We start from the raw sequence: 57671 nt of genomic DNA, 5'->3' as shown, positions 1-57671 counted from the left end.
AACCGGCGACAAACAGGATGGCGGCCAGCACAGGACCGACACAGGGCGTCCAGCCGAAGGCGAAGGCAAGGCCCATGACGAAAGCGCCGATCAGCCCGGCCGGTTTGCGCTCCACCTGGATCCGCGCTTCACGGAACAGCAGCCCGATCCGGAAGACGCCGAGAAAATGCAGGCCCATGACGATGATGATGCCGCCCGCCACATAGGAAAGAACGTCGTAATAGCGGGCGATCGACTGGCCGACGACGCTTGCCGTGGCGCCAAGCGCGACGAAGACTGCCGAGAACCCGAGCACGAATGCGACGGCTGCCAGAATCACCCGACGCCCGGTTTCCGCCGTCGCGGCTTCGCCTTTCAACTCGTCGACGCTCACCCCGGCCAGATAGCACAGGTAGGGCGGCACGATCGGCAGCACGCACGGTGAAATGAACGAGAGCAGCCCTGCGAGAAAGGCGGCTCCCAGCGAGACATCGAGCATTCCTGTCCTCCCGGCGAAGCTCTGAAGCTGTTTTACTTTAAAGTATTCAAAAATTCATATATATTGCAATCAAAGAAATGCAGGAGAGTTCAGAATGTCGATTGCGCTGCGGTTTGGCGCGCTTGCCCGGGCCGTTTTCATCGTCCTTGTCTGGTCGTTGCCGGCCGGCGCGGCGGAACTGATCATGCTGGAACAGCCGGGTTGCGTCTGGTGCAAGCGCTGGAACGAGGAAATCGGCGTCGCCTATCCAAAGACGGAGGAAGGCCGGCGCGCGCCCCTGCGCCGGGTCGACATCACCGACACCTGGCCGGAGGACCTGTCCGGAATCGCGCGCGAACGGCTGACACCCACTTTCGTACTCATCGAGAACGGGGTCGAGATCGACCGGTTGCGCGGTTATCCCGGTGAGCACTTTTTCTGGCCGCTGCTGGCCGGCATGCTTGAAAAGCTGCCTGAAAAGATCAATTGACAATGTTGATCGGCCCGGTGACACCGGTTCGTAATCCGGGTACTAAGAGTTTTACGCAGCGCAAGGCGTAACTGGACGGAGATTTCAGACTTTCATGAACCTACCGGTCTTCAACAAGGACATGGCTGCGGAGGATCTCGAACTGCTGATGATGCAGGCGAGAAAGGCCAGCGACCTCCTGAAAGCGCTGTCCCACGAAGTGCGGCTGGTCATTCTGTGTCTGTTGTCCGAAGGCGAAAAGTCGGTTTCCGAGCTTGAGGAAATCCTGACCATGCCGCAGGCCGCGGTCTCCCAGCAATTGGCAAGGCTGCGGCTGGAAGGGCTCGTGCAGTCCCGCCGCGACGGCCGCATGATCTATTACAGTCTTGTGGATGACGAGGTGAGCTCGATCATCGGAAGTCTCTACGATCTGTTCTGCAGAGACGCCCGCGCTGGCGGGAAATGACGCGGGATCGCAGTGCAGCAAGCGCTTTGATTGCTGCGTCAGACACTGCCTGATACCCTTCGATAAATCGGCGAAGTCGGACCGTTTTCATTCCAAAGCGGCCGGAATGTGCTGGATCAAACTGTTTTCCTGCGTGCTCGTGTATGCAGGAGAGATCAAATTCAGGCGATCGTTCGCAAGAAACGGCGTCCGCAGGCAATAACCGTAGCCTGCTCTGGGAGGATGTCCGAAAGGGCAAGGAGGGGAACAGGAACATGTTTATTCCGGACCCGGTGTTGCTGACGCCGATCCTTGGTGTTCTTGCCGGGTGCGTCCTGGGTTTCGCCGCGCGGGCGACCCACTTCTGCACCCTGTCGTCGCTCGAACGCCACTGGTACGCCGGCGACAGCAGCGGCTTGCGCACCTGGGTGCTGGCTGCCGTTTGCGCCCTAATCGGCACGCAGTTGCTCGCGGCCTTCGGTCTGGCCGACCCGGCAGCATCCTTTTACCTGTCCTCCGAATTTGCCTGGAGCGGCGCCATTGCCGGCGGCGTCCTGTTCGGGATCGGCATGGCTCTTGTCGGAACCTGCGGTTTCGGTGCGGTTCTGCGCCTCGGTGGAGGCAGCCTGAGGGCGCTCGTGGTTCTGACCGTGATCGGTCTGTCGGCGCTCGCCGCGCAGCGCGGCATTCTGGCAGTCCTGCGCGTGCCGCTGGTGGATGACCTTGCGTATTCCTTCGACTGGGCCGGAAGCCAGTCCATCGGCGATATCCTGTCGGCGCTGACCGGGCTGCGCCTGCAGGAGGCTGTCGCTGCGCTCATGGCTTTTGCCGGTCTGGCATGGATCTTCAGGTCGGCGTCCTACCGGCGCGAGTTCGGAAAGGTCGCATCGGCGGTCGTCATCGGTGCGGTGATTGCATTCGGCTGGTGGGCGACGACCTTCACCGCCGCCCATTCCTTCGACCCGATCCAGATCGAGGCAGGGTCCTTCGTGGTGCCGGTAGGCGATACCATTTTGCAGTTCATCACCTACACCGGAACCTGGCCGGACTATGGGGTCGGTCTGATTGTCGGAACGTTTCTCGGTGCGGTCTTCGCGGCCGTGTGGAAGCGGGATATCCGCTGGGAGGCCTGTGACGATGCCAGGGAACTCGGGCGCCACCTGCTGGGCGGCACGCTGATGGGTATCGGCGGTGTCATGGCCATGGGCTGCACGGTCGGGCAGGGCATAACCGGCTTTTCATCCCTGGCCATCTCCGCCCCGGTTGTCATGCTGTCGATGGCCTTTGGCGCAAGGCTGGGCCTGGCCTGGCTGTTCGAAGGCTCGGTCCTTGCCGTTTTCCGGCGCTATGGCGATGACACGCGGCGCTCGCCGGCCGAATAGCCGGCTGTCCGCGTTACCCCTTGACGAACCTGAAGCCCTGCGCGGCTTTTTCCACCCGGCCTTCGCCCGGATGCGGAAAGTGGAAGCCGATAACCCGCGACTGATCGAGCGCGAGCCGGTCGAGAAGCATCTTGCGCGTGGCGATCCCCTTATCCCGGTCCTGGTCGGTGCCGGATGCCCACTCCGGTTTTTCAAAGGAAATCACGGCATTTGAAATGGCGTCACCGACGACGAAGACGCTCTGCGACCCGCCATGGATCATGTAGGACATGTGACCGGGCGTGTGTCCGTGGCTGCCGACCGCCTCGACGCCCGGCAGCACCTCCTCCCCCGGAGCGATCATGGTAACCTGGTCTTCGATGGCCTCGAGCCGGGACTGGGCGCCGACCACGAAGCTTTTCCGCTCATCGGGCATGTTCGCCAGCGTATCGTCCGCGCGCCAGAAATCCCATTCGCCCTGCGGCACGTGGATATTCGCCTGCGGATAAAGCGGGTCGTCGAAATCGTCCAGAATGCCCCACAGGTGATCCGGGTGCGCATGAGTCAGGATCACGTCGGTGATGTCCGACGGATCGATACCTGCGTTTTCCAGTTTGGACAGAAGCTCACCGGCGGTGGGCTGGAAATTCGGTCCGGCGCCGACGTCGAACAGGGCGAGACGGTCGCCGCTGCGCAGCAGCGTGATGTTGCAGTCAGGCGTCAGCAGGTCTGTCGCCATGCCGTGGGGCGCGAGCAGAGCCGAAATTTCCTCTTCACTCTGCTCCGGCAGAATGAACCCCATCGGCAGGGAAAGATGGCCGTCGGAAAAGACCGTGATCTCGTGATTGCCGACGCTCAGGTTTGCCTCGGCAAACGCCCGGCCCTGACCGGCGATCCCTGTCGCGGCCAGGGCGACACCGCCCAGCAAGATCTCCCGCCTCGACATTTCAACACGCTTCAGACCGGACATTGTTTCCTCCACATATTCAAACTTTTGAATTTATCTATATGTCCCGGGACCGGGGCAATAGTCAAACGGGAACCGCCGCTGCCGGGCTGCATCAAAGCACATGCGTCGCCGCACGGGCAGTTGAGTGGCGCCCGGAATAAAAGGCAGAAGAAACAGCAGTGACAAGTAAACGTGAGCGGTTGGTGAAGTGAAATTGCCTGAATGACGGGCCGATTAACTGGATGTTATTTGTAGTGATCGGCATGAAACCCAATCTCGATAGAAGCGGAGAAGGCGCATCCCGGCACACGTCGGAAAGCAGGCTCCGCCGTCCGGGATCCTGATCCCGGTCTCAAAACACTTTAAGGAGATTGGAAATGCGTACGAACCGGAAAACCCTGTTCTCTCTTCTGGCCACCGCCATGATTTCTTCCCTTGCGATCGGCAGTGCTCATGCCGACCCGAACGATCTGATCGGCGATCTCACCGGTGACAAGCCACTTTCCCCGCGCCAGCAGAGCGGGTTCAACCAAAAAGCCTTGCAGGATGCTGCTGGCAACAGACTGCTGATCCTGCCGGTCGAAGGCAGCTACAATGGCGAGGAGCGCCTGACGGCCCGTCAGCAGAACATCGCCAATGCCAGGATAAACGCGAGTTCGGACGCCCGCGCCCTTCCTGTGTTGCAGTTCCAGGGCGACTGGAACGGAACCGCCAAGGCAGGGTTTCCGCATCAGTAGACGCCGATGACGCAGACTGAAAAGAAAGGGCCGCGCAACTTGCGCGGCCTTTCTTGTTTGAACGCCGCTGATCGTGGATGCACCCTGAAACATTCATATTTATGAATTTTTCTATATGTCCTTGAGGCAGGTCAAGGCAGGTGGCGAACGAAAAGTCCAGATCGGGACAAATGAAAACCGGCTCGGACATGGACCCGGGAGGCCGAGATGGATTTGACGTATCTTCTGGACCGGATCCCGGAAGCGTGGCTTCTGGCGCTTGGCGGTCTGATTGTCGGCGTTGCCTTCGGCGCGTTCGCGCAGCAAAGCCGGTTTTGCCTCCGCGCTGCCGCTCTGGAGTTTTCCCGCGGCACGCCGTCCGACCGCCTGCCGGTCTGGCTGCTCGCTTTTTCCTCCGCTCTCATTGCGACACAGGTCCTGATGCACTTCGGTGAGGTGCAGGCGAGCGAAGCCCGTCAGCTGGCTTCGCCGCAAAGTCTGTCGGGCGCTTCGCTCGGTGGATTGATGTTCGGCACCGGGATGGTTCTGGCGCGCGGCTGCGCCAGCCGCCTGCTCGTCCTGTCGGCAACCGGAAACCTGCGCGCGCTATTGTCGGGACTGGTCTTCGCCGTCGTCGCCCAGGCCAGCCTGCGTGGCATCCTCAAACCCGTCAGGGAATGGTTCGCCGGGCTCTGGACGACGGTCGATATCGGCGGTAACGATCTGACCGCCCAGCTCGGCCTGACACAGGGCGTCACCCTTGCCTTCGCATCACTCTGGTTCTTCGCCGGTCTGGTTTTTGCCTGGAAAGCCCGCAAGTCCACCTGGCAGCTTGTCGCCGCCTGCGGTGCGGGTCTGGCGATACCGCTAGCCTGGTGGTTCACCTCGACCATGGCCCGCCAGGCCTTCGACCCGGTCCAGGTGGAAGGGGTGACCTTCACCGGCCCGTCCGCCGATACGCTGATGCTCGTCCTGTCTCCACCGGGAGACCTGCTCGATTTCGATATCGGCCTGGTTCCCGGGGTGTTCCTCGGCTCGTTCCTGGCAGCCCTCCTGACGCGTGAGCTGGTGCTGCAGGGCTTTGAAGGCGGAAAGTCGATGGCCCGTTATCTCACCGGAGCCTCACTGATGGGGTTCGGCGGCATGTTGGCGGGTGGCTGTGCGGTCGGGGCCGGCATCACCGGCGCTTCGATCTTCGCCCTGACGGCCTGGATCACCCTGTCGGGGATCTGGCTGTCCGCCGCCGTGACGGACAGGCTCATGGAAGGGCGGGGCATCTCCCGTTTCGCACTCGCAGGCGAGGTCGGCAATTCCAGCTGAATCACCCGATTTCGAGCCGCTCCTGATGTCCTTTTTCCCCAACCCGTCGTCATCGGAAAATTTCAGGCTACAGCCCTGGCCCGATAAGCGCTAAACCTTGGCGACAGATGCGGAAGGTGAAGGCGAGCGGATGAAGCTGGAGGAAAAGCCGGCCAAGCAAGGGTTCCTGGTGCACGGACCGGTCACGGACGGCGGGACGATAATGACGCCGGATCGCGTCGCCTTGTGGTGGATTTTTCTCGACCGGATCGCCGACAGCGACTGGGAAACCCTGGAAGCGGTCATCAGCGATGAGGAACATATCCGCTCGGAGCGGTTTCATTTCGACCGCGACAGGCAGGTCTATATCGCCGCCCATGCCACTTGCCGCGGACTTCTAAGCTACTGCTTGGGCGGAGATCCGCGAAGCTGGCGGTTCTCCGTCGAGGATCACGGCAAGCCGGAGCTGATCAGTCCTGCGGACGGTCCCCGGATGAGGGTGAACATCTCCCATACCCGTGGCCTGGCCGCCGTCGCGCTGACTGTGGATCACGACATCGGCGTCGACGTGGAATGGCTGCAGCGCAATGCGGAGACGGACAAACTGGCGAAACGCGTTTTCGCCGCCCGCGAATGCAGGACACTTGCCGCGGTGCCGCAAGCCCGCAAACTCGAGACGTTCCTGTCCTTCTGGACGCTCAAGGAAGCCTATGTGAAGGCGATCGGCAAGGGCTTGTCTCAGCCGCTGGATGCGTTTTCCTTCGATCTGGACACCTTGCGGATCGATTTCGAGGACCGGCTCGCCGACGACCCGGCGAAATGGCATTTCGAACGCTATGCTCCCGGTCCGGAACACCTGATGGCGCTCGCCATCAACCACCCGGAGCCTGCCCGGCTGACCATCGACGCGATGGCCGCGCCGCTGGACTATCTTCACGGCGTGGGCGTCTGAAGCGGCAGGCGTTATTCCGGCAGGATATCGCGAAGATAGGACGCCATGCCCTTGCTCTGGTCCCACTGGCGCGGATAGCCGAGAGACACTTCCTCGAAACGCGAGCCGTCGCGCCAGTCGGTGCGGCGCGTGTGCAAGTGCCCGGAAACAACGACTTTGGCGTTGAAACGCCGGTGCCAGTCCTCCGTCCGTCGGGTACCGCACCAGGGCGTGAAGCGTGGCGCGCGTGGAATATGGATCAGGTCGCTGCGCAAGGGATAGTGATTGACCAGGATCGTCGCGGCGCCATCGGGAATATCCCCCAGCCGCTGTTCGGCCTCGTCGCAGCGGTTTGAACACCAGTCGTCGCGGCTGTTCCAGGGGGTGGGGTTCAGGTAGAGCTCATCCGCACAGACCGCGCCCTGCTCGCGGGCCCAGTCGACCACTTCATGACGCTCGACGTGGTCAGGCCGGAAACTGTAATCATAAAGCAGGAACAGCGGCGCGATGACATGCGGCCCGCCGGGCCCGTCCCAGGTCTCGAACGGATCTTCCGGCGTGACGATGCCGTAGTCGCGGGCGCAATCGACAAGCGCGCGGTAGCGCGTCTCTCCGGTCAGGGCGGGCTCGCCGCCCGGTTCCGGAATGGACCACAGGTCGTGATTGCCCGGAACCCAGAAGACCTTCGCGAATTTGCCCGCAAGTGTCCCGAAAGCCAGCCGGATATGATCGAACCGCTCCGCGACATCGCCCGCAACGATCAGCCAGTCCTCCTTGAAGGCTGGCAACTCATGCAGCGCTTCGCGGTTGGCGGGACTGGCGAGGTGAAGGTCGCTGATGGCTTTCAGTTTTGTCATTTCTGGATGCGGTTTCCTTGACCGAAGCGGACAGGCGCCAAGAGACTTGTCCGGGAACGTGCCAATATAGGTATGTTTTTCCTGAGGCGAAGAGGCTGCGAACACACAGACCGTCCACTGGACCGGCAACCCGGGAAAAATCTGCATGGGTCACCGCTTCGCATGGACAGGTATTCCAATGAATCGATAAAATGGACTAACGTTCTCCGGTGCCGTAAGGCGTTAGAATTCCCGGTCCCGGAAATCGCCGCGGGGGCACGCATCGGGACCCGGATTTTCAAGGAGTAACCAATGTCCGCGACTGTCTTTACCGGCTGCATGCCTGCCCTGATGACGCCCTGCACGGCCGAGCGGATGCCGGACTTCGACGCGCTGGTGAGGAAGGGGCAGGAGCTGATCGGCCTCGGCATGTCCGCAGTGGTTTATTGCGGCTCCATGGGCGACTGGCCGCTGCTGAGCGACGCGCAGCGCATGGAGGGTGTGGAACGGCTGGTGAAGGCCGGAGTTCCGGTGGTTGTCGGCACAGGTGCTCAGAACACGAAAGCCGCCGCCGAACACGCGGCCCACGCGGCAAGGGTCGGCGCCAGAGGCCTCATGGTCATTCCACGGGTCTTGTCGCGCGGCAGCTCGGTCGGCGCCCAGAAACAGCATTTCCGCGCGGTCCTTGCCGCTGCGCCGGCGCTTCCGGCGGTGATCTACAACAGCCCCTATTACGGTTTCGCCACCCGTGCCGATCTCTTCTTCGAACTGCGCGAGAACCATCCCAACCTTGTCGGCTTCAAGGAATTCGGCGGTCCGGACGATCTGCGTTACGCGGCGGAGAACATCACCTCGAGGGACGATAACGTCACGCTGATGGTTGGTGTCGACACGGCGGTCTTTCACGGCTTTGTCAATTGCGGTGCCACCGGCGCGATCACCGGCATCGGCAATGCCCTGCCGCGCGAGGTCCTTCATCTGGTCGCGCTTTGCAGAAAGGCGGCCGAAGGCCATCCCGAAGCTCGCCGCAGGGCACTGGAACTGGAAGAGGCGCTCGCCGTGCTGTCGAGTTTCGACGAAGGCCCGGATCTGGTGCTCTATTACAAGTATCTGATGGTGCTCAACGGTGAGGACGAGTACCGGCTGCACTTCATTGAGAGCGACGCGCTGACGGATGCGCAACGGAACTACGCGAAAGCGCAGTACGATCTGTTCAGGACATGGTACGCGGACTGGATTCGCGACGGTGGAGTGATCGCCGAATGCATGTGATCGACAGTCACACCGAAGGCGAGCCCACCCGCGTCGTCGTTACTGGCGGCCCCGATCTGGGGCCGGGGTCGCTGGCCGAAAAGGCGGCGCGGTTCGGCAAGAACCACGCTGGCTTTCGAGCCTCCGTCGTGCAGGAACCGCGCGGCCACGAGGCCATGATCGGCGCCCTGCTCGTTCCGCCGTCCTGCGAGGATTGTGCCACCGGGGTGATCTATTTCAACACCCTGCAGAACCTCGGCATGTGCGGGCATGCCACCATAGGTCTGGCGGTAACACTGGCACATATGGGCAGGATCAAGCCGGGACGTCACAAGTTCGAAACGCCGGTCGGCGTCGTGGAAGCCGATCTTCTGGACGCCAACACGGTGTCGGTCGTGAATATAGAAAGCCTCCGCCTGCACAAGGACGTCACGGTGGAAGTCGAAGGCCATGGCCCGGTGACGGGCGACGTCGCCTGGGGCGGCAACTGGTTCTTTCTGGTCAAGGACAGCCCGATCGCCCTCAAGGCGGAGAACACCCGGCCCCTGACCGACCTGACCTTGCGCATCAGGGCCGCTCTGGAAGGGAACGGGATCACCGGCACCGATGGCGCCTGGATCGATCATGTCGAACTCTTCGGCCCGCCGCAGGATCCGGTCAACGACAGCCGCAACTTTGTTTTGTGTCCGGGCGGCTCCTATGACCGCTCGCCCTGCGGCACCGGCTCGTCTGCGAAACTGGCCGGTCTGGCCGCAGATGGCCTGCTGGCGCCGGGCGAGGACTGGGTCCAGGAAAGCGTTATCGGCAGCACTTATCGGCTGCGCTATCGGCCCGGCCCGAACGGCGGTGTCATTCCAACTGTCACCGGGCGGGCATTTGTGACCTCCGAGGCCGAGCTTCTGTTCGATCCTGCCGACCCCTACCGGACAGGTATTCAAGTGGCTTGAGGCAAGGGCATGCGCAGCAGCAAAACCATTCACGTGATTTCCTGCCATGCCGAGGGCGAGGTGGGTGACGTGATCGTCGGCGGTGTTGCACCGCCTCCGGGGGAGACCTTGTGGGAACAGCGCAGTTTCATTGCCCGTGACCGGACCTTGCGGGATTTTGTCCTGAACGAACCGCGCGGCGGTGTTTTCCGTCATGTCAATCTGCTGGTGCCGCCGAAACATCCCGAAGCCGATGCCGCTTTCATCATCATGGAACCGGAAGACACGCCGCCGATGTCCGGCTCGAATTCCATTTGCGTCTCCACCGTGCTGCTCGACAGCGGTATCGTGGCGATGCGCGAGCCGGTGACGGAGCTTGTTCTGGAAGCCCCCGGCGGCCTCGTGCGCGTGCGCGCCGAATGCCGTAACGGCAAGGCGGAACGCATCTTCGTGCAGAATGTCGCCAGTTTCGCCGGCAAGCTGGATGTGCCGCTCGAGGTGGAAGGTGTCGGCACCCTGAAGGTCGATACAGCCTATGGCGGCGACAGTTTCGCGGTCATCGACGCAAAGGCGCTCGGCTTCGCGATCACGGAGGACGAAGCCGCCGATATCGCCCGTCTCGGGGTCCGGATCACGCGTGCCGCAAACGAGCAGATCGGCTTTTCGCACCCGGAACTTCCGGACTGGAATCACATCTCTTTCTGTGCCTTTTGCGGCCCGCTTTCGGCGACCGCGCAGGGATTGACGGGACGCTCCGCCGTGGCGATCCGCCCCGGCAAGGTGGACCGGTCTCCCACCGGAACCGCGGTCTCCGCCCGCATGGCGCTTCTGGCAGCGAAAGGAAAAATGAAACCCGGTGACACTTTCGAAGCGGTTTCAATCATTGGCTCGCGTTTCACGGGCCGCATTCTCAGGCAGCAGAGTGTCGGCGGCCAAAAAGGGATTGTCCCGGAGATCAGCGGCCGTGCCTGGATCACCGGCGTCCATCAGCACATGCTCGACCCTGACGACCCGTGGCCGTCTGGCTACAGGCTGAGCGACACATGGGGTGCGCAATGACACGTGGAATTGGGTTCGGGCACGTCTTTTGAAACCAGATTTACTTGCCGAAATTGGAAACTATACCGGCCATTATCTCAATTTACATTGCAAAATTTGTCAGTGAAGATGAAGCTTGAGGCGTGTGCGGAAAAGGCTTTCACAGGCGTTTTCCGGGGAGGCCGATCAGGCCCGGGAGCTAACGGGTAAGCCTGATATCAGGTTGCCGTGCTCAATAGAGAATTCACTCGGAGGAGGATACATGAACAAGATCAGGAACGCGGTTCTCGCAGCCGCCATGCTTGCCGCAGGCGCGAGTGCCGCATCGGCGGCGGAATACGAATTCAAACTTCACCATTTCCTTGGCGAAAAAGCACCGGCCCATTCGCAGATGCTGGTGCCGTGGGCCAAGCAGGTCGAGGAAAATTCCGGCGGCAAGGTCGCCATCGAGATCTATCCCGCCATGACGCTCGGCGGACGTCCTCCGGAGCTGATCAGTCAGGTGCGCGACGGGGTGGTGGACCTGGTCTGGACCGTCAACGGCTACACGCCGGGTCTTTTCCCGCGTTCCGAAGTGTTCGAGCTTCCCGGCATCCATACAAATGATCCGGCCGCCACCAACAAGGCCCTGAAGGATCTCTACGAAAGTGACCTTAAGGACGACTACAAGGGCGTCGAGGTCATGTTCCTGCATGTTCATGCAGGGCAGGGGATCCACATGCGCGACACCGAAGTGCATTCACCGGCGGATCTCGACGGCAAGAAGATTCGAATTCCGACCCGGACCGGCGCCTGGGTGATCGAAGCCCTTGGCGCAATTCCCGTCGGTATGCCGGTTCCCGAACTGCCGCCGGCGCTTCAGAAAGGCGTTATCGACGGAGCCTTCATTCCGTGGGAAATCATTCCGCCGCTGAAGATCCAGGAGCAGACCGAGTTCCAGATCGAAGGCGCTGACAAGGAACGCTTCGGCACCACCGTATTCCAGGTTTCCATGAACCAGGAACGCTGGGATGGCCTGCCGGAAGACATTCAGAAAGCCTTCCGCGACGCATCGGGTGACGAATGGATCCAGAAGGTCGGTGAAATCTGGGCGGGTGCCGACGATTTCGGCATCGGTCTCGCCACCAAGGCCGGGAACACTCACATCACGCTGTCGGAAGAGGAAACCGAAGCCTTCCGTGAGGCCCTTGCACCGGTCACCGACCGCTGGGTCGAGGAAGTTTCCTCCAAGGGTATCGACGGCGCGGGTCTGGTTGAAAAGGCAAAGGCTGCAGCCGCGAGCCATGCTTCCAACTGATGACAGCCGATCCTGAACACAGCAGCTCCGGTTTCACCGGGGCTGCTTCCCGCATTATCACGGTCTGGGCGCTTCTTGGCGGAGGCCTTTTGCTTGTGGTCGTGCTGACCAACACCTTGTCGATTGTCGGCTCGGTTTTCGGCATTCCCGTGCCGGGAGATTTCGAATTGACGGAAATGGGCGTTGCGGTGGCGGTGTTTTCGTTTTTGCCCTATTGCCAGCTTGTCGGGGCCAATGTCTCGGCCGACATTTTCACCTCCGGGGCTTCCAGGCGGACCATCGCCTTCTTCACGATGCTCGCATCGCTTGTCGCGCTCGGTTTTGCCGTGCTGCTGATCTGGCGCATGTATTTCGGTATGCTCGACCAGAAGAATTACGACTACACGACGACCATTCTCCAGATCCCTCACTGGATGGCCTTCGTACCGATCCTGATCTCCCTTGCCCTGCTCGCGCTTGCGGCTTTCGTTACCCTGACCCGCGACCTGAAAGTGCTGTCGAAAGGACAATAATAATATGGCGGACGCGCTTCTCCTGGGGTTGGGCGGTCTTGCGGTCCTGATCGTGCTCATCGCGATCCGGATGCCGATTGCCTATGCGATGATACTGGTGGGCGGTGTCGGCACCATGATGCTGAACGGTCCGACCCTGGTGCTCAGCCAGTTGAAGACCCTCGCTTATGGTCAGTTCTCCATCTACGACCTGTCCGTGGTGCCGATGTTCGTGCTGATGGGCGCGATCGCGGCCAAGACCGGATTGAGCCAGGCACTGTTCCGGGGCGCGAATGCCTGGCTCGGCTGGCTGCGTGGCGGCACGGCCATGGCGGCGATTGCGGGCTGTGCCGGTTTCGGCGCGGTCTGCGGCTCCTCGCTGGCGACCGCTTCGACAATGGGCAAGGTGGCCCTGCCGGAGTTGCGGCGCTACAATTATTCAGGCGCGCTGGCGACGGGTACGCTGGCCGCCGGAGGCGTCCTGGGCATTCTGATCCCGCCGTCCGTGGTTCTCATCATCTATGCCATCATCGTGGAGGCGAACATCGTCACCATGTTCATGGCGGCGTTTCTGCCCGGTCTGCTGGCGGTCATCCTGTTTCTGCTGACCATTGCCATCTATGTCGCGATCAGGCCGGAGGCCGGCCCCAAGGGCGGTGTCGCCGACCGGCGCGAGTTCATCCAAGCCACAATGGGCATGATCCCGGTGCTGATCATCTTCGGACTGGTGATCGGCGGTATCTATCTGGGTTTCTTCAACCCGACGCCCGCCGCTGCCGTGGGTGTGTTCCTGGTGTTGCTGTTCGGACTTTTGCAGCGCAAGCTCGTCTGGCCGGACTTTGTTTCCGCGCTCAAGGAAACGGCGTCCACGTCGGGGATGATCTATCTGATCATTCTGGGCGCCGAACTCCTGAAAATCTTCATGTCCCGTGTCGGCCTGCCGCAGGAAACAGCCGCTTGGATCGGCAGTTCCGGACTGGAGCCGATGACCGTGCTCATTGTGCTTCTGGTCGCCCTGATCGTGCTTGGCTGCCTGATGGACAGCCTGTCCATGATCCTGCTGGTGATCCCGTTCTTCTGGCCGGTGCTGGTGGACATCAACGGCGGCATCTATCAGGGCGCGGAGGGTGCCGGCTTCGGCATGAGCACCGAGGACCTGAAGATCTGGTTCGGGGTGCTGGCGCTGATTGTGGTCGAACTCGGCCTGATCACGCCGCCCGTCGGCATGAACGTCTTCGTGATCTCGTCCCTCGCCCGCGACACGCCGATGATCGAGACCTTCAAGGGCGTCATGCCGTTTTTCGGAGCGGAAATCATCCGCGTGGTGCTTCTGGTAAGCTTTCCGGCCATCACGCTCTGGCTGCCGCGTGTGCTGAGCGGCTGACGCGGCGGACTACGGGAAACGGAATTTCAGGAGCCGTTTGACCTTTGCCGCCGGGCGAAGATCCGGCCGGACATCTCCCGGGCCGGTGCGATTGCCTCCCGGGGGTCGAGGGCCTTGCGCCAGTCGATCCCGGCCGGGCTGTTCTTGGCCAGGGTTTCTGCAAACGGAGCGCTGCCGCTGGCGGCGGCGGCCACCAGCTCTTTCGCCTGCGCCCGTGATACGCCGTTTCTGGCCAGCAGAAAACTCGCTGCCTCCGCCATGATCTCCGGGTTGGCTGCAAGGGAAGCATCAAGCGTGTCGTCATGCGGTTTCAGGCTCGCGGCCAGTTCCTGGGCGTGGCCCAGTGCCGTTCCGGTGGCCAGCAGCATTTGCGGCAGGAACATCCATTCAAGCGGCCACTTGGCCCCGTCGCGCTCCTCCACCGGATCGGCGGCGGCTGCAAGACCTGCCTTTGCGGCAATCGCGATCCGGTGAAGGGCCTGTATGGTCTCCGCCTGAACCGGGTTGGCCTTTTGCGGCATCGTGGACGATCCTCCGCCCGTACCGCTCGAAACTTCGGCTATGTCACTGCGCCCCAGGAGAACGAGATCGCCGGCCATCTTGGCGAGCCCTGCGCAGACCTGCAGCAACCATCCGGCCAGCATCAGGACCGGCGTCCGGTTGACGTGCCAGGAGGGACTGTCCTCAAGTCCGAGTTCTTCCGCCAATGCCGCGCTGACGGCCGATCCGTCCGGCGCAATCGCGCTGTTGATCCCCGATGCGCCGCCGAACTGCACCCGCAGGACGGAGGAGTTCAGGCTAGGCAGGACATTTTCGGCATCGATGAGCGGGTGTGCCCATTGGGCAATCCGGTAACCGAAGGTGATCGGCGTGGCGATCTGGCTGCGGGTGCGCCCGGCCAGCAACCGGTCCGCGTTCCGCTGACTTTGCGTCTCAAGCGTGTCGATCAGCCGGACGAGACGGGATTGCAGGATGTTCAGGCCCGCCCGGTTCTGCAGCGCCGCCGCGCTATCCATGACATCCTGGCTGGTGGCGCCCCAATGGAGCCACTGTCCGGCTTCCTCGCCGGCGGTCTTTCTGAGCGCGGCAACGAGGGCGGGAACGGGAACGCCTGCCGATTGCGTGCCGCTTTTCAGCGTCGCTGGATCGATGTCCGCGTCCTTCAGCCGGTCTTCGATCGCCTGTGCCGCGTCTTGCGGAATGATCCCGAGCCTGCCCTGAACCTTCGCGAGTGCGCGCTCGAAGCGCACCATATGAGCCACGTCACTTCGGTCGCCGAGAAGCTCCAGCAGGTCCTCGTCGGCGAACAAACCGGAATAGATCGTACTGGAAAACAGGGAAACAGGCATTTAGGGGTCCGTGACCTTAAATATCGCCCTGCATTGAGAGCCAGGAAAAGACGCGGGTCAAGCGGCCTTGAGAGGAAGCTCGAGAATCTCGCGCGCCTGCTGCCATGTAGCGACAGGCCTTTCGTACTTCGCGCAAAGATCGGCTGCCCGTTTCACCAGAGCGGCATTGGATGGCGCCAGTCTGTCCTTGTCGAGACGGACATTGTCTTCCAGGCCGGTGCGTGTGTGACCGCCCGAGGCTATGCTCCACTCATTGACCGTCAACTGATGCCGCCCGATTCCCGCGGCACACCACTGGGCATCCGGAGCCAGGCGTTCCACGGTCTTGATGTAGTAATCGAACACATCCCGGTCGACCGGCATGGCATTCTTCACGCCCATGACGAACTGCACATAGAGTTTGCCGGGAATACGTCCGTCCTTGTTCATGGCGGCCGCCTGGTGAATGTGGCTGAGGTCGAAGGCCTCGATCTCCGGCTTCACATGGTTTGTGCGCATTTCGCTCGCGAGCCAGTCGACCAGATCCGGCGGGTTTTCATAGACCCTTGTGGGAAAATTGTTCGACCCGACGGAAAGCGACGCCATGTCCGGTTGCAGCGGCAGCATGCCGCCCCGCGCCTGGCCCGCGCCAGACCGTCCGCCGGTGGAGAACTGGATGATCATGCCGGCACAGTGCTTTTCCAGGCCCTCTTTCAGCCGCGCGAACTTTTCCGGGTCCGAGGACGGGGTTTCGTCGTCGTTGCGCACATGGGCGTGGACGATGGACGCGCCGGCTTCAAAGGCTTCCTGCGAACTTTCCACCTGCTCGGAGACGGAAATCGGCACCGCCGGATTGTTTTCCTTTTTCGGCACGGAGCCGGTAATCGCAACGCAGATGATGCAGGGTTTGGTCATGTCATTCTCTTGTTTGTCAGATCGGCCTGGCGACCCGAAGCCGGCAACCGATTGTTCCTCGCCCACTTATTCCTTCATCCTGAGAAGGACCGCAAGGCTGGTCAAGGTCACGGGCTCATAAAGGAGGTAATGGTGGAGTTCAGTCCGCTTTCCTCAGATATCGAAGAAGACGGTTTCGTCCTGTCCCTGCAGCTTGATGTCGAAGCGGTAGACCGGTTTTCCGTCGCGTTCGCTCTTGCGGGCAATCAGCGTCTGGCGCCGATGTTCCCACTCAATCAGGTTGAGCACCGTGTCCGTGGCATTGGTCTCCGCTTCATCCTCGAAATAGACCCGGGTCTGCAGGCCGACATTGATGCCGCGAGCCACGATCCAAAGGCTGATATGGGGCGCTATCACCTTGCCGTCCGGCGCGGTCACCGGTCCGGGCTTGACGGTGTCGAAACCCCATTCGCCGGTGTCGAAATCGGTGATCACGCGGCCCCAGCCATGGAAGCCTTCCTCGACTTCGCCTTCATGTTCCGGATGGGCATAGATGCCGTCCGCATTCGCCTGCCAGGCTTCCAGAAGCACATCCTTGATCGGCGAGCCCATTCCGTCGATGACGCAGCCCTCGACGCGGATACGCTCTCCCTTGGCGTTTGGACCGGCGATATCCCAGCCGAGTTCCTGCCGGTAGATGTCGAAACCGGCGGCTCCAGGCGCCAGGCCGATATGCACATAGGGACCGGCTGTCTGGGACGGGGTCTCTTTCAGATAATTCAGTTCCTGGCGCATGGTCAGTTCCCCTCCGGACGGTTCTCGAACATGGTGGACCTGCGGCCCCGCACGACGATGTCGAACTTGTAGGCGATCGTATCCAGCGGGATCGTCGCATTCAGATCCAGCCGGGCAACGAGTTGCTCAATGGCCAGCGGGTCGGGGATCGACTTGAGGATCGGGCATTTGTCGATCAGCGGGTCGCCTTCGAAATAGCACTGGGTGATCAGTCTTTGCGCGAAGGCGGTGCCGAAGATCGACATGTGGATATGGGCGGGCCGCCAGTTGTTGATCCAGTTGCGCCAGGGATAGGCGCCGGGCTTCACGGTCCGGAAATGATAACAGCCGTTCTCGTCGCTCAGCGTCCGGCCGCAACCGCCGAAATTGGGGTCGATCGGCGCGATGTAAGTGTCCTTCTTGTGCCGGTAGCGGCCGCCCGCGTTCGCCTGCCAGATCTCCACCAGTGTGTTGGGGACCGGTCTGGCGTTCTCGTCCAGAACGCGGCCATGCAGGATGATGCGCTCGCCGATCGGGCTTTCACCGGACTTGGCGTAATTGCTCAGAAGGTCCTTGTCGACCGGGTCGATATCGTTGTGCCCGAAGACAGGCCCGGTGATCTCGCCGACGCCGGTTTCAAGGCTGATCATCGAATATTGCGGTGATCGCGACACGCTGGTCTTGTAATCCGGGGTCAGTGCCGGCGGATGCCAATCCCGGTCGCGCTGGTATAGAGGGCCTGGTTTCATGTTACGTCCTCCCGTTTGGCTTCTCCGCCAGATGGCCGTTTTCTTCCATCTCCGCATAGGTTTCCTTGGCAAGCTTGAGCGCCTGATTGGCGCGCGGAACGCCTGCGTAGATGGCGACATGCTGAAAGGCCTCGAGCACGTCCTGCTTGCTTGCGCCGGTGCGGGCTGTGGCGCGGATATGCATGGGAATTTCCTCGAAATTACCGAGCGCCGCGAGCAGCGCGAGGGTCAGCATCGAGCGTTCCCGGTGCCCGATGCCGTCCGAGGCCCACACAGTTCCCCACGCCCCTTCGGTGATCAGCGTCTGAAACGGTTCGTCAAACGCAGTCTTGGCGGCCTCCGCACGCGCGACGTGGTCGTCTCCTAACACCGAACGTCTGACGTCCATGCCGCTTTCATATCGTTGAGACATGGAGATCCTCCTTGAAGAATGTCATGAGATGGCCGGCGAATTGATGTGGCTGCTCGACGCAGGGCAAATGGCCGGCGGTCTCGATTTCAACATAGCGGCTTCCGGCAACCAGAGCTGCCGTGTTCCGCACCAGCTCCGGTGGACTGGCAAGATCGTCTGCGCCGCCGATGCCGATGACGGGCAAGCCGAGTTTCGCCGTGGAGGCTGTCAGATCCGTTCCGGCGATGGCTTCGCAGCAGCCGGTATATCCCTCGACCGGCGTACGCGTCAGCATGTGCCGCCAGGCCAGGCATTCGTCGCTCCGCCGGAAGTCTTCGCAAAACCAGCGCTCGAGAATGGCGTCGGCAAGCGCATCGATCCCACCGGCGCGGATGCGCGAGATCCGCTCCTGCCACATGGCCGCCTCGCCCATCTTCGCACCCGTATTCGACAGCACCAGACCCTGGATCAGGGACGGCCGCCTGCTGGTCAGAAGCTGTCCGATCATGCCGCCGATGGAGAGCCCGACGAATATGCACGAATGCACGCCGGCGTGCTCAAGGAGTTCGTGCGTATCCTCGACAAGGCCGTCCATGGAATAGGGTCCGGGCGGGCAGGACGACAGCCCGTGGCCGCGCTTGTCATAGCGGATCAGCCGCAGGCCCTGTTTCGGCAACAGCGCAATCACCTTGTCCCAGAGCCGAAGGTCTGTCCCGAGCGAATTCGAGAAGACGACGGGCACCCCTTCCGGGTCTCCGTCTTCGCGCCAGTGAATGTCCGCGGAGGAAAGCCTTGCGATCTTCATCAGTAGGGCAACCCGACATAGTTCTGCGCGAACCACTTCTGCGCCGTTTCGTGATAGTGGAGAGACTGGATCTCCGCGCGCTGCATCTTCAGGTCGAAGTCCGACTGATCCGGGAACCTGTGCAGCATATTGGTGGTCGCCCAGCTGAAGCGTTCGGCTTTCCAGACGCGGGCCAGCGCCTTTTCCGAATAGCTGTCAATGCCCTCGCTGTCCTTGTCCAGGTAGTATCGGACAAGTCCTTCGTTGAGATAATGCACGTCCGAAGCGGCGGTGTTCAGGCCCTTGGCGCCGGTCGGCGGCACGATGTGGGCCGCATCGCCGCACAGAAACAGGCGGCCCCAGCGCATCGGTTCGCTGACGAAGGAGCGCAAGGGCGCTATCGACTTCTCGATGGACGGGCCGGTGACCAGCCTGTCGGCAACAGCTTCCGGGATCCTTCGTTTCAACTCGTCCCAGAACGCCTCGTCGCTCCAGTCCTCGACCTTGTCGGTCAGCGCGCATTGAACATAGTAGCGCGAGAGATGGTCGTTGCGCATCGAGCAGAGCGCGAAGCCGCGGCTGGAATTCGCATAGATCAGTTCGTCATTGACAGGGGGCGTTTCGGACAGGATTCCCAGCCAGCCGAAGGGGAAGACCTTCTCGTATTCCTTGCGGACGGTTTCGGGGATCGTCTGACGGCTGACACCATGGAAGCCGTCGCAGCCGGCCACGAAATCGCAATCGATCCGCTGGTCCCGGCCGTCCGCCCTGAAGGTCACATAGGGCGCATCGCCATCCACATCGCGGATCTGAACGCCCTCGACCTCGAAAATCGTCTTGCCGTTGGCGGCTTCCCTGGCGTCATAGAGGTCGTGGGTGACTTCCGTTTGCCCGTAGACGACGACGTTCTGTCCGATCAGTTTCTTGAAGTTGATTTCGAACAGTTCGTTCTCGTAGGAAATACAGGTGCCGTGATGGACGAAGCATTCCTTGTCCATCCTGTCGGCGACGCCCGCTTCACGCATCATGTTGACAAGGCCTGTTTCCAGAATGCCTGCCCGGATGCGTCGCAGCACATAGTCGCGTGTCTTGCGCTCCAGAACGACGGTCTCGATGCCCTTGCGATGCAGCAGCTGTCCGAGCAACAGCCCGGACGGACCTCCACCCACGATGACGACCTGTGTCCGCATGTATGTCTCCCTGTGTTGGGATTATATTGAATGTCCGAAAAAGAGAAGTAAAATGAGAAATGAAGCCATTTTGTTTCTAAAAAGGGAAACTAATAGTCCCAGTGATCGATCGTCGTATCAAGTTCCGCCATATCCAGTGTTTCGTTGAAATTGCCCGTGAGCGCAGTCTGAAGCTGGCGGCGGACAAGCTCAACCTGACGCAGCCGGCCATTTCGAAAACCCTCAAGGAACTTGAGGAGATCATCGGGGCCACCTTGATGACGCGCAACAGGGCGGGCATCGCGCTGACGAAGCAGGGAAAGGTCTTCCTGCATTTCGCACAGATCTCCCTGGCCAGCCTGCAGCAGGGGCTGGATGGCGTCGAAAAGGAAGGTGAACACGCCCGTCCCACGCTCAAGGTGGGCGCCCTTCCGAGCGTCGCGGCCAGTTTCATGCCTTCGGTCGTACGCGAATTTTCGGAGATGGCGCCCAATGTCATGCTGCAGATCATGGATGGTCCGCATGGATATCTGATCGAGCGGTTGAAACTGGGAGAGCTGGATGTGGTCATCGGCCGTCTTGGACAGCCGGCGGCGATGGAGGGAATGTCCTTCACCCAGCTTTATTCCGAACGGGTCGATCTGGTGGTCCGCGCCGGCCATCCGTTGCTCAAGGCACCCGATATCAAGAGGATCGTCGACTGGCCCGTGATCTACCCGCCGGAGGGATCCGCGATCCGCCCGCTGGTCGAGCGCCTGATGATCGCCAGCGGCGTCGGCGAAATCCCCAACAAGATCGAGACCGTTTCCGGCGCATTCGGCCGTGTTTACACCCGCAGGACGGACGCGGTCTGGGTGATTTCCTCCGGTGTGGTTCTCAATGAGACGGCGGACGGCCATCTGGTCCGTCCGCCCTTCGATACCGGTATCACCAAGGGCCCGGTCGGCCTGATGGCCCGGCCGGACAGCCAGCCCGGAGCGGGCGAACAGGTCTTCCGCCTCGCGGTGCAGGCTGTGATCGACGAACTCGGACTCAAATCGTGACTTCTGGCAGCTTTTGAACCCTGTCCCGCCGAGGCATTCTGGACGCGCAGCCGGCAAGCGCGGCAAAATCGTCTTCCAGCAAACTGACCGGAACCCCGGAGACGAGTTGGCTCTGGCGACCTTTCGAACATAGGGCCGTCAGGAATTCGGGTTCGCTCAGGAAGTGCGACAGGCTGCGTGTGACGCCGCCCGTCAGCACGACGCCGCCGAGCGACATGAAAGATAGGATCAGGTCGCCGACGACCCGGCCGAGGAAGGTGGCCCATTGCCGGGCGGCGGCCAGGCAGACCGCGTCCGTTCCGGTAATGGCAAGATCGGCTATGCCCGCCGGGCTGTGGGCCGCGATCAGCTGGCCGCGCTCGAGACAGTGCCATTCATAGATCTCGCGCAGGCCGCTGCCGGACAACGCCCGCTCGATGGAGGCCCGCCCGCGGTTGACGGCCAGATACGACCACAGCCGCAGTTCCGCCTCGCTTTCGACCGCCAGCGTGCCGTGTCCGCATTCTCCCGTTCCCACGTGAATTCCGCTCGCGGTCGGGAACAGCGAGGTCGCGTTGAACCCGGTTCCGGCGCCCACCACCAGCCGGGTGGCATTGCTGCGCAATTGTCGTTTCGGCGTGTGAATGGGGGTCAGCCGGGCCGGGTCGATGCTGTCCAGAGAATAGGCAAGCGCCTCGAAGTCGTTGAGGAAAGTGACCTCCGCACCGTCCAGGACCTTGCCGATACGGCCGGCATCGCAGGTCCACGGGTGGTTGGTCATCCTGACCGTCGTTCCGTCAATGGGAGCGGCGATGGCGATGATGGCGGAACCGCAGGCCGGGTGTCCGGTGCCGGACAGATAGCTGCCGATCGCCTCCTCCGGAGTATCGAAATCCGCATTCCGGAAACGGACGATCGTCTCTTCGAGCACCCGGCCGTTGTCAACGAGGGCCAGCCGGGTATTGGTGCCACCGATATCGGCGGCGAGCCCTTGGAATGTGCTCATAGACGGGTTCCCGACGAAACATCGAAATAGGAGATTTTGGAAAGATCGAAGGCGATGGGGGTCACCTGGCCGGCAGCGACCGGCGTATCGGCCGACAGGCGCGCGATGGCCTCGGTGCCGCCCAGGTGGACGACCGCGTAGGTGTCCGCACCCGCCGGTTCGACAACGTCGAGCACGCAGTCCGCCACCTGGACGCTTCGGCCGTCCGCTCTGGCCTGGTCTGTCATGGCCTCCGGCCGCAGGCCGATCAGCACCTCCGCCGGCCCTGCCGGGAGGCGGTCCGGGGCGGTGTCGTAGTCCGTGAGTTCGATCGTGGAGCCTTGCGGCGCGGGTATCTCCAGCCGGATGCCGTCCGCTTGCCGGGTCACCGTTCCCTTCATGAGGTTCATGGAAGGCGCCCCCATGAAATCCGCGACAAAGGCATTCACCGGCCGGTTGTATATCTCGTTCGGTGTGCCGATCTGCTGAATGACACCATCTTTCATGACGACAATCCGCGTCGCCAGGGTCATTGCCTCGATCTGGTCATGGGTGACATAGACGAACGAGGCGCCGGTGGTCTGGTGAATGCGCTTGATTTCCGTGCGCATGCTTACGCGCAGCTTCGCATCGAGGTTGGAGAGCGGTTCGTCGAACAGAAACAGTTCGGGATCGCGGACCAGAGCCCTGCCCATGGCGACCCGCTGCCGCTGGCCGCCGGAAAGCTCGGCCGGCTTGCGCTGCAGCAGGTGTTCGATCTTCAACAGCTTCGCGACGTCGGCAACCTTGCTTTTCTTTTCGCGTTCAGGAACCTTCCGCACCTCCAGTCCGAAGCCGATGTTGCGCTCGACGCTCATGTTTGGGAAGAGCGCATAGGACTGGAAAACCATGGCGATGTCACGGTCTGCGGGCTCCGCGTGCGTCCGGTCGCGGCCCGCAATGGTGATGGAACCGGACGAAATGCCGGTCAGTCCGGAGATACAGTTCAGCAAGGTGGACTTGCCGCAGCCGGACGGCCCGACCAGCACCAGGAATTCTCCCGGATCCATGCTGATGGCTATATCCTTCAGGATCGGCACATCGCCGTAGGTCTTTTGCAGCTTGTCTATGCAAAGGATGGGGTTTTCCGGCATGACGGCTTGTCGTTCCTTGTTTTTCGAGCGCCAGATCAGCCCTTGACGGACCCGGCCACCAGTCCCGAGACGATGAATTTCTGAAAGGCGATTGCCAGGATGGCCGGCGGCAGGGTGGCCATCACCCCGACCGAGGCGATAACGCCGTAGTCGGTGACACGGCCGGCGGCGAAATCCGCGATCGCGACGGGCAGCGTCTTGGCGGAGAGGTCGTTGGTGAAGATCAGCGCATAGAAGAACTCGTCCCAGGCAACCAGAAAGGAGAGCATGGCGGTTGCCGCAATCGCGGGCAGCGCGAGCGGCAGCACGACCTTGCGGAGCGTGAAGGCGGTACTGGCGCCTTCCATAAGCGCCGCCTGCTCGACCTCGACCGGAAGCACGTCGATATTCGCCTTCATGAGCCAGATGGCGAAGGGAAGCAGCATGGCCGCGTAGACGATCACCAGCGTGACGGTCTTGTTGAGTAGCCCGAGGCTGCTGAAAGCCGAGTAGAGCGGCAGGATATAGGTGATCGGCGGCATCATGATTGTCGCAAGAAAGGCAAAGAGCAGCACCATGGAGGCCTTGCGCCTGGAAAAGGAATAGGCGGCGGGAATTGCGACCAGCAACGCGATGGCAGTGGCACCTCCCGCGGTCAGGATCGAGTTCCTGAGCGCGCTCAGAAAGTGTCTGCCGCTGCCATCCGCGACATCCAGCAGGGCACCGTAGCGGCTGAAATCCAGGTCGGACGGGATCCAGCGCAGGGGCACTTCAGTAAGATCCGTCGGCATGCTGACGCTCATCACGGCCAGCCACAGCAGCGGGCCTGCCGTGAAGACCGCCAGCATCAGGGCGCACAGATAGACAAGGACAGACTGGAGAAGGGACCGTCTCATGCGGTGCCTCCCGCGGCCTGGCGTTTTGCCGCACTGTAGTAGACGAGGATCAGCACGGCGCTGATGCCGGCCACCAGCACCGCGTAGGAGGCGCCGCTGCCGCTTCGGAGATAGTTGAAATATTCCTGATAGATGAAGAAGCTCGCCGTCTTGGTGCTGTCCGCCGGACCGCCACTGGTCATGACATAGATGATGTCGAACACCCGGAAGGCCTCGATGGTTCTGAGTACCATCACGACCAGCAGCGGTCCGGCAATCCAAGGCAGCGTGATCGAGCGGAAGCGTTTCCAGGGGCTGGCGCCTTCGATGGCGGCGGCCTTGAGAAGATCGTCGGGCACCGTCTGCAGGGCGGCCAGCGCCACATAGGCGACCAGCGGAAAGTTCTTCCACACATCGGCCAGGATGACCATGTTCATGGCCGTCGACGGATCGCCGATCCAGCTTCTGTAATCACTGATCAGGCCGAGTTGGTAAAGCAGGGAATTGAGGGCGCCATAGTCCGGCTGGTAGATCAGGCGCCAGGCGACCGCGTTGACGATTGTCGGCACGGCCCAGGGCAGGATGATGAGGGCACGCAGCACCAGACGTCCCCGGAAGGGCTGGTTCAGAAGCACGGCCACGGCAATTCCCAGAACGCCTTCAAGACCCACCGACACGATCGTGAAGTAAAGCGTGCGGTAGAGAGCGGCCTGAAAATCCGGGTCCGTGAGCGCATAGATGTAGTTTTCCAGCCCGATGAAATGGACCGGGGCGGCAATCGCGGTGATACGGGTGTCGGTGAAACTCAGCCAGAGCGTATTGGCCAGCGGGACCATTGTGATCAGCGCGAGCACGAACATGGCCGGCGCCAAAAGCATCCATTTTTCCTGTTTTTGGCGTCGACCAAGCATGGGCAGATCTCCTGTCGGTTTTACCGGATGCGTTTCACGCGCTCGGCAGCCGCTTCCAGGGCTTCATCCGCACTGGTCTGGTTGAGCAGAACCTTGTGGATGTTCTTCTGAAGGATGTCGGAAACCTCTGTATAGGAGGGAACGAGCGGACGCGGATACATGACGGCGATGGATTCCCTGGCCGCCGCGATCAGGTCTTCCTGACCTTCCATGACCTTGGGCTCGCTGTAGGACGCCTTCCAGATAGGCAGGCTGAGCTTGGCATAGTCGTCCTGGATGTCCTTCTGTGTCAGGAAGGAAATATAGGCCCATGCCTCGTCCGCATGCGGGCTGTTGGCCGGGATGCCGAGACCCATGGAGCCGTTGACGCTCGAGGCGGTGGACTTGCCCTCGACACCAGGTGCCGAGACAACCTTTACCTTGCCGGCGACCTTGCTTTCCTTCGGATCGTTGGCCAGCGCGTTCATGTAGGTCCAGTTCAGGGCAAAGGCGGCTTCCCCGTTCGAGAACACCCGACGGACATCTTCCTCGAAATATTCGCGCGAGGCCGGATTCGTCAGGCCCTCGTCCAGCGTCGCCTTCATGAAGGCGACCGCATCCCTGGCGCCGCCGGTGGTGAAGGCGGGTTCGCCCGCATCGAAGAACTTTCCGTCATTTGCGGCCGTCAGGGTGGTGAAGTCGCAGATCATCGCCTCGGACTGAGACCAGCTCCACACGAGCGGATATTCGACAAGCCCCTTTTCCTTGATCTGACGGGCCTGGGTCATGAGCTCGGTCCAGGTTTTCGGCGGCTGGGAGATGCCGGCCTCCGCCAGGATTTCCGTGTTGTAGAAAAGATATTTCGTATCGAGGATCCAGGGCATGCCGTAACGCTTGCCTTCATACTCGACTGTCGTCCAGGCCCCCTCGAAAACCTCGTCGGTGTATTCGGCGGGAATGCGGTCGCTCACATCGGTCAGGAAACCGCCCGTCGCGAATTCCGCCGGCCAGATAACGTCGAACAGGACCACGTCATAGCCGTCGTCACCAGCGCCGGCAGCGGCGATGATCTTGTCGTGCAGGGCCTCGTAGGGAACGAATTCCAGGGACACCTTGACGCCAGGATTGGCGGCTTCGAACTGGGCGGTCATCGACTTGATGTCGTCTTCACTGTAGGCCGCCTGGCTCATGAAAAGTGCATTCAATGTGGTATCGGCCATGGCAGTCGACGCCATGGCAAGGGTGGCAAGCGCCGACCCCAAAACAAGTTTCTTAATCGCTTTCATCATGCCCTCCGGTTTTTATATTGAGCAAAGTCATCTTATGGTGGATTTTTATTTTGTCAAATTGATATAAAAAATAATTTCTGATCTATTGGCTCCATGAACGACACCTCGCCGATTCCCAACTCCTTCCGTACGAGCGGTACGAATCTCACGCGCGCCAAGAGCCACAATCACCGTGTCGTCCTGGAGGTCATCAGAACGAGGGGCCCTATCGGACGCACGGAAATATCTGAAATCACGTCACTTTCCCGGCAGACGGTGCAGAACATCGTAGCAGAGCTGGAAAGCGGCGGCATCGTCGTCATGCATGCCAGAAAGGCCTCCGGACGCGGGCATCCGGGCATGAAGGTGCAGCTCAGGCCGGACCATGCCTACAGTCTCGGCTTTCATGTCGACCGGCTCTCGGTACGGGCGATTGTCTGCGATCTTCTCGGCAATATCGTGTGGCAGGCCGCCGGCCATCTGTCCGCCGCCACGGTTGCGGCCGCCAATGAGCAGATACTGTCCCTGGCCGGCGATTTTCGGCGGGACGATCCCGCAAGATCGCGGCGGCTGTTCGGCGTGGGACTTGCCGCACCGGGGCCGTTCGGGAGCGCCGGAGCCACCGGTCAGGGGACCGACGCAACCAATTTTTCCGAATTCGGGTCTCCGGAAAACCTGGCCCTGCTGCAGCAGGCCCTTCAACTGCCTTTCGTGCTGCAGAACGACGCCTCGGCCGCCGCTCTGGGAGAGCACGTCTATGGCATTGGCCGGAACTTCAACAGCTTTGCCTTCATCCAGTTCGGCATGGGCCTGGGGGCGGGCTTCGTGCTCAACGGCGCGCTCTATCCCGGTGGGACGAAGAACGCCGGTGAAATCGGTCATGTCATCGTCAATCCGGACGGGCCGGCATGTGCCTGCGGCAACAGGGGCTGTCTGGAAAAGTATCTGTCGCTCAATGCCCTGTGCGAGAGGCTTGCCCTGGAGCCGACGGATCCCGCCTCCGTTGCGCGGATCGAGGACCTGTTCGACAGGGGAGAACCGCAGGTCTTCGACTGGATGTCCGACGTTGCCCCGTTCGTGCGCCAGCTCGTTAACATGCTCGAGATGATGCTCGACCCGGAAGCGATCATCCTCGGCGGTATTGTCAAGCCGGAAGTTCTGCGCGCGCTCCTGGAGCGCGCCGCGCCACTGCCGTCGCGTATAGATGCCCGGAGTTCGGACGACGCGCGGATCAGGATCGGCACCTCGGGGGCGACGGCGGTCGCGCTCGGTGCAACCGCCGCTGCGGTGGATGCGCTTTACGCTCCCTCGGTTTCGCACCTCCTGCTCTGAGGGCCGGAGATCGCTCCGGTCGCGATCACAACCCGAGCATCGTGTGGATCTGTTTCTTGTCGATGCCGCCGCCCGCGAAATCGTCGAAGGCCTTGTCGGTGACTTCGATGATGTGGTTGGCGATGAACGGAGCGCCTTCCGCGGCCCCCTGTTGGGGCGATTTCAGGCAGCACTCCCATTCCAGCACGGCCCAGCTGTCATAGCCGTGTTGCGCCAGTTTGGAGAAGATGCCGGAGAAGTCCACGTGACCGTCGCCGAGGGAGCGGAACCGGCCGGCGCGGTTGATCCAGCTCTGATAGCCTGAATAGACCCCCTGGCGGCCGTCCGGATTGAACTCCGCATCCTTCACGTGATAGGCGCAGATGCGCTCGTGATAGATGTCGATGAAGGCGAGATAATCCATCTGCTGCAGCAGAAAATGCGAGGGATCGTAGTTGATCTGGCAGCGACTGTGTTCGCCGAGCGCCTCGAGGAACATCTCGAAGGTGGCCCCGTCGAACACGTCCTCGCCGGGGTGGATCTCGTAGCCGACGTCGACACCGTGTTCGTCATAGACATCGAGGATCGGCTTCCAGCGTTTCGCAAGCTCCGAGAAGGCTTCTTCGATGAGTCCGTCCGGCCGTTGCGGCCAGGGATAAAGATATGGGAATGCCAGCGATCCGGTGAAGCTGACGGAGGCGTCGAGGCCGAGGAAACGGCTGGCGACGGCCGCCTTCTTCATCTGGTCGACGGCCCATTCCTGGCGGGCTTTCGGGTTGCCGTGAACCTGCGCCGGGGCAAAGGCATCGAAGGAAAGATCGTAGGCCGGGTGAACCGCTACGAGCTGGCCCTGCAAATGGGTGGAAAGTTCGGTAATCTCGACGCCGGCATCTGCGCAAACGCCCTTGATCTCGTCGCAATAGGTCCGGCTTTCGGCTGCCTTGTCGAGATCGAAAAGGCGGCTGTCGAAGGTCGGGATCTGGATCCCCTTGTACCCGAGGTCCGCCGCCCATTTCGCAATCGCGGGCAGCGTGTTGAACGGAGCCTCGTCTCCGGCGAACTGGGCGAGGAAAATTGCAGGTCCCTTGATCATTCCAGCCATGAATGCCTCCCTTTCATTTCGTTGAAGCGACTTTGCGTCACATTCCCTCTGGTGCATATGAGAAACGGCTGAAGTCGGCGGTCTTGCCGAGGCCGGTCGTGTCGAAGGCGAGCATGCCGGTAAAGGCGCCCGTGAACGATCCGTGTTCGCCGCGCCCGCCTTCGTCGGATATCACACTTGCATCGAGCTCCGGTCCGAAGGGTTGCCAGTCGCCGCCCTGTTTCCAGAAAAACTGCTGGCGCGCCCTGTCGACCTCGACGGCAAGCTCGATCGGGCCATCTGCGATCGCCACCGGATCAGCCGGAAAGCTGAGCCGTCCGTCCGGCCAGTTGCCCGGACAGGAGAGCAGCGTCAGGCAGCGGCCGAGGCGTTCATTCCAGCTCACGGCAAGGAAATGAAACTTGTGCCGGTTGTAGTAGGTCGTCAGGCCCGCCGCCTGTTGGTAGGTGGTCGGGTCGAAGGCGGTCAGCGTTGTCTCCACGCGGTAGCAAAGATGCTCCTGGCGCCGGGCGACAAGGGATTGCTCGTACCAGCTTCCGACGCTTTCCCGCCCGGTCAGGCGCAGCGCCGATCCCGTCAGGGTGAACAGTCGCTCGGGATAGGGCGTCCGCAGCCACTGGAATTCCTTCGGCAATGTTTTGCCGCTGAACTCCCTGTCGATCCGGTGCGGTGGCCGCGGGACGGCATCTCCCGGACCGGGCACGTCTAGCTGCGGCAGGGGGCCGCCCTCGCAAAGATACAGCCAGCCGTCATCGCGCCATTCGCATTTCTGGATCGCCGTCTCGCGCCCGAGCGGCGAAAACCGGCCCGGCAAGGGGCGGGAACACAGATGGGTGTGATAGACCTGACCGTCCGGCGTTTCTACGATCTGGCCATGACCTGCCCGCTGCAGGGCGCAGTTCGGAGCGTCCTTCGCGGTGATCACGAAAGTGTCCGGATGAATGTCGTAAGGTCCGTCGATCGACCGTGACCGGGCCATGGTGACCGCATGGCCGTATCCGGTACCGCCTTCGGCGACGGTCAGATAGTACCAGCCGTCGCGTTTGTGAAGATGCGGGCCTTCTGTAAGCCCGTGGGCGCTGCCGGAAAAGATCTTTTTCGGCGTGCCGACGAGCCCGCCGGTTTCCGACCATTCCTGCAGCAGGATCCCATCGAAGGCCGGATGGCGCGGATGCCCGCCTATGGAGTTGGAAATATGGTTCCACTGGAGAACCAGAAACCATTTGCGCCCGTCGTCGTCGTGGAAGAGCGACGGATCGAACCCGTGTGACGAAACATGGATCGGGTCGCTCCACGGTCCTTCGATGGAGGGAGCGCTCACGATGTAGTTGTGCGCGTCCTTGAAATTTCCGTCCAGCCGCTTCACGTCCGTATAGACCAGCCAGAACCGTCCATCCGCATGGCTGAGGCACGGTGCCCAGATGCCTCCGCTGTCCGGATTGCCGCGCATGTCAAGCTGGCTTGCGCGGTTGAGCGGACGGCAGGTGAGATCCCAGTTCACCAGATCTTTCGAGCGGTGGATCTGGACTCCCGGATACCATTCGAAGGTCGAGGTGGCGATGAAATACTCATCGCCCGCCCGGCAGATGGAAGGGTCCGGGTTGAAGCCCGGCAGGATGGGGTTGCGGATCATTTACGCTGGGGTCCCTTGCGCTCTGAAGATGCGGCCCACAGGTTGACATCCGCCTCGCGGGTCTTTGCCTCGATCTCCTGGAGTTCGGCGTCGGTAAAGTCCAGATTTTCGATGCAGGCGACGCAATCCCTGACCTGCTCCGCCCTGCTGGCGCCGATCAGCGCCGTGGTGACCCGGCCGTGCCGCAGAACCCAGGCAAGCGCCATCTGGGCCAGGGTCTGGCCGCGGTTCGCCGCGATGTCGTTCAGCGCCCGGATGGTTGCCAGGTTGTCCTCGCTCAGGAAGCCGGTTTGCAGGGACTTGCCCTGGGCCGCCCGGCTGTCTTCGGGAATGCCTTTCAGATACTTGTTCGTCAGCATGCCCTGCGCGAGCGGCGTGAAGGCGATGGAGCCGATGCCCAGGTCGTCCAGCGTATCGAGCAGGCCGTCTTCCTCCACCCAGCGGTTGATCATGGAGTAGCTGGGCTGGTGGATCAGGCACGGGGTGCCCAGCTCCTTCAGGATGGCGACGGCTTCGCGGGTGCGCTTCGAGTTGTAGGACGAGATGCCGGCATAAAGCGCCCGTCCGGAGCGCACGATATGGTCGAGCGCCCCCATGGTTTCTTCCAGCGGCGTGTCGGGGTCGTAGCGGTGGGAATAGAAGATGTCGACATAGTCGAGCCCCATCCGCTTCAGCGACTGGTCGCAGGAGGCGATCAGATATTTGCGGCTGCCCCATTCCCCGTAGGGGCCGGGCCACATGCCGTAACCGGCCTTGGACGAGATGATCATCTCGTCGCGGTAAGGCGCGAAATCGGTTCTCAGCAACTCGCCGAACGCTTGCTCCGCGGCGCCCGGTCTCGGGCCGTAGTTGTTGGCCAGATCGAAATGCGTGATGCCGAGATCGAACGCGGTACGGGCGATCTCGCGCTTGCGCTCATGTGGCGTGTCGTCACCGAAATTGTGCCACAGGCCGAGCGAGATCGCGGGTAGTTTCAGGCCCGAGTTGCCGCACCGGCGGTATTCCATCTTGTCGTAACGCGATTGCGCGGCTGTCCAGGTCATGAAGTGCTCCAGTTCAGGCCAGAAGGCCTTGTGCAGCCTGCGGACCGAGAGCCTCCGGCCGGCTGCAGGTTGTGTTGATGTCGATGAACCGCCCGCTTTCGCCCGAGGCGAGGATCGACGTCATCACGTCGACGACATGCAGGGCAAATTCAAGCGAGCAGCGGTGCGGTCGGTCTTCCAGAATGGCGAGCGCCATATCCGCAAGTCCGGCCGTCCGGTAATTTGCATGGGTTCGGTCGTTGCTCTTCGAGAACGGGTGCCTCCAAGCCTCGGTAATATTAACGAAGCTTCCCTTCTCTGTCATGCGGACTTCGCCGCCGAAGAAATTCGGGTCCGGAACATGCAATGTGCCATCCCGTCCGTAAAGTTCCATGTTGGAGTGCCCATGCTGCCAGACATCCCAGGAGGCGCAATAGGTGATCTGTGCGCCTGAATGGAATTCCATCACCGCGTGGATGGTGGTCGGTGTCTCCACCTTGATCTTTTCGCCGGAGCGCGGCTGGGACGTGATGGTCCGCTCCTCCGATCCGGAGGAACTCATGGCGGTGACCCGTTTCACAGGTCCGAGAAGCTGCACCAGGTTGGACACATAATAAGGCCCGAGATCGAGGATCGGGCCGCCACCGGCCTGGAAGAAGAAGTCCGGGTTCGGATGCCACATTTCCATGCCCGGGCTCTGAACGAAACAGGTTCCTGACGTCACCTTGCCGATGGCGTCGCTGTCGATCAGATGCCGGGCGAGCTGATGCGATCCGCCCAGGAACGTGTCCGGCGCCGAACCGACTCTGAGCCCCTTGGTCTCCGCGATGGCCGCGAGAGCTTGGCCCTGTTCGACGCTCAGGACGAAGGGCTTTTCGGAATAGACGTGCTTGCCCGCTTCCAGAACCTGTTTCGAAACGTCGAAATGGGCAGCCGGAACGGTCAGGTTGACGATGATGTCGATGTCGTCAGCGGCCAGCAGGCCGTCAACCGTTTCCGCACGAAGCCCGAACTCTTCCGCGCGGGCCTTCGCCGCCGCGTCGTTGATGTCCGCGCAGGCGCGCACCTCGATCCCCCGGAAAAGGGGCGAAAGGCGCATGTAGGCAGCGGAAATATTGCCGCATCCGAGGATGCCGATCCCAAGTGTCTTGCTCATGGTCTGTCCTTAATAGGTGCGAAAGGCGTCGATGGAACGGCTTGCGAAACGGTCGAAGTCGGACGGCTTGTCGTGTTCCATGACAAACAGATTGGCGCCGGCGCTGCGCACCGCGGCCATGATGGCCTTCCAGTCAAGCGTGCCCTGTCCCACATCCGCCCAGCCGTCTTCGTCAAGACATTCGCCTTCCGGAGCGATATCCTTCACATGAACCGTGGTGATACGGTCCGCATGGCGGTCGATCCACTCAAGCGGATCCTGCCCGCCCCGGACAATCCAGGCGATGTCGGCTTCCCACTCGATGGTTGGGGCCGCGGTGAGCAGAATGTCCATCGGCAACCGGCCGTCCGCGCATGGGGCGAATTCAAAGGCATGATTGTGCCAGCCGAAACGCAATCCGGCATCGCGCACCTTCGCGCCGATGGCTTCAAGGCGTTCGCCGATCGATTGCCACATGACCGCGTCCGACACGCGCTGCTCCGGCGGCACGGCCGGCACGAACAGGCGGCGCATACCCAGCGTCCCGGCCGTGTCGATGACCTTGTTGAAGTCGGTTTCGAACTGTTCCATGGGAAAGAAATGTCCGGACGGCATGGTCAGACCATTGGCGTCGAGGAGCTTCTTGAACCCCGCCGCGTCCTCGTAGTTGCCGCCGAAACCCTCGACCTGGGTATAGCCGAGCTGCGCGAGCCGTTCGAGAACCGGGCCCCAGGGAGCGAATTCACGCGCGGAATAGAGCTGGAAGGAGATATCCATCATGCATGTCCTGAATGTGCTGGAACCCGCGGCTTAAAGCCGGTTTTCCGTGGTTTTGTCGAAAAGATTGGCACGTGCCGGATCGAACCCGATCGCTATGCTGTCGCCGGAGGCGATGGCGGCCTGACCGTCGAGGCGAATCCAAAGTGAATGGCCCTCCGCGGTCACACGGGCAAGGGTATCCGAGCCGAGCGGCTCCACGAGATTGACCTGTCCGTTCATACGGATGGGCGCATTCCCGGCATCGGCTCCGCTGAGCATATGTTCCGGCCGGATACCGAACCATGCCGTGCCGGGCGCCGGGCTACCGGCATCAAACTCGTATCCTTCAAGGGTGAAGGACAGGTCGCCCGTGGTGAAGCGCAACTGGTCGCCGCCTTCGATCGCACCGTCAAAGAAGTTCATGGTCGGCGAGCCGATGAAATCGGCCACGTATTTGCTGGCCGGTTTGTTGTAGATTTCGTGAGGTGTGTCGAGCTGCAGGATCTGCCCGCCACGCATGATCGCGATCCGGTCGGCAAGCGTCATGGCCTCGATCTGGTCGTGGGTGACGTAGATCATGGTGTTCTGGAGCTGCTGGTGAAGCTGCTTGATCTCGACCCTCAGGTCCGCGCGCAACTTGGCATCCAGATTCGACAGCGGTTCATCGAACAGGAACACGTTCACATCCCGGACAAGGGCCCGGCCGATCGCCGCGCGCTGCCTTTGGCCACCCGACAGGGCCGCCGGCTTGCGTTTCAGAAGCGGTTCGATCTGCAGGATCTTGGCCGCCCTGTTGACGCGTTCCTCGATTTCAGCCTTCGGCAGGCCCGCGTTTTTCAGCCCGAAACTGAGATTGCCGGCAACCGTCATCTGCGGATAAAGCGCATAACTTTGAAATACCATGCCGATGCCGCGCTGAGACGGCTCTTCCCAGGTGACGTTTCGACCGCCGATGAAGATCTGCCCGTCGGTGATGTCCAGCAGGCCGGCAATGCAATTGAGCAACGTGGATTTGCCGCAGCCGGAAGATCCCAGAAGCACGAGAAATTCACCTTGCCCGACTTCGAGGTTCAGGTCTTTCAGGACCTTCAGGTTGCCGAAACTCAGGGCAAGGTTCTTGATGGAGATACTTGGTTCCATGGGTTTTTCAGCCTTTCACAGCACCGGCGGCGATGCCGCGGACAAACAGCTTTCCGGAAAGGAAGTAGACGGTAAGCGGCACCAGGCCGGTTATGATGGTTGCTGCCATGTTGACGTTGTATTCCTTCACGCCCTGAACCGAGTTGACGATGTTGTTCAGCTGCACGGTCATCGGGTAGGTGTCGGGCTTGGTGTAGACGACGCCGAACAGGAAGTCGTTCCAGATGCCGGTGATCTGCAGGATGATCGCGACGACGAAGATCGGCAGCGACATCGGCAGCATGATCTGGAAGTAGATGCCCCAGAAGCCTGCGCCGTCGACCCGGGCGGCCTTGAACAGTTCCTCCGGAACAGAGACGAAATAGTTCCGGAACAGGAGTGTCAGGATCGGCATGCCGAAGATCGTATGGACGATCACAAGCCCGGTGAGCGAGCCGTAGACGCCGATCTCCCGCAGCACGATCACGATGGGATAGATCATCACCTGATACGGAATGAAACTGCCGAAGATCAGGATGGTGAAGAACACCTCGGAGCCGCGGAAACGCCAGTTGGCCAGTGCATAGCCGTTCACGGAGGCAATTGCGATGGAGATGATCACTGACGGCACGGTGATCCGGACGGAATTCCAGAAGCCGCGGCTCAGACCGTCGCAGTTGAGACCGGTGCAGGCTTCCGACCAGGCCTTGACCCAAGGCTCGAAGGTGATTTCAACCGGCGGTGCGAAGATATTGCCGAACCGGATTTCCGGCATGCCCTTGAGCGAAGTCACAACCATCACGTAGAGCGGCAGCAGATAGTAGACCGCGATGACGATCAACGTGCCGTAGAGCATGATGTTGCGTCGCGAAAAAATGGGCTTCGGACGTCGCCCGAACGGCCCGGTAACTGCAGCGGTATCTGTCAGAACCTGAGAGTCAGCCACGGCGTTTGCCTCCGAATTCCAGATAGGCCCAGGGGATGACGATGATCGCCACTGTGAGAAGCATGATGCTCGAGGCGGCGAAGCCCTGGCCGAGGTTCTGCGACTGGAACATGTAGTCGTAGACGTATTTCGCCGGCACCTCCGATGCGATGCCCGGCCCGCCGCCGGTCTGCGCGACGATCAGATCGTAGACCCGGACGATGCCGGAAGTGATGATGACGATGGTGGTGATGAACACGGGCCGCATCATCGGAATGACGATGAACAGATAGGTCTTCCACATGGGAATGCCGTCGACGCGGGCGGCTTTCCAGATGTCTTCGTCAATGCCGCGCAAACCCGCCAGCATGAGGCACATCACCAGTCCGGTTCCCTGCCACAGGCCGGCAATCAGGACGCCGTAGATAACGATGTTGGCATTGTAGAGAGGGTCGAAGTTGAAACTCTCCCAGCCAAGGCTGCGCACCGCATGCTGAACGCCGAAATCCGGATTGAGTATCCATTGCCAGACCAGACCGGTGACGATGAATGAAAGGGCGAACGGGTAAAGCAGGATTGTCCGGAAGGTGTCCTCGAAACGGATCTTCTGGTCGAGAAGCGCTGCCAGCAGAAAGCCGATGAGAAGGGAAAAGATCAGCGACAGGCTTCCATAGATCAAGAGGTTCTCGATCGAAACCAGCCAGCGGCGGGTTCCCCACAGGCGCTCGTACTGATCGAAGCCGACGAAATCCAGCTTGGGCAGAAGCTTCGATTTGGTGAATGAATAGAAGATCGTCCAGAGGGTGCAGCCGACGAAAATCACCAGCGCCGTCAGGATCATCGGGATCGATGCGATCTTCGCGTTCAGATTCCGGAAAGGCTGAAAAGGTTTGTCGTTGGCCACTGTCTGCTACGTCCTTGGCAATAGCGTGGACGGTGCCGTGGAGCCCTGACGGGCTCCACGGCGCTCATTGTCGGAAGAAAGACTGGGGATCAGTCCCCTTGCGCAACGATGTCGACGAACCGCGCCTGAGCGTCTTCGGCCGTGATGCTTTCGTCGTTGAAGAATTCGACGAACAGATCGTTGAGCTGCGTGTTGGTATCCTCGGTGTTGAGCTGGTTCACGTCCGGAAGCGTGTTGCCCGATGCGAGGATCTTCAGACCCTTCTTCATGCAGTCGTTTGCGGTTGCCAGATCGACGTCGCCGCGAACCGGCAGCGAGCCCTTCTTGAGATTGAAGGCGACCTGCACGGCCGGCGAAACCATCAGCGAAGCGAGTTGATCTTGCGCTTTCTGAACTTCCGGATCGTCAACGACCGGGAAGTAGAACGCGTCGCCGCCAGTCGAGATTACTTCGTTCACACCAAGGCCCGGCAGGCAGGTGTAATCCTCACCGGCGACCTGGCCCGCGACCTGGAATTCGCCCTGGGCCCAGTCGCCCATGATCTGTCCCCCGGCCTGCCCCGTGATGACCAGGTTTGTCGCCTGGTTCCAGTCTTGGACGTTGGATCCCTTGCGCATGCGCCGGGCATCCTCCGCGGCCTTGAAGACCCGTTCCATTTTCGGGCCGGCGGCTACTTCGACGTCTTTTTCGCCGTAGACCTGGACGAGTGTTTCAGGACCGGCAAGTGTCGCGATTAGAACGTTGAACAGACCTGAATTCTGCCAGGGCTGCTGACCGAGGGCGAGCGGAACGACACCGGCTTCCTCGAGCTTCGGCGCTGCAGCGACAAATTCGTCCCAGTTGTTGGGGACTGGAATACCGGCTTTTTCGAAAGCGGCGTTCGACAGCCATAGCCATTGCCAGGAGTGGATGTTCACGGGCACACAGTAGATACGGCCGTCCACGGTGCAGCTGTCCAGCAGCGACGGCGGGTTGATGAGGTCTTTCCAGCCTTCGGCTTCGGCAATTTCCGTCAGGTCTCGCATCAGACCGGCTTCGATCAGCTCTTCGGTCTGGCGGCCGTGGTTGAACTGCGTGGCGCCCATCGGATCGCCGCCGATGATGCGGCTGACCATCACGGGCCGTGCCGTTCCGCCACCGCCGGCGATGGCGCCGTCGACCCAGTTGTTGCCTGTTGCGTTAAAGGCCTTTGCAAATTCGGCGACCGCCGCGGCTTCGCCGCCGGATGTCCACCAATGCGTGACTTCAAGATCTGTTGCGTTCGCTGCGGTTGCTGCGCATAGAGCAGTGGTCGCGGCAAAAATTGCGCGTAATGCTTTCATATCATCCTCCCACCGAACAGGTCTGTTCGATTGCACTTAACAATACGGCCTCCACCGCATTTTAAATCGATTACATCTGGTTGTTTATCTCTATGTAATCGATTACATTCATAATTCTCAGGAAACGGGCTCATGTCAACCCGAAATTGTGAGCGAAGAAAAAGCAGAGCACACCGGAGACGGGTTTGGTTCAAAAAAGCGCCAGAATTCAGGATGTTGCCAGACAGGCAGGTGTTTCGACGGCAACAGTCAGCCGCGCTCTCAGCAATCCGGAACTCTTGACGGAGGCAACACGTGAAAGCGTGTTCGCGGCAATCCGGTCTACCGGATACCGGGTGAACAGGGCGGCGCGAAACCTGCGGACACGGCAGGCCGGTGCCGTGCTCGTGCTGGTCCCCAATCTGGGAAATCCGTTTTTCTCCCAGATCCTGGCGGGCATAAGCGAAGCGATCGGCGAACGGGATTATTCCGTCCTGGTCGTCGATACCAATGACCACACCAGCACCGGGAAGCTGCTGGTCGACTATTTCCTTGATTCACAGATCGACGGCATGATCTGTCTGGATGGCACGGTTTCAAGCCACGAGCTAAAGCAATTCGAGGTAAACGGTGTTTCCGAACAGATCGTGTTCGCCTGTGAATGGGTGCATGGGTACGACTTGCCGTCGGTTCGAAGCGACAACAATCGCGGTGCCCGCCTTGCCGTTCGCCATTTATATGAGCTCGGGCACCGGAAGATTGCCCATGTCACCGGTCCCCAGGACAATGTGCTGACCCACACCAGACGGGAGGGCATGCTGGCCGAGCGGGAACGTCTTGACCTGCCGTTTCGGGAGGAGTGGATCATCCGGGGAGACTTTTCCCTGGAGTCGGGCCGCAATGCGGTGGAAAAGATCCTGGCGATGGACGAAAGGCCGACCGCTGTGTTTTGCGCATCGGATCAGGTGGCCTTCGGCCTGATTTCCACTTTGGCAGCCAACGGGATCAAGGTGCCGGAAGATATGTCCGTCATCGGCTTCGACGATATCGAACTCTCCGAATATTATGTGCCGGGATTGACAACCATCCGCCAGGATCGGCGCGCTCTGGGTGTTCAGGCGGCCGCGCTGCTGCTGGAAGGCATGGATCCGGCAGGCGCTGTCGCAGACCGGCGGAAGTCGCCGGTCATGCTCGATGTGGAACTGGTTGTCCGGGCAAGTGCTGCGGCCCTTGGCAGGTAATACCAAGCCATCAAATAGGGTCTTGTTTGTTGAGCCTGGTATCGGGTTCCGCTGGCGATCGTCGGTCGCGGGTCCGTTTGCGGACAAATCGGCGTCTGATGAGACGCGCTTAAACTAATAAACAAAATCATATAGTTACGACAGAAGATATTTTCTGGGCCCTGGAGCATAACAGGGCTCTGCGCTCGGCCTGCGTTCCGCCGAATATCTTCTCGAACATGCCGCGCGCCAAATACAGGTGGCTTTAGGGGGGGGGCGGGCCTGAAGCAGGTTAAGGACTATTTTGTCAGGTAATAAAGGTCTCAAAGAGATCGATAAAGTTTAAAATATTACGTTGCGTCGTTATAAGTGAAATATTGTCGCCCGAGGGCAAATAATTTTTGCATAGATCAAATATACAACCAGAAGAAAAATTAAGTTGTATTTCTGATTACCACGAAAATTTCACTTTTACTACAAATTCTAGCCCGGTTTTAGCTTTTAGTTAACTTGAATATGCTAGATTAGCGAGTGTGAACAAGATTAGGTGGTATATATGAAAGCTTTGACATTCGCCCTGGTATTGTCGCTTGGCGCACTTCTGCAGCACACCCCGGCTGCGGTCGCCGATTCCGGCCTCAAGGTCGTCGGCACGGGTGACGGCCTTGAAATGCTTCGGGAGATCGGCAATGGCTTTTCAGCTTCTTATCCTGACATTGAGTTGTCGATCCCTCCGAGCATAGGCTCAGGAGGTGGAATTGCGGCGGTCAGCTCCGGTGCGGAACGGCTCGGCCGGGTTGCACGGCCCTTGAAGGACAGCGAAGTCCAATATGGTTTGATCTACCTTCCGATCGCCAGAATTCCGAGCGCTGTTTTCACGCATCCCTCTACCGGAATTAAAGGCCTGACAAGTGAAGAACTCGTAAAAATATATACCGGTGAAGTTACGAATTGGGCAGAAGTCGGTGGCGCGGATTTGCGGGTCAGACTCGTTCGGCGGGAGGATGCCGACAGCACGCTGCAGGTGCTGCGCGGCTCCATGCCCGGTTGGAATGATCTGGCCTTTTCACCGCGCTCCAAAACGGCACTCACCACACAGGATGCGATTTCAAGTGCCCGCGAGGTTGAAGGCGCTATCGCGTTCGGCCCTTATTCCCTTCCCCTCGAAGATGGACTTAACGTTCTCGAGATCGATGAAAGTCATCCGACAGACGACAGCTACCCAAGTGCCGTCACGCTGGCTCTGATCTACAAGGACGGCACCATGGATGACCAGATGAAGGCATTCATCGAATACGCCCAGTCCGATAAGGCGCGCAGCCAGATCCGTGACTTTGGCGGTGTGCCGGTTCTTAAATAGCGTCAAGTGTGAACATGATACGTCACTCGTCTATTCTTTGGCATTACACTTACGGCGCTGTTTTTACAGCGCTATGCGCGTTTGCCGGACTGATTGGACTGGTGGCTTATCAGCTTGAGGGCAGCATGGCCCGCCAGGAGACCGAACTGCTGCAACTGTCGCAGACGGGTCTGCAGGAAAAACTCTCAGCCGATGTGGAACTCGCCGGAACGCGTCTGGAATTTCTGTTTGAGGACAGGCTCCGGCGATTGAACTCGATCGCCGAGCGCGCCGACACCGCAACGGCCATCGCGTCCCGGAATGTCGTCGCCATGTCCGAGTTGCTCGGTCCGGCCGCCAATTTGGCGAATGTCGACGGGATTATCGTTCTGGACGATGAGGCAAGGGTCATTGGTGCCTCATCCTATGACGCGGATCTCGTGACGTTGGGATCGAAGGTCGAGGGCTTCAGCTTCTATTCCGACATGGTCCGGTCCTTGAAGGCAAGTTACCCCGGCGAGAAACTTACCATCTCGAAAATACTGCCCATCGCCGACACGAAGGTGTTCGTTCCGGACGACAACGTCAACGTGGTGTCCCAGATCATCTTCGTACCGGTCTTTGACGAATTCGGTTATGTAATCGGAGGGCTTCTGGCACAGCGCTGGCTGCGTCCGGAAGAAACCCTGCTGGTGGATCTTGCCCAGATCAATGCCTTCGAGCTGGCCATCATCTACGACGAGAGAATTATCTCGCGGGCGAATTTCCTCGGCAATGAATCCGATCTCCTCAGCTGGTCCGACAGGCCGAGCCTGACATCCAACGGTGAAAGGGTCATCGAATGCGGCGTGCCGGTTCTGCCGCTGTCGATATGTGCGATGATGCCGATCGAGGCTCTTACGGAAACCCAGAATGAACTCACAAGGATCGGGATCGAAGAGGAAGCGAAACTGCTCAAATGGCTTTTGCTCTTCGGTCTTCTGACGCTCGTGGCATTCGCCAGTGTCGCGTTTCTTCTGGCTCGTCAGGTCACCCGCCCGCTGACAAACATAACCCGCGTTCTATCCGGTATCCCCGACGGTGATTTCGAAAGCAAGGTGGTCGGCACCGAGCGCAGTGACGAAGTGGGCGATATCGCACGCTCTGTCGTTTCCCTGCAACGATCCGTCAAGGAACGGGACGCACTGCGCCTCAGGGTGAGCGAGAAGAACCTGATCCTGAAATCCCAGGAAACCCGGCTCCGCGAACAGAACATCCTCTTCGATGCCGCCCTCAGCAACATGTCCCACGGCCTGTGCATGTTCGACGCGGACGGCAAACTGATTGTTTCGAACCAGCGTTACCTGGAACTCTTCGAACTGGAGCCGAATGGCATCAAGCCGGGTATGACGGCGGCCGAACTTTCCGCACTCCAGAATCTCGAAACGATCGAGCCGGAGAAATCGAAGGCCGCGAGCCCCGGCGCGTCATCCGCGGAGCGCAAGCAGAAGGCGGGAACGCAAAGTACGGAGATGGTGAGAATCCGTTCCGGCCGGATCGTTCTGACCACGCGCCAGCCGCTGTCCGACGGTGGCTGGGTGGCTATTTCCGAAGACATCACGGAACGCCAGGAAGCCCGGGACCGGCTGGCCTATCTCGCCCGCCACGACATCCTGACCCAATTGCCGAACAGAATGGAATTCCGCGAGCAGAAACAGGCGCTCCTGAAACGTCAGCGGGTTGAAGGTGGCGAGTTTGCGATCCTGTGCCTCGACCTGGATGAGTTCAAGACCGTAAACGATGCTCTCGGCCATCCTATTGGCGACGAACTTTTGCGGCAGGTCGCGGTACGGCTCAAGGCGATTGTCGGCGACAGGGAAATTGTCGTCCGGCTCGGCGGCGACGAATTCGCCATCCTTACAGATCTGCCTTGCACCGCGCAGGAGATCGACGAACTCGCCCAGACGATTATCTGGGAGTTGTCGCAACCGTTCCAGATTGCCGATCATGAAATCGTCATTGGCGTGAGCATCGGGATCTCGCTCGCCATGGGAGACGGTACGGCGGGAGACGAGCTGTTCAAACAGGCCGATCTGGCACTTTACAGGGCCAAGGAAGACGGACGCAACACCTACCGCTTCTTCGAGGCGGACATGGGCACTGCGGTCAAGGACCGGCGCGAACTGATCACCGATCTTCGCAACGCGATCGGAAACGGCGAACTTGAGCTTTATTTTCAGCCCCAATACTGCCTCAGAAGCTTCACGATTTCCGGCTTCGAGGCCCTTGTGCGCTGGAACCATCCTACCCGCGGGCTCGTATCTCCGGCGGACTTCATTCCGCTTGCCGAGGACACCGGCCTGATCAACCCACTGGGAGAATGGGTTCTGAAGGAAGCCTGCCGCATTGCGGCGGACTGGCCGCAGCACCTGCGTGTGGCGGTAAATCTGTCGCCGCGGCAACTGCGCGGTCACGCTTTCGGCCCGGTGCTGATTGAAACACTTGTCACCTCCGGCTTGCGCGCGGAGCGTCTTGAACTGGAAGTGACGGAAGGTGTTCTTCTCTCCGATTCCGATGACGTTCTGAATGCCCTGCATCAGGCCCAGTCGCTGGGGGTCAAAGTGTCGATGGATGACTTTGGTACCGGATACTCCTCGCTCAGCTATCTGCGCCGCTTCCCGTTCAACAAGATCAAGATCGACCAGTCCTTCGTCAGGTCGATGGCCTATTCGGACGACTCAAAATCCATCGTGAAGGCGATTATCGAGCTGGCAAAGGATCTCGATATGACCACAACCGCCGAAGGTGTCGAGACCAAGGAACTTCTGGACATGCTGGTGGACATCGGCTGTACCGAAGCGCAGGGCTATTATCTCGGACGTCCGATGCCGGTTGTGCAAGCCCAGGAACTGATCTTCTCAATTGACCAGGTGATATCGACGGCGGCCCAGTAGGCTGCCGGTGCGCTGCTTTCCGGCACCCGAAGGGCCGGGCGACTTCGTCCACGGACTGTGTTGGCCCGTTCTTTTGGTGAGAGACTCCACAACGCGCACCCCGCCTTTTCTGAAGACGAAATCACTATGGTCAAATGTCCGCCATTTGATGGACGCGCTCTAACTCGCTGTCGTGGAAGTGAACGGGTTTGCCGCCTTCCTTAGCAGGGCGCCGGCGAGTGCAAGAACGCCCTTGTCTTCTTCAGCCATATAAAACGGGTCGGCATAGAAGGTTGCGCCGGATTCGCGGGCCAGGTCGCGCATCGCTTCCACATGCGTCGGCGCGCCCGCCGAATAGATGACGTGGTCCGGGGTCAGGTCGCCGACAAGGTCCTGCGGACGTGCCGAGAGAACGGTCTCATCGTCGCCGTCGCTCGCCGTCAGTGAAATCGCAACGCCGCGATTGCGCAGCCAGCGCACTGCGTCGCGCATGTAAAGACCGTCTCGGGTGCGGGCTCCGGCAATGACACGGATCTCCCGCCCCGGCTGACCCATGCTCGCGGCAACGGCAATCGACCATATTGGAGCAAACCCGGTTCCGGTTGAGGTCAGTATGACCGGTTCCGGCTGACGCCGCAGGAAAGCGTTGCCGAAGGGACCGTGAAGCTTGACGCTGTGGCCCTTTGCGATGCCGGTTCCCAGTTTCGAGGATACGACGCTGTCGGGATAGACCTTGATGTGGAAGACGATGATGTCCTGTTCCGCATCCAGGTTGAGCGGTGTCGTCGGACTGTAGTCCCGTGGCGGATAGCCCGCGAACGTGGCCCGCAGGTACTGGCCTGCAAGCCAGGTGACCGGCCGTGCAACGCGGATGCGAACCTCCAGGTAGTCTTTCTTGACTTCGCGGATGGAGTCCACGACGCCCCTGGCCGTTTTCACGATCGGCACGGGATCATAGGAGATCTCCGCGTCACCCGTCAGCACGGAAATGCATCCGAGCACGGTGTTCTTTTCCCGCGTTCCCAGGTCGTCGATCTCGCCATCCAGCACGCGAACCCGGCAGGTTTCGCACTGACCGGAGCAGCAATCATGCGGGATGACGAGACGTCCCCCGAGGCCTGCGTCGATCAGGGTGTCCCCGACGTTGGCCTTGATCTTCTTGCCGTTGATCGTAACGGTGCAGGTGCTCTTTGACATGTTTGGCGGGTCCGTGGTGTGAAGCGTGGCGGTCCGGTTCGTTCAGGTGCAGGTTATTTGAAAGTCATCCGCACCGGGCGTGAGTGCCGCGTATGGCGGGTCTGGTTGTGATCGAAGACCGACAACCACATGAACAGTCCGTCCTTCATGGCCAGGTCCTTTTCGTTGCCTGTATCCATATCGCGGACGACTTCAAGCGTCCAATAGCCGTCCTGCCATTCCGAGCCGCCCTCAAGGTCGGCCCGATTGCCTGAATATTCGCCCTGGATCAGAACGCCTGGAAGAACCGTGCCTACGGGAATTTCGGCGTCCTTTTCCTTGGAATAGGGAACGCTTTCCTCCTCGAACATCCACCATTGGGACCCCTGGTCATCGCTGGCTTCCACCGAAAGGTCGATGTTGCCCATGAGAGCTACGGTCTTCTCATAGTCGATGGGAAGGCGCCGGACACCGACGGTGCCGTGATAATGGGTCTCCGGATCGCTTATGTAGTTGTAGACGTAGAAGGCCTTGCCGTCGTCGGAACTGTAGCCGGCGCTGTAGCGGCCCTTGCCGGCCAACTGCGCCTCATTCGGCTCCACGGGCGCACCGAACCACATGTCGTCGACTTTGCCCAGCATGCCGCCGCGCGAGGCTTTCCATTGCCAGACGTCGACCAGGCTGCCGTCGGTGGTGTAATGCAAGCCGCGCCCGTGCAAGGCTGACGGTTTGTCGCCAAGCGGTTTTGGACCCATATGCGTCGCACCGCCGCCTCCAAAGACGTCATTGGTCGAAAAGGCCACGGAGAACTTGTCTTCATAGTAAGCCGTCTCGTCAGAGATATCCGCGCGGTTGTTCAGCATGCGCCACCCGTCTTCAGTCTTGACGAGCGGGTGCCGTTTCAGGGAGCGGTTGGGGTCCTGCCACCGAAAACCGAAGGCGATCTTGTCACCAACCTGAACGGCGCGGACTTCAACGGTGGATTCGCCGACTCCGTCAAGATTTGACCCCTGCTGGGTTCTGACGAACACAGGTTCGGCAGCTTGCCAGAGCGCATCGTCCATATTTCCGTCGAGCGTCGGCAAGGCGTCCGCCTGAGCGACTACAAGGTCGGACCTCGTGCCGAAATCCAGCGAAACGGTGGCGGCGATGATGACCGCACCGAGAGCGGTGGCGATTGCGAGAGGATGGCGCGCCATGCCGGGAAACCGGCGCAACGTCTGCGGACGGAACAGGCGCAGAAGCTGCTCCAGCCCCCCATAGCAATAATGAAGCACAACATGAGCGCCAATATAGGTCAGCACGACCACGGCGGCGGTAAAATGGACGGTGACCCAAATGCCGCCGTAGCCCATGTAGAGAAGCACCCCCGTCGCCGATAGCGTGATGACGGCTGCGAACAGGATCCAGTAGGCGATGACATTGACCGCCGCGATACGCAGCTTGTTGCTGGCCGGCAGGGTCAGGACGACAATTTTCTTGGAGGAAACCCGCCTTTTCAGACGCGCCAGTGACATATAGGCGGCATAGGCGAAAATCAGTCCCAGCACGAAGACGGCGGAAACGTAGTGCCATGTCCAGATCTCGCCCTGGGGCAGGATCGGCTCGAACAGTTTGGAGAACCACGCACCTTCCGCGTCGGCGGACAGTCTGAGCCCTGTCAGGAGACTGACAAAAATGGCGATCACAAGCGTCCAGTGGAGCAGGATGGTGCCAAGATCGCTGCGGACCGGAGCCTTGACGTTGGGCGGTCTGCCAGCGGTGGCGCGGCTGTCCTGAGCCGTCCCGGCTTGTGTCGATGATTTAGGCGGAGCCGTGAGGTCGAGTGGATGGTGTGTCACGTGGTCCGTCAACATGTCCTCCTGATCCGAATTGGTCCACGATCACATGTTAAACCAGTGAACCATGACGGAAATACTGCGAGATAAGTCTATCTTTAAGTCTAGAAAATAACATTTTGAGAAAAATGTGAAGCAAAAATGTAGGGTGCAACTTCCGGTTAATCTAACTTTGACACTCAATATGAACGTTAATATTACTTAAGAGTGTCGCGAAAATTAAGGAGGTTTACATAATTTCTTAAAAAATTAAGTATCTAGTTAATAATTGATATAGTAATTCTTGTAGGAATGTAAATTCTGTCAATAGTTTCGGCGCATGTTGGAAAAATTGCGGCCATGAATCTGCCGAATTCCGAAGAGGAATGAACTATCGGGATCCCGGCAGGGGTAAAATTTACGATCTGATTTAGAAGGTCGCCCTCATTCACGATTTCAGTATTTTCAGGGGAGATAAATTTCCGTAGGGGAAGTTTTGTTCGTCTTTGAGGTTTTTCATGGAATGCCGGGCCGGAGAGAATCGCCCGGAAGGTGAGAAAGACAATTCACCCCGCGATATTTACCCCGCAAGACACTGCCGGCCGATCGGTTCTGATCATTGATGCAGGTCATATCCCGGCGAAAACATCCCGTTTAACCTTCTTTGAGTTGAACGGTATCGATGGTGTGCCGGGTAACTGTGATTGCAAACAGACAAAGTACCCACCTAAGATATAATTCCGCATAGAGGTGATCGAGGTGCCGAAACACCCGATATCCTTGCGCTTAACAGGACCATTCGCAGGGGACGATGATGCTGGTCTCCCATAGCCGAATTATCGATATCGTTGGCGATATCATCCGGATTGCGGTGTCGTCCTCCAGGTCAGGGTCGGAGGGGCATCCCTGTTTGGGTGATCTGGCGCTGGTGGATCCTGGCATTGGCGAAACGTCTCTCGCGCAAGTCATCAGTATCGACGGCGAAATGGTGTCTCTTCAGGTGAATTCCGGCACCAAGGGACTGGCGAACAATGCGTCCGTCCGATTTCTGGGCGAAGCGGCGAAGGTCACCTATTCGGGCAATATCCTCGGCAGGGTTTTCGACGGAGCCGGTCATCCCATCGATCAGGGGCCGGACTTGTCGAGCGATCCGTCCGTTCCGCTCGGCGGCCCGTCCGCCAACCCGATGAAGCGCGTTCTGGCTTCACGTCTGATCCGCACGGATGTGCCGATGATCGATGTGTTCAACTGCCTGGTGGAAAGCCAGAAGATCCCGATCTTTTCCGTATCTGGGGAGCCCTACAATCCCTTTCTGGCGCGTATCGGGATTCAGGCCGACGCCGACATCGTTGTCTTCGGCGGCCTTGGTCTGATTTTCGACGACTATGCCTTTTTCCGCAAACAGCTCGAGGACGCAGGCGTCTTTCCGCGCACTGTGATGTTCATCAACCAGGCGTCCGATCCGGTGGTCGAACGACTTCAGGTTCCTGACATGGCTCTGGCGGTTGCCGAGAAATTCGCGGTCGAGGAAGGCAAGCGGGTCCTCGTTCTGCTGACCGACATGACGGCCTTCGCCGATGCGCTGAAGGAAGTCTCCATCGCGATGGAACGGGTTCCGGCGAACCGCGGCTACCCGGGCGACCTCTATTCCCAGCTCGCGCGCCGCTATGAAAAGGCCTGTGACTTCAAGGGTGCGGGCTCGGTGACGATCCTGACGGTCACGACCATGCCGGGCAATGATGTCACCCACCCCGTGCCCGACAACACCGGCTACATCACCGAGGGCCAGTTCTACCTGCACAGCGGTGTCATCGATCCCTTCGGCTCGCTCTCGCGTCTGAAGCAGCATGTGATCGGCAAGGTAACCCGCGAGGATCACAATCAGATCATGAACACCATGATCCGGTTTTATTCGGGCGCGCGGGATGCGGAGCAGAAACAGTCGATGGCCTTCGAGTTGTCCGGCTATGACCGCCAGCTGCTGAAGTTCGGCGCCCTGTTCCGGGAACGCTTCATGGACATCGAGGTGTCGAAACCGCTGGAAGAGGCGCTGGATCTGTGCTGGCGGACCCTGGCGGACTGTTTCGAACCCGACCAGCTCCTGATGAAGCAGGCACTGATCGACAAATACCTTCCGAACGAGGGGCAACCGGTGAAATCCTCGAACGGGGAGGCTGCCTGATGGCAAGGCTGGCGCTCAACAAGTCGTCCCTTGCCAGGGAGAGCGCGCAACTGGCGGAATACAACCGCTTCCTGCCGTCGCTGGAACTCAAGCGCCTTCAGATCGTCGCCGAGCGTGCCAGGGCAAGGGAAACCGTGAAGCGGCTGGAAGCCGAATATCAGCGAAAATTCGATGATATCGCGGCATCGCTGCCGATGCTCGCCAACAGGCTTGTGCCGCTTCAGGGCCTGGTAACGGTCGGAAAGCTGGTGAAGGGAGAACAGAACCTTTCCGGGACCATTCTGCCAACGCTTGAAGACGTCGAGCTTCAAACGAGGCCCTATTCCCTGCTGGCGCGCCCTCACTGGGTCGATCCCTATGTGGAGGGCATGAAGGACCTGCTGCGGCTCAGCCTGGAGCTTGAGGTCGCAAGGGAACGGGTCGGGCGGCTGCTGGAGGCGGAAGCCGTGATCTCGCGTCGTGTCAATCTGTTCGAGAAGGTGCTCATTCCGCAGGCCGAGCGCAACATCCGGAAAATCCGCATGGCCCTGGCGGATGCGGAACGTGACGCGGTGGTGCGCGCGAAGATCTCCAAACGCAAGACGGCCGCCCGCGCGGCCGGTGCCAGGATGGCCGAGCTATGAGCATCGTTCCCCTGGTCAAGGTGAGCCTTGTAGGCGTTCTGAACGACAAGGATGCGGTCCTGGAGGCCACACAGCGCTTCGGGGCGCTGCATCTAATCCCGCTCGCTTCGGTGCAAAAGGAGCTGGAGGCCATTCCGCCCGGCGGAGGACGGGAAGCGGTTGAAGCGTTGCGGTGGCTTGTCGCCTGTCCGTCCCAGCTCCGTCCGGTCACCGATCCGGATCGTTTCGATCTCGAAGGCGTTGTCGAGCAGACCTTGAAGAACCGCGCTGCGATGAAGGACTGCGAGGATCATGTCGCCAGGCTCGCACGCCGCATCCGGGATGTCGAACCCTGGGGAGAATTCAGCTTCACCGATCTTGCGCAGATAGGTCACAATCGTTTGTGGTTCTATGTGGTGCCCCTGGAAAAACTCAAGAAGGTCGACCCGTCGGACAAGATTCTGGAAATTGTCTATCGGGACCGGTATCGCGCCTATATCGTGCTCCTGGCGCCTGAAGAGCCGCCGGTCAGCGACATGCCGGTGCCGCGGGTGCATGTCGGTTCTGAAACGCTCTCCTCCCTGAACCGCAGCTATGAAGCCGCGGCCATCAAACTCGAGGAACTCCAGCTTGAGCGCCAGGTCCTGACGAAATGGCGCTATGTGCTGGCACGAAATCTGGCCGCTGCGCGGGACCGGGCCGCGCGCCGCCGTGCTGCTCTCCAAACGGCGGACGCCGACCGGGTGTTCGTTCTTCAGGCCTGGGCACGGCGGGACCGTATCGCGCAAGTGAGGGACCTCGCCGGCCAAATCGGTGTCGCGGCGCTCATCGAGGAGGTTTCGGAGAAGGACTCACCGCCGACACTTCTGGAAAACGACCCATCCTTTGCCGCCGGTGAGGATCTGGTCGAATTCTACCAGACACCCGGCTACCGCGACTGGGACCCTTCCCCGGTCGTCTATGTCTCGTTCATCGTCTTCTTCGGAATGATCATGACGGACGCGGGCTATGGCCTCCTGCTGCTGGCTCTGCTTTTTCTGTTCCGCAGGCGTTTCGCCGGCACGGCTCTTGGCCGGCGGATGTTCTCAATGTCCATCTGGCTGTCGGTGTCCACGGCGGTGTTCGGTGTGGCGACGGGAAGCTATTTCGGCGTAAAGCCACCTGAGGGGAGCTTCCTTGCGCATTTCGACGTCCTGCCTCTCGGGAACGTCGATGTCATGATGAAAATCACGCTCGGCATTGGTGTCCTGCACGTTGTTCTGGCCAACGTCATGCGCGCCTGCCATGAAAACACGCTGAGCGGCCGGCTCCAGCCCGCCGGCTGGTGTCTGGTGGCGCTCGGTGGACTGGCCACCTACCTCGGCCAGGGGACGCCTCTGGAAACTGCAGGGCCGGGAGCGGTTGTCGCCGGTCTTCTGATCGTGGGGATCTTCGGCAGCGACCGAAAGGTCAATTCCCTGAAGACCGGTGCTTTACGCATCTTCGACGGGCTCACGTCTCTCACCCGGTTCATCAACATGTTTTCCGACGTCCTCAGCTACATGCGTCTCTTTGCACTGGCGCTGGCGGCAGCCTCGCTTGGCGAGACGATCAACACCCTGTCAGGCCAGTTGAACGGTGCTGTTCCGGGCGTCGGGATACTGATCGCCATCCTGGTTCTGGCCATCGGTCACGCGATCAATATCGCGCTCGGGCTGATTGCCGGCTGTGTGCACGGATTGCGGCTGAATGTCATAGAATTTTTCAATTGGGGTCTGAAGGACGAAGGCACCCCATTCCGTCCCTTCAGGAAAGAGGAGACACGCCTGTGAACGAATTCATTGTAGTTCTCGGTTGGTTCGGGCTTTACGCACCTGTCGCATTTGGTGCGATCGGCAGTTCCTGGGGGTGCACGCTTGCAGGAAGCGCCGCCATCGGAGCCATGCTGGACAGCGATGGTGGCTACGGCCGCTTCGTCGGCGTGTCTCTGATGCCGTCCTCACAGGTGATCTATGGCATCGTGATCATGTTCACCCTGCAACGACCCGACATCGGGGCGGCGAACGGCGCGGCGTTGTTCGGGATCGGGGTTCTCTCCGGCGCCACGATGCTTTTGACCGGTATCCGCCAGGGAGAGGTGCTGGCCTCCGCCATCAACGCCTCCAAGGCCAAGCCGGAGATCTTCGGGATATCGCTGGCTCCCGCCGCAGTGCTGGAAGGTTTCTCGGTCTTCGCCCTGGTGTTCGCACTGGTTCTGGCGGGCTCGATCCCGGCTTAGGGTACGGACACATAAAATTATGCACTCAGGTTGTTCTCAATAGGAGGCGGTAATGTCCAAACATGACGCGGCGGATGACCTTGAAAATGCCGCCGGCGCGGGCGTCCAGGCGCTGATAGAGCGCCTCAAGGCCGAGGGCGTGTCAGCCGGACAGTCCGAGGGCGAGGAAATACGCGCCCAGGCGACGGCGAAGGCGGAAGAAATCGTATTCGCCGCCCGGCAAAAAGCCGACGGGCTGCTGTCGGAGGCGCGCGCCGAGGCGGCCAGGGAGACGGCGGCAACCAAGGACGGCCTGAAAGTCGCCTCCCGGGACCTGGTTCTCAGCCTGCGCAACGAACTCGGTGAGCGGATCCAGCAGGAAGCGAGCCGGCTGGTGGCGACGACGCTTGCCGATGAAACCTTCCTGCAGAAGCTCATTCTGGCCATGGCGGCCAACGCCAGGGAAAACGCGGCCGTCAGCGAAACCGAGCCGATGGAAATCGTGCTGCCGGAAAAGGTCATCTCGTTCGAGGAGCTGAAACAGTCGCCTGAAGCGGTTGAACCCGGCACCCTGACGCATTTTGTCATTGCGCTTGCCGGAGACGTTCTGCGTGAAGGTGTGACCTTCTCCACCGCGCCGGGTCTTGACGGGATAAAGGTCAAGCTTACGGACAGGGACGTTTGCATCGATCTGACCGGCGAGGCGATCGCGGCGCTGCTGAAGCGGCATCTTCAGCCACGTCTGCGTGCCGTCATGGAAGGGGTCCTGAGGTAAGGATGTCCCGGTCGCACCAATATATCATGCTGGTCACCAGCCTGCCGCATCTGGGCAAGATGTTCACCCGCAAGGAGGTGCCGATTTCGGAGTTCCGGTTGAAGCAGCGGCTGACGATGCTTCAGCCCGAACATTCGCACCTGCTGCGGGAACTTATGGAAGTGACCGCCTGGGCTGGCGTGGCCCGCCATAACCGGGACAGCGAAGTCCTCGATAGCGCGCGCAACGCAATCGCGCATCTGAAGGCTTACCCCGATCTTCAGAATCTTGTTGGTGCCCGCATGGAGACACGCACCGTGATTGCCGCGCTGCGCCGCCGCCGGGAGGGGCAGGACAGCGCGGGCGATATTGAAAACTGGGGCTTCGGCCGCTGGTGCGGCCGAATCGCGAAGCATTGGAGCGATCCGGGTCTGGGCCTCGGCAATTTCATGCCCTGGGTCGTGGAAGCGCACCGTCTGATGCAATCGGGTGATCACATCGCCATGGAACGCCTCAGCCTGACGCAGATTTTTCGTCAGCTCGATCAATACGGAATGCTGCATGAATTCGATTTCGAGGCCGTGGCGATCTATGTGTTGCGCTGGGTCATCGTCGAACGCTGGTCGCGTTACAGCGAGGATGCGGCCCGTGAGCGGCTGCAGCTTCTGGTGACTGCTGCGCTTGGCGGTTCAAGCCCGCCCGATGAGGCCGCCGCCGACGAACCTCCCCCCGGCCAGGGTTTATTCGCGGACAGCTCTTCAGCCCTTCAGGGAGCCACTTCATGACCAGCCACGCTCAGCTTCCCGAACCGACCGCCCGGATCGTCGCCGTGCAGGACGACCTGGTGACCCTTGCCCCACTCGACGATGCGCCGCTGATCAAGAACGAAGTTGTTTACATCATTCCCCATGGCCCGGAACGGGACGGCAAGCCGCGCGAATATCTGAAGGCGGAAGTGCTGCGCGTGCGCGGCAGCACCGCAGAAGCCCAGGTCTTCGAAAGCACCGCCGGCGTGCGTGTCGGCGACCGGGTGATCCAGAGCGGCGAGATGCTGTCCGTGGCGCTCGGACCCGGCCTGCTCAGCACGGTGTTCGACGGTCTGCAGAACCCGCTTGCGGATATTGCCGCCGAATACGGCTTCTTCCTGCCACGCGGCGTTCTCACCAACGCGCTCGATCAGAATCGCAAATGGGCCTTCGAGCCCAAGGTCAAATCCCGTGACCCGGTCAGGGCAGGAGATGCGCTCGGCACGGTTCCCGAAGGCCGTTTCGAGCACAAGATCATGGTTCCGTTCTCTCTTACCGGAAGCTGGACGGTGGAGCGGGTGCGTGAAGGGGCCTTCACGATCAACGAGGTTGTCGCCACACTCCGCAACGAGCGGGGCGACACCCGCGACCTGACCATGGTTCAGCACTGGCCGGTGCGCCGTGCCATTCCCGAAAGGTTGGTCAGGGAGGGGCAATGCGAACGGCTCTATCCGAATGAGCCTCTGGTCACCACCCTGCGTCTGATCGATACGTTCTTTCCGATCGCACGCGGTGGCATGGGCTGTATTCCAGGTCCGTTCGGCGCCGGCAAAACGGTGCTCCAGTCGCTGATCTCACGGTTCTCGGCGGTCAATATCGTCATCGTTGTCGCTTGCGGCGAGCGTGCTGGCGAGGTTGTCGAGACCATCACCGAATTCCCGCAGCAGCCGGATCCTTCCGGTCACGGGACGCTGATGGACCGGACGGTGATCATCTGCAACACGTCTTCCATGCCCGTCGCCGCGCGTGAGGCGTCGATCTATACCGGCATCACGCTGGGCGAATATTATCGCCAGATGGGCTATGACGTTCTGCTGATCGCCGACAGCACCTCGCGCTGGGCGCAGGCGATGCGTGAAACCTCCGGGCGTCTCGAGGAGATACCGGGAGAAGAAGCCTTCCCGGCCTATCTGGATTCCGCCATCAAGGGTGTCTATGAGCGCGCCGGTGTCCTGAGAACCGCGACCGGGGAAACCGGCAGTCTCACCATGATCGGCACCGTTTCGCCCGCGGGCGGCAATTTCGAGGAACCGGTCACCCAGTCGACGCTCGGAACGGTCAAGACATTCCTGGGTCTGTCCTCGGAGCGCGCCTACAAGCGCTTCTATCCGGCGGTGGACCCCCTGCTGTCCTGGTCGCGCTACCACACGCAGCTCGCCGACTGGTATGACGAGAATATCGGTCCCGACTGGGTGCCCAGGGTGGAGGAGATGATCGACTTGCTCAGGAAGGGGGACGAGATCACCCGCATGATGCAGGTCACCGGAGAGGAGGGCGTTTCGACCGGGGATTTCGTCGTGCAGCAGAAGGCGCTGTTTCTCGACATGGCATATCTTCAGCAGGACGCCTATGATGACGTGGATGTGTCCGCTCCCCTGGCGCGCCAGCAGGAAACCTTCGACCTCGTCTACCAGATCGCCAGAACCGGTTTTGCCTTTGACGGCAAGGACGCGGTCCGGCGGTTCTTCACCGAACAGACATCCCTGTTCAGGAATCTCAATTATGCGGTGGACGGCAGTCAGGACCGCAGGGATCTGCTTGAGAAAATCCGTGAAAACGTCAGGTCGGCTCCGCGGCATCTGCCGGCGTGAGGACACTTGTGTTCACCACATAAACGGTATGGCTAAAAAATAACCTTGACCAGTGTGGTGGCAGCTTCCTAGATTTTCTTGACCAATTGGTCAGCGATGGGCGCAGGCAAGCAAACGCCCGGGCGATTTCAAAGTGACCATAACAACCCGCTTTCGAGCGAACGGGGGATGTTATAGTTGTGATCGAAAGACGGGCAGCCGGCATGGTGCATGGGAAGCGCCGCAAGATCGGGCCGTCGGATGGTTTAAAGTTCCAGAGAGGGCGAGCCGGTAGGTTCTGCCCATAACAAGTAGGGGAATGGTAATGAAGGCATTGAAAAGTCTGGCGCTCGCGTCCGTTTTGGGAGCGGGCCTGACATCGGGCGCGGCGCAGGCTGCGGACGAACTCACGCTGCAGCTCAAATGGGTCACACAGGGCCAGTTTGCCGGCTATTATGTAGCGGAAGACAAGGGTTTCTACGATGAGGAAGGCCTTGACGTGACCATCAAGCCGGGTGGCCCGGACATCGCGCCTCCGCAGGTGATCGCCGGTGGCGGAGCCGATGTAATCATCGACTGGATGCCGTCGGCGCTGGCGTCGCGTGAAAAGGGCGTTCCGCTCGTCAACATCGCCCAGCCGTTCAAGAAGTCCGGCATGATGCTGACCTGCCTGAAAGAATCCGGGATCACGTCCCCGGAAGACTTCAAGGGCCGGACCCTCGGTGTCTGGTTCTTCGGCAACGAATATCCGTTCCTGTCCTGGATGAGCCATCTCGGCATCCCGACAGACGGCAGTGACGGCGGCGTGACCGTGCTCAAGCAGGGCTTCAACGTCGACCCGCTGTTGCAAAAGCAGGCCGACTGCATCTCCACCATGACCTACAATGAATACTGGCAGGTGATTGATGCCGGCATCCCGGAAGAAGACCTGATTGTCTTCAAATACGAGGACCAAGGTGTCGCGACGCTGGAAGACGGGCTCTATGTGCTGGAATCCAGCCTTGAGGATCCCGCCATGGTCGACAAGCTGACGCGTTTCGTGAAGGCTTCCATGAAGGGTTGGGCCTATGCCGCCGAACACCCGGAAGAAGCTGCGGAGATCGTTCTTGAAAACGACGCCACTGGTGCCCAGACCGAGAAACACCAGATCCGCATGGTCGGCGAGATCAACAAGCTGGTCGACGGTTCCGATGGAACGCTGGACATGTCGGCCTACGAGCGCACGGTGAAGTCGCTTCTGTCCGGCGGCTCGGACCCGGTCATCACCAAGGAGCCGGAAGGCGCCACCTCCACGGCGGTCACCGACAAGCTCTGAGCGGCGGTTCAAAAAACGTGTAACCGCAGAGAGGCCGTCCTTCGGGGCGGCCTCAGTTGTTAGACACAGCTTCAACACCGAGTATGAATTTGGCCTCACGCGTCCTGAATGGACAGCGCTGATTTGCCTGGTTTTGCTGACCCGGGAAGAAGTTGAGACGTTGACGCAGTTGCCCGACAAGGTGACCAGGCACGTGACACGCTGGTCAGTGCTTCCGCCATACGAAATCGAATGACGTTCCCCGAGTTTCACGATGAGCGCTTTCTGCGGTCCCGAAAACGTCGATGCCTTCATGCTCTTCCGCTCCTTCCCAGCCGGGAAAATCGTCGCGGGAATCTTGCCGATGCACATCAAACAAGAAACTGGCTTGGGAGGCACATTGGCAGCGCCTCCCGAGACTACGATGCCTGTCGGAAATCAGACGAACTGGAAATCATCCTGATGAAGGCTTGCAGTCGTCACGCCTTCCAGTTTGACGGATGTATTCGCATCAACCGTGATGACGACATCACCGCCAACATCTGCAGCTGCGGCAAGCACACTGGCATAATCATTGAAGATGGTGGTCTCGAACTCAAGAACGTCGCCAACTCCAGCACCCGCGGTAAAGCCGGATATAGTGTCATGACCGGTGTCACCATCGCGGAACACAAAGGTGTCGTTGCCCGATCCTCCGGACAGAACATCGTCACCAGAGGCTCCGGCGATGGTGTCGTTGCCAGCGAAACCGCTTATGGTGTCGTCAGAAGCACCGCCAATGAGGGAATTGTCTACTCCGGTGCCATTGATGTTTAACCCGGCAGAGGCCACTCCCCCGTAGACAGTCCCATCGTATCCGACGTAGTCGCCATCGCCATTGGGCACGAAGGTGTAGACGGCTCCGGTGTCTGCGACAGTTCCGTCTCCTGCCTGAGCACCTATGCTGACGACACCATCTGAATTGATTGAGACAGAGATGCCGAACTTGTCAGCGGCGGCGGCATCCGGAGCGGTCAGCTTGTACTGGGTGTAACCGCCAGCCCCGTCCGGGACAAACACATAGGCGCTTCCCGAGTTTGCGCCCGCATCGTCGTTGTTGTAGGCGCCGGCAACAATGGTGCCATTGTCATTGATGTCGAGAGAATATCCAAATCTGTCGTCGGGATAGACATCCAGAGCGACAATTCTGGTTTCTGCGTAACCGCCTGAACCGTCAGGCTCGTAAACGTAGATCGCACCCGAATTGGTTATGCCGCCNGAATTGATTGAGACAGAGATGCCGAACTTGTCAGCGGCGGCGGCATCCGGAGCGGTCAGCTTGTACTGGGTGTAACCGCCAGCCCCGTCCGGGACAAACACATAGGCGCTTCCCGAGTTTGCGCCCGCATCGTCGTTGTTGTAGGCGCCGGCAACAATGGTGCCATTGTCATTGATGTCGAGAGAATATCCAAATCTGTCGTCGGGATAGACATCCAGAGCGACAATTCTGGTTTCTGCGTAACCGCCTGAACCGTCAGGCTCGTAAACGTAGATCGCACCCGAATTGGTTATGCCGCCAACATCTGCCAATGGAACGCCGACAACAACTGTTCCGGATGCATTGACAGCGCTTGCGTGCCCGAATTGATCCGTTTCATCCGCATCGGAAGCCGTCAGTTTGGTTTGCGTATAGCCGCCGCTGCCATTTGGAGTGAAGACATAGACGGCCCCCTGATTAACTTCCACGCCGTCGTCATTGTAAGCGCCAACGACAACGTGCCCGCCATCTCCGACAACAACGGAGTAGCCAAAGTTGTCYTGTGCAAGACCGTCGGATGCTGTCAGCTTGACTTCATCGTAGCCTCCAAAGTCATCAGGTGTGTACACATAGACCGCTCCGGCATTGGCCGCCTTGTCATCATCTCCGATCGCTCCAACGGCAATCACACCGCTTTCGTTAATGGCGACGCTGTGCCCGAAAAGATCAGAGTAAAGAGTGCCGGCCGGCAATAGTTTGGTTTCGAAATGTCCGCCATTGCCGTCAGGCTGGTATACATGAACCTGGTTGCGGTCAAAGGATCCAACGACCGCTACCTCCGAGTTGTTGAGCGCAACGGAGTATCCATACTGGACCCCGGCAATTGGAATGGAAGCATTCAGAATCTGCTCGGAGTAACCACCGGAACCATCCGGTCTGTAGAGATAGATATAACCGGAATTTGCCCCGGGATCATCGTTCAGGGGCGCGCCGACAAGGACGAC

Annotated in this window: 51 protein-coding genes (1 of these 51 running past the window's edge); 25 read left to right on the top strand and 26 right to left on the bottom strand. The window is 60.3% G+C overall.

All coding sequences use genetic code 11. The features are described 5' to 3' along the window. A protein-coding gene (locus tag OA90_RS18725) for a cytochrome c biogenesis protein CcdA (RefSeq protein WP_068415600.1) crosses the window boundary here: on the bottom strand, positions 1-478 show its 5' portion. Its footprint begins 257 nt before the window's first position; the window shows 478 of its 735 coding nt (coding positions 1-478); the start codon lies at positions 476-478; its stop codon lies off the left edge, out of view. Positions 479-572: 94 nt separating this feature from the next. Here OA90_RS18725 and OA90_RS18720 point away from each other — a divergent pair, with 94 nt between their 5' ends. The 3 genes from OA90_RS18720 to OA90_RS18710 all read left to right on the top strand — a co-directional run bounded on the left by OA90_RS18720 (position 573) and on the right by OA90_RS18710 (position 2753). Beyond that, positions 573-947: a transcriptional regulator gene (locus OA90_RS18720; RefSeq protein WP_068415598.1), complete on the top strand. Its 375-nt coding sequence runs from the start codon at positions 573-575 to the stop codon at positions 945-947. A 94-nt stretch (positions 948-1041) separates the two neighbouring features. Further along, on the top strand, positions 1042-1392 hold the full coding sequence (locus OA90_RS18715) for a metalloregulator ArsR/SmtB family transcription factor (RefSeq protein ID WP_068415595.1): 351 nt from the start codon (positions 1042-1044) through the stop codon (positions 1390-1392). A gap of 254 nt (positions 1393-1646) precedes the next feature. Then, complete coding sequence (locus OA90_RS18710; protein WP_068415593.1) at positions 1647-2753, top strand: YeeE/YedE family protein; 1107 nt, start codon at positions 1647-1649, stop codon at positions 2751-2753. A 13-nt stretch (positions 2754-2766) separates the two neighbouring features. Here OA90_RS18710 and OA90_RS18705 read toward each other — a convergent pair whose 3' ends face one another. Further along, positions 2767-3702 (bottom strand): MBL fold metallo-hydrolase, encoded by a 936-nt coding sequence (locus OA90_RS18705; RefSeq protein ID WP_068415590.1) that lies wholly within the window; start codon positions 3700-3702, stop codon positions 2767-2769. 356 nt (positions 3703-4058) lie between these two features. On the opposite strand from OA90_RS18705, the gene OA90_RS18700 reads away from it, so the two are divergent. The 3 genes from OA90_RS18700 to OA90_RS18690 all read left to right on the top strand — a co-directional run bounded on the left by OA90_RS18700 (position 4059) and on the right by OA90_RS18690 (position 6648). Next, positions 4059-4418 (top strand): hypothetical protein, encoded by a 360-nt coding sequence (locus OA90_RS18700; protein WP_068415585.1) that lies wholly within the window; start codon positions 4059-4061, stop codon positions 4416-4418. A 207-nt stretch (positions 4419-4625) separates the two neighbouring features. After that, the gene (locus tag OA90_RS18695) at positions 4626-5717 is read left to right on the top strand and encodes a YeeE/YedE family protein (RefSeq protein ID WP_068415580.1); all 1092 of its coding nucleotides are present in this window, start codon (positions 4626-4628) and stop codon (positions 5715-5717) included. A gap of 97 nt (positions 5718-5814) precedes the next feature. Then, positions 5815-6648, top strand: a complete 834-nt coding sequence (locus OA90_RS18690) for a 4'-phosphopantetheinyl transferase superfamily protein (protein WP_156510563.1) — start codon at positions 5815-5817, stop codon at positions 6646-6648. 11 nt (positions 6649-6659) lie between these two features. On the opposite strand, the gene OA90_RS18685 is transcribed toward OA90_RS18690, so the two are convergent. Next, a complete protein-coding gene (locus tag OA90_RS18685; protein ID WP_068415820.1) occupies positions 6660-7484 on the bottom strand; it encodes a metallophosphoesterase in 825 nt (274 codons plus the stop codon). 291 nt (positions 7485-7775) lie between these two features. On the opposite strand from OA90_RS18685, the gene OA90_RS18680 reads away from it, so the two are divergent. The 6 genes from OA90_RS18680 to OA90_RS18655 all read left to right on the top strand — a co-directional run bounded on the left by OA90_RS18680 (position 7776) and on the right by OA90_RS18655 (position 13850). Continuing rightward, positions 7776-8735, top strand: a complete 960-nt coding sequence (locus OA90_RS18680) for a dihydrodipicolinate synthase family protein (RefSeq protein ID WP_068415577.1) — start codon at positions 7776-7778, stop codon at positions 8733-8735. After that, a complete protein-coding gene (locus OA90_RS18675; protein ID WP_068415574.1) occupies positions 8726-9661 on the top strand; it encodes a proline racemase family protein in 936 nt (311 codons plus the stop codon). The genes OA90_RS18680 and OA90_RS18675 overlap by 10 nt, the downstream gene beginning before the upstream one ends. Before the next feature lie 9 nt (positions 9662-9670). Further along, a complete protein-coding gene (locus OA90_RS18670) occupies positions 9671-10699 on the top strand; it encodes a proline racemase family protein (RefSeq protein ID WP_068415566.1) in 1029 nt (342 codons plus the stop codon). Between the two features lie 241 nt (positions 10700-10940). Further along, positions 10941-11975 carry a TRAP transporter substrate-binding protein gene (locus OA90_RS18665; RefSeq protein WP_068415563.1) on the top strand — a complete coding sequence of 345 codons (1035 nt, stop codon included), beginning with the start codon at positions 10941-10943 and terminating at the stop codon, positions 11973-11975. After that, positions 11975-12487: a TRAP transporter small permease gene (locus tag OA90_RS18660; protein WP_068415560.1), complete on the top strand. Its 513-nt coding sequence runs from the start codon at positions 11975-11977 to the stop codon at positions 12485-12487. Before OA90_RS18665 ends, OA90_RS18660 begins: the two co-directional genes overlap by 1 nt. A 4-nt stretch (positions 12488-12491) precedes the next feature. Beyond that, the gene (locus OA90_RS18655; protein ID WP_068415557.1) at positions 12492-13850 is read left to right on the top strand and encodes a TRAP transporter large permease; all 1359 of its coding nucleotides are present in this window, start codon (positions 12492-12494) and stop codon (positions 13848-13850) included. A gap of 26 nt (positions 13851-13876) precedes the next feature. Here OA90_RS18655 and OA90_RS18650 read toward each other — a convergent pair whose 3' ends face one another. The 7 genes from OA90_RS18650 to pobA all read right to left on the bottom strand — a co-directional run bounded on the left by OA90_RS18650 (position 13877) and on the right by pobA (position 19960). Next, positions 13877-15199 (bottom strand): lyase family protein, encoded by a 1323-nt coding sequence (locus OA90_RS18650; protein WP_068415555.1) that lies wholly within the window; start codon positions 15197-15199, stop codon positions 13877-13879. Positions 15200-15256: 57 nt separating this feature from the next. Continuing rightward, on the bottom strand, positions 15257-16093 hold the full coding sequence (locus OA90_RS18645) for a 3-keto-5-aminohexanoate cleavage protein (RefSeq protein WP_068415817.1): 837 nt from the start codon (positions 16091-16093) through the stop codon (positions 15257-15259). Between the two features lie 153 nt (positions 16094-16246). Beyond that, on the bottom strand, positions 16247-16867 hold the full coding sequence (gene pcaG / locus OA90_RS18640; RefSeq protein WP_068415550.1) for a protocatechuate 3,4-dioxygenase subunit alpha: 621 nt from the start codon (positions 16865-16867) through the stop codon (positions 16247-16249). A gap of 2 nt (positions 16868-16869) precedes the next feature. Next, positions 16870-17595 (bottom strand): protocatechuate 3,4-dioxygenase subunit beta, encoded by a 726-nt coding sequence (pcaH, locus tag OA90_RS18635; protein ID WP_068415547.1) that lies wholly within the window; start codon positions 17593-17595, stop codon positions 16870-16872. Position 17596: 1 nt separating this feature from the next. Beyond that, complete coding sequence (gene pcaC, locus OA90_RS18630) at positions 17597-18007, bottom strand: 4-carboxymuconolactone decarboxylase (RefSeq protein ID WP_068415544.1); 411 nt, start codon at positions 18005-18007, stop codon at positions 17597-17599. Beyond that, on the bottom strand, positions 17991-18791 hold the full coding sequence (gene pcaD / locus OA90_RS18625) for a 3-oxoadipate enol-lactonase (RefSeq protein WP_068415538.1): 801 nt from the start codon (positions 18789-18791) through the stop codon (positions 17991-17993). The genes pcaC and pcaD overlap by 17 nt, the downstream gene beginning before the upstream one ends. Beyond that, positions 18791-19960 (bottom strand): 4-hydroxybenzoate 3-monooxygenase, encoded by a 1170-nt coding sequence (pobA, locus tag OA90_RS18620; protein WP_068415537.1) that lies wholly within the window; start codon positions 19958-19960, stop codon positions 18791-18793. Before pobA ends, pcaD begins: the two co-directional genes overlap by 1 nt. 101 nt (positions 19961-20061) lie before the next feature. Between pobA and pcaQ the strand changes: the two genes are divergently transcribed. Next, entirely contained in the window at positions 20062-20982 is a 921-nt protein-coding gene (pcaQ, locus tag OA90_RS18615; RefSeq protein WP_068415531.1) for a pca operon transcription factor PcaQ, read from the top strand. On the opposite strand, the gene OA90_RS18610 is transcribed toward pcaQ, so the two are convergent. Genes OA90_RS18610 through OA90_RS18590 form a run of 5 tightly spaced genes read right to left on the bottom strand, consistent with a single transcriptional unit; the run spans position 20972 to position 26112 of the window. Continuing rightward, positions 20972-21967, bottom strand: a complete 996-nt coding sequence (locus tag OA90_RS18610; protein WP_068415529.1) for a glucokinase — start codon at positions 21965-21967, stop codon at positions 20972-20974. The two genes, pcaQ and OA90_RS18610, sit on opposite strands and share 11 nt — an antisense overlap. Then, the gene (locus OA90_RS18605; RefSeq protein WP_068415526.1) at positions 21964-23079 is read right to left on the bottom strand and encodes an ATP-binding cassette domain-containing protein; all 1116 of its coding nucleotides are present in this window, start codon (positions 23077-23079) and stop codon (positions 21964-21966) included. Before OA90_RS18605 ends, OA90_RS18610 begins: the two co-directional genes overlap by 4 nt. 35 nt (positions 23080-23114) lie before the next feature. Then, positions 23115-23954 carry a carbohydrate ABC transporter permease gene (locus OA90_RS18600; protein ID WP_068415523.1) on the bottom strand — a complete coding sequence of 280 codons (840 nt, stop codon included), beginning with the start codon at positions 23952-23954 and terminating at the stop codon, positions 23115-23117. After that, positions 23951-24811: a sugar ABC transporter permease gene (locus OA90_RS18595; protein WP_244274672.1), complete on the bottom strand. Its 861-nt coding sequence runs from the start codon at positions 24809-24811 to the stop codon at positions 23951-23953. Before OA90_RS18595 ends, OA90_RS18600 begins: the two co-directional genes overlap by 4 nt. Positions 24812-24864: 53 nt before the next feature. Then, positions 24865-26112, bottom strand: coding sequence for an extracellular solute-binding protein (locus OA90_RS18590; protein WP_068415516.1), 1248 nt, complete (start codon positions 26110-26112; stop codon positions 24865-24867). A 93-nt stretch (positions 26113-26205) separates the two neighbouring features. Here OA90_RS18590 and OA90_RS18585 point away from each other — a divergent pair, with 93 nt between their 5' ends. Beyond that, a complete protein-coding gene (locus tag OA90_RS18585) occupies positions 26206-27423 on the top strand; it encodes an ROK family protein (RefSeq protein WP_068415514.1) in 1218 nt (405 codons plus the stop codon). A 25-nt stretch (positions 27424-27448) separates the two neighbouring features. Here the strand turns inward: OA90_RS18585 and OA90_RS18580 are convergent, their stop codons facing one another. The 9 genes from OA90_RS18580 to OA90_RS18540 all read right to left on the bottom strand — a co-directional run bounded on the left by OA90_RS18580 (position 27449) and on the right by OA90_RS18540 (position 37323). After that, positions 27449-28504 (bottom strand): sugar phosphate isomerase/epimerase, encoded by a 1056-nt coding sequence (locus OA90_RS18580; protein ID WP_068415512.1) that lies wholly within the window; start codon positions 28502-28504, stop codon positions 27449-27451. A gap of 37 nt (positions 28505-28541) precedes the next feature. After that, positions 28542-30137: a glycoside hydrolase family 43 protein gene (locus tag OA90_RS18575; protein ID WP_068415506.1), complete on the bottom strand. Its 1596-nt coding sequence runs from the start codon at positions 30135-30137 to the stop codon at positions 28542-28544. Continuing rightward, complete coding sequence (gene mgrA, locus OA90_RS18570) at positions 30134-31180, bottom strand: L-glyceraldehyde 3-phosphate reductase (protein WP_068415502.1); 1047 nt, start codon at positions 31178-31180, stop codon at positions 30134-30136. Before mgrA ends, OA90_RS18575 begins: the two co-directional genes overlap by 4 nt. A gap of 13 nt (positions 31181-31193) precedes the next feature. After that, positions 31194-32315, bottom strand: coding sequence for a Gfo/Idh/MocA family oxidoreductase (locus OA90_RS18565; protein WP_068415499.1), 1122 nt, complete (start codon positions 32313-32315; stop codon positions 31194-31196). A 9-nt stretch (positions 32316-32324) separates the two neighbouring features. Next, positions 32325-33074, bottom strand: a complete 750-nt coding sequence (locus OA90_RS18560) for a sugar phosphate isomerase/epimerase (RefSeq protein WP_208986189.1) — start codon at positions 33072-33074, stop codon at positions 32325-32327. Between the two features lie 30 nt (positions 33075-33104). Further along, on the bottom strand, positions 33105-34193 hold the full coding sequence (gene ugpC / locus OA90_RS18555; RefSeq protein WP_068415496.1) for a sn-glycerol-3-phosphate ABC transporter ATP-binding protein UgpC: 1089 nt from the start codon (positions 34191-34193) through the stop codon (positions 33105-33107). 7 nt (positions 34194-34200) lie between these two features. Beyond that, positions 34201-35118, bottom strand: coding sequence for a carbohydrate ABC transporter permease (locus OA90_RS18550; RefSeq protein WP_068415493.1), 918 nt, complete (start codon positions 35116-35118; stop codon positions 34201-34203). After that, entirely contained in the window at positions 35111-36001 is an 891-nt protein-coding gene (locus OA90_RS18545) for a sugar ABC transporter permease (RefSeq protein WP_068415492.1), read from the bottom strand. Before OA90_RS18545 ends, OA90_RS18550 begins: the two co-directional genes overlap by 8 nt. An 89-nt stretch (positions 36002-36090) precedes the next feature. Further along, positions 36091-37323, bottom strand: a complete 1233-nt coding sequence (locus OA90_RS18540) for an ABC transporter substrate-binding protein (protein WP_068415491.1) — start codon at positions 37321-37323, stop codon at positions 36091-36093. A 185-nt stretch (positions 37324-37508) separates the two neighbouring features. Between OA90_RS18540 and OA90_RS18535 the strand changes: the two genes are divergently transcribed. From OA90_RS18535 to OA90_RS18525, 3 genes are all read left to right on the top strand, one after another. Beyond that, a complete protein-coding gene (locus tag OA90_RS18535; protein WP_068415482.1) occupies positions 37509-38543 on the top strand; it encodes a LacI family DNA-binding transcriptional regulator in 1035 nt (344 codons plus the stop codon). Positions 38544-39078: 535 nt separating this feature from the next. Continuing rightward, on the top strand, positions 39079-39882 hold the full coding sequence (locus tag OA90_RS18530; RefSeq protein WP_068415479.1) for a substrate-binding domain-containing protein: 804 nt from the start codon (positions 39079-39081) through the stop codon (positions 39880-39882). A gap of 125 nt (positions 39883-40007) precedes the next feature. Next, positions 40008-42794, top strand: a complete 2787-nt coding sequence (locus OA90_RS18525) for an EAL domain-containing protein (RefSeq protein WP_208986188.1) — start codon at positions 40008-40010, stop codon at positions 42792-42794. 159 nt (positions 42795-42953) lie between these two features. Here OA90_RS18525 and OA90_RS18520 read toward each other — a convergent pair whose 3' ends face one another. After that, on the bottom strand, positions 42954-43970 hold the full coding sequence (locus OA90_RS18520; protein ID WP_068415473.1) for a 2Fe-2S iron-sulfur cluster-binding protein: 1017 nt from the start codon (positions 43968-43970) through the stop codon (positions 42954-42956). A 53-nt stretch (positions 43971-44023) separates the two neighbouring features. Next, positions 44024-45805 (bottom strand): ethylbenzene dehydrogenase-related protein, encoded by a 1782-nt coding sequence (locus OA90_RS18515; protein WP_068415465.1) that lies wholly within the window; start codon positions 45803-45805, stop codon positions 44024-44026. Positions 45806-46580: 775 nt separating this feature from the next. On the opposite strand from OA90_RS18515, the gene OA90_RS18510 reads away from it, so the two are divergent. The 8 genes from OA90_RS18510 to OA90_RS18475 all read left to right on the top strand — a co-directional run bounded on the left by OA90_RS18510 (position 46581) and on the right by OA90_RS18475 (position 55451). Then, positions 46581-47948: a V-type ATP synthase subunit B gene (locus OA90_RS18510; RefSeq protein WP_082837142.1), complete on the top strand. Its 1368-nt coding sequence runs from the start codon at positions 46581-46583 to the stop codon at positions 47946-47948. Continuing rightward, the gene (locus OA90_RS18505) at positions 47948-48571 is read left to right on the top strand and encodes a V-type ATP synthase subunit D (RefSeq protein WP_068415460.1); all 624 of its coding nucleotides are present in this window, start codon (positions 47948-47950) and stop codon (positions 48569-48571) included. The genes OA90_RS18510 and OA90_RS18505 overlap by 1 nt, the downstream gene beginning before the upstream one ends. Continuing rightward, on the top strand, positions 48568-50361 hold the full coding sequence (locus OA90_RS18500) for a V-type ATP synthase subunit I (RefSeq protein ID WP_068415458.1): 1794 nt from the start codon (positions 48568-48570) through the stop codon (positions 50359-50361). Before OA90_RS18505 ends, OA90_RS18500 begins: the two co-directional genes overlap by 4 nt. Further along, positions 50358-50807 (top strand): ATP synthase subunit C, encoded by a 450-nt coding sequence (locus OA90_RS18495; protein WP_068415452.1) that lies wholly within the window; start codon positions 50358-50360, stop codon positions 50805-50807. The genes OA90_RS18500 and OA90_RS18495 overlap by 4 nt, the downstream gene beginning before the upstream one ends. 52 nt (positions 50808-50859) lie before the next feature. Next, a complete protein-coding gene (locus OA90_RS18490; RefSeq protein ID WP_068415450.1) occupies positions 50860-51561 on the top strand; it encodes a hypothetical protein in 702 nt (233 codons plus the stop codon). Between the two features lie 2 nt (positions 51562-51563). Then, complete coding sequence (locus OA90_RS18485) at positions 51564-52325, top strand: hypothetical protein (protein WP_068415447.1); 762 nt, start codon at positions 51564-51566, stop codon at positions 52323-52325. Continuing rightward, a complete protein-coding gene (locus OA90_RS18480) occupies positions 52322-54157 on the top strand; it encodes a V-type ATP synthase subunit A (RefSeq protein ID WP_068415444.1) in 1836 nt (611 codons plus the stop codon). The genes OA90_RS18485 and OA90_RS18480 overlap by 4 nt, the downstream gene beginning before the upstream one ends. Before the next feature lie 304 nt (positions 54158-54461). Next, positions 54462-55451, top strand: coding sequence for an ABC transporter substrate-binding protein (locus OA90_RS18475; RefSeq protein ID WP_068415441.1), 990 nt, complete (start codon positions 54462-54464; stop codon positions 55449-55451). Positions 55452-57671: the final 2220 nt, after the last annotated feature.

It is taken from the genome of Labrenzia sp. OB1 (genome assembly GCF_001624695.1).
Taxonomy (GTDB): domain Bacteria; phylum Pseudomonadota; class Alphaproteobacteria; order Rhizobiales; family Stappiaceae; genus Roseibium.
The sequence above is the reverse complement of the archived record's forward strand: the minus strand, read 5'-3'. Positions and strand labels throughout refer to the sequence as shown.

What these genes read in the sequence shown, in the direction of transcription:
- OA90_RS18720 (WP_068415598.1), top strand. Translation starts at nt 573, where the DNA reads ATGTCGATTGCGCTGCGGTTTGGCGCGCTTGCCCGGGCCGTTTTCATC.
- OA90_RS18490 (WP_068415450.1), top strand. Translation starts at nt 50,860, where the DNA reads ATGTCCAAACATGACGCGGCGGATGACCTTGAAAATGCCGCCGGCGCG.
- OA90_RS18605 (WP_068415526.1), bottom strand. Translation starts at nt 23,079, where the DNA reads ATGCCGGAAAACCCCATCCTTTGCATAGACAAGCTGCAAAAGACCTAC.
- pcaD (WP_068415538.1), bottom strand. Translation starts at nt 18,791, where the DNA reads ATGAAGATCGCAAGGCTTTCCTCCGCGGACATTCACTGGCGCGAAGAC.
- OA90_RS18680 (WP_068415577.1), top strand. Translation starts at nt 7,776, where the DNA reads ATGTCCGCGACTGTCTTTACCGGCTGCATGCCTGCCCTGATGACGCCC.
- OA90_RS18590 (WP_068415516.1), bottom strand. Translation starts at nt 26,112, where the DNA reads ATGATGAAAGCGATTAAGAAACTTGTTTTGGGGTCGGCGCTTGCCACC.
- OA90_RS18585 (WP_068415514.1), top strand. Translation starts at nt 26,206, where the DNA reads ATGAACGACACCTCGCCGATTCCCAACTCCTTCCGTACGAGCGGTACG.
- OA90_RS18520 (WP_068415473.1), bottom strand. Translation starts at nt 43,970, where the DNA reads ATGTCAAAGAGCACCTGCACCGTTACGATCAACGGCAAGAAGATCAAG.
- OA90_RS18710 (WP_068415593.1), top strand. Translation starts at nt 1,647, where the DNA reads ATGTTTATTCCGGACCCGGTGTTGCTGACGCCGATCCTTGGTGTTCTT.
- OA90_RS18670 (WP_068415566.1), top strand. Translation starts at nt 9,671, where the DNA reads ATGCGCAGCAGCAAAACCATTCACGTGATTTCCTGCCATGCCGAGGGC.
- ugpC (WP_068415496.1), bottom strand. Translation starts at nt 34,193, where the DNA reads ATGGAACCAAGTATCTCCATCAAGAACCTTGCCCTGAGTTTCGGCAAC.
- OA90_RS18675 (WP_068415574.1), top strand. Translation starts at nt 8,726, where the DNA reads ATGCATGTGATCGACAGTCACACCGAAGGCGAGCCCACCCGCGTCGTC.
- OA90_RS18665 (WP_068415563.1), top strand. Translation starts at nt 10,941, where the DNA reads ATGAACAAGATCAGGAACGCGGTTCTCGCAGCCGCCATGCTTGCCGCA.
- OA90_RS18660 (WP_068415560.1), top strand. Translation starts at nt 11,975, where the DNA reads ATGACAGCCGATCCTGAACACAGCAGCTCCGGTTTCACCGGGGCTGCT.
- OA90_RS18500 (WP_068415458.1), top strand. Translation starts at nt 48,568, where the DNA reads ATGAGCATCGTTCCCCTGGTCAAGGTGAGCCTTGTAGGCGTTCTGAAC.
- pobA (WP_068415537.1), bottom strand. Translation starts at nt 19,960, where the DNA reads ATGCGGACACAGGTCGTCATCGTGGGTGGAGGTCCGTCCGGGCTGTTG.
- mgrA (WP_068415502.1), bottom strand. Translation starts at nt 31,180, where the DNA reads ATGACCTGGACAGCCGCGCAATCGCGTTACGACAAGATGGAATACCGC.
- OA90_RS18575 (WP_068415506.1), bottom strand. Translation starts at nt 30,137, where the DNA reads ATGATCCGCAACCCCATCCTGCCGGGCTTCAACCCGGACCCTTCCATC.
- OA90_RS18645 (WP_068415817.1), bottom strand. Translation starts at nt 16,093, where the DNA reads ATGACCAAACCCTGCATCATCTGCGTTGCGATTACCGGCTCCGTGCCG.
- pcaC (WP_068415544.1), bottom strand. Translation starts at nt 18,007, where the DNA reads ATGTCTCAACGATATGAAAGCGGCATGGACGTCAGACGTTCGGTGTTA.
- OA90_RS18715 (WP_068415595.1), top strand. Translation starts at nt 1,042, where the DNA reads ATGAACCTACCGGTCTTCAACAAGGACATGGCTGCGGAGGATCTCGAA.
- OA90_RS18475 (WP_068415441.1), top strand. Translation starts at nt 54,462, where the DNA reads ATGAAGGCATTGAAAAGTCTGGCGCTCGCGTCCGTTTTGGGAGCGGGC.
- OA90_RS18595 (WP_244274672.1), bottom strand. Translation starts at nt 24,811, where the DNA reads ATGCTTTTGGCGCCGGCCATGTTCGTGCTCGCGCTGATCACAATGGTC.
- OA90_RS18530 (WP_068415479.1), top strand. Translation starts at nt 39,079, where the DNA reads ATGAAAGCTTTGACATTCGCCCTGGTATTGTCGCTTGGCGCACTTCTG.
- OA90_RS18515 (WP_068415465.1), bottom strand. Translation starts at nt 45,805, where the DNA reads ATGTTGACGGACCACGTGACACACCATCCACTCGACCTCACGGCTCCG.
- OA90_RS18485 (WP_068415447.1), top strand. Translation starts at nt 51,564, where the DNA reads ATGTCCCGGTCGCACCAATATATCATGCTGGTCACCAGCCTGCCGCAT.
- OA90_RS18540 (WP_068415491.1), bottom strand. Translation starts at nt 37,323, where the DNA reads ATGAAAGCATTACGCGCAATTTTTGCCGCGACCACTGCTCTATGCGCA.
- OA90_RS18610 (WP_068415529.1), bottom strand. Translation starts at nt 21,967, where the DNA reads ATGAGCACATTCCAAGGGCTCGCCGCCGATATCGGTGGCACCAATACC.
- OA90_RS18600 (WP_068415523.1), bottom strand. Translation starts at nt 23,954, where the DNA reads ATGAGACGGTCCCTTCTCCAGTCTGTCCTTGTCTATCTGTGCGCCCTG.
- OA90_RS18525 (WP_208986188.1), top strand. Translation starts at nt 40,008, where the DNA reads ATGGCCCGCCAGGAGACCGAACTGCTGCAACTGTCGCAGACGGGTCTG.
- OA90_RS18565 (WP_068415499.1), bottom strand. Translation starts at nt 32,315, where the DNA reads ATGAGCAAGACACTTGGGATCGGCATCCTCGGATGCGGCAATATTTCC.
- OA90_RS18510 (WP_082837142.1), top strand. Translation starts at nt 46,581, where the DNA reads ATGCTGGTCTCCCATAGCCGAATTATCGATATCGTTGGCGATATCATC.
- OA90_RS18480 (WP_068415444.1), top strand. Translation starts at nt 52,322, where the DNA reads ATGACCAGCCACGCTCAGCTTCCCGAACCGACCGCCCGGATCGTCGCC.
- OA90_RS18655 (WP_068415557.1), top strand. Translation starts at nt 12,492, where the DNA reads ATGGCGGACGCGCTTCTCCTGGGGTTGGGCGGTCTTGCGGTCCTGATC.
- OA90_RS18685 (WP_068415820.1), bottom strand. Translation starts at nt 7,484, where the DNA reads ATGACAAAACTGAAAGCCATCAGCGACCTTCACCTCGCCAGTCCCGCC.
- OA90_RS18505 (WP_068415460.1), top strand. Translation starts at nt 47,948, where the DNA reads ATGGCAAGGCTGGCGCTCAACAAGTCGTCCCTTGCCAGGGAGAGCGCG.
- OA90_RS18695 (WP_068415580.1), top strand. Translation starts at nt 4,626, where the DNA reads ATGGATTTGACGTATCTTCTGGACCGGATCCCGGAAGCGTGGCTTCTG.
- pcaG (WP_068415550.1), bottom strand. Translation starts at nt 16,867, where the DNA reads ATGCGCCAGGAACTGAATTATCTGAAAGAGACCCCGTCCCAGACAGCC.
- OA90_RS18700 (WP_068415585.1), top strand. Translation starts at nt 4,059, where the DNA reads ATGCGTACGAACCGGAAAACCCTGTTCTCTCTTCTGGCCACCGCCATG.
- OA90_RS18705 (WP_068415590.1), bottom strand. Translation starts at nt 3,702, where the DNA reads ATGTCCGGTCTGAAGCGTGTTGAAATGTCGAGGCGGGAGATCTTGCTG.
- OA90_RS18650 (WP_068415555.1), bottom strand. Translation starts at nt 15,199, where the DNA reads ATGCCTGTTTCCCTGTTTTCCAGTACGATCTATTCCGGTTTGTTCGCC.
- pcaH (WP_068415547.1), bottom strand. Translation starts at nt 17,595, where the DNA reads ATGAAACCAGGCCCTCTATACCAGCGCGACCGGGATTGGCATCCGCCG.
- OA90_RS18580 (WP_068415512.1), bottom strand. Translation starts at nt 28,504, where the DNA reads ATGGCTGGAATGATCAAGGGACCTGCAATTTTCCTCGCCCAGTTCGCC.
- OA90_RS18560 (WP_208986189.1), bottom strand. Translation starts at nt 33,074, where the DNA reads ATGATGGATATCTCCTTCCAGCTCTATTCCGCGCGTGAATTCGCTCCC.